A 57,671-nucleotide genomic window follows, 5' to 3' on the forward strand; every position below is an offset into this window, starting at 1 on the left:
CTCGCGCACCGCATCAACCAGCGCATCTTCCAGAACCTCAGCGTGCCGAAAATCATCGGCATGGTTCTCGAAGAACACGGCATCCAAAGCAACGCCTACGAATTCAAGACCGGTTCGATCTATCCCGAACGCATCTACTGCGTGCAGTACGACGAATCGGACCTGCATTTCATCCAGCGCCTGTGCGAAGAAGAAGGCATTCACTACCACTTCCAGCACAGCGCCACGGCGCACAAGCTGGTGTTTGGCGATGACCAGACGGTGTTCCCGAAACTGGCGCCTGTGCCCTACCAGCAAGACTCCGGTATGGTCGCCAGCAACCCGGTGATCAAGCGCTTCGACCTGCGCCTGGAAACCCGCACCAGTCGCACCACGCGCCGCGATTACGACTTCGAAAAACCGCGCCTGACCCTGGAAAGCGAAAACCGTGGCGACGCCCTGCCCGACCTCGAAGACTACGACTACCCGGGCCGTTTCATCGACCGCGAGCGCGGCAAACACCTGGCCAAACGCGCCCTCGAACGCCACCGCAGCGACTTCCAGCTCGCCGAAGGCAAGAGCGATCAGCCACTGCTGGTCAGCGGCCACTTCCTAGCCCTGACCGAACATCCCAAAGCCAAGTGGAACGATCTGTGGCTGCTCACCGAAGTCCTCCACGAAGGCAAGCAGCCGCAAGTGCTCGAAGAGTCGGTGACCAGCGACACCACCGCACTGAAAGACGATTTCCATCAGGGCTATCGCAACCGCTTTCAGGCGACGCCGTGGGACGTGCCCAATCGCCCACCGCTGCGCCACCCGAAACCGCGCATCCTCGGCAGCCAGAGCGCCGTGGTCACCGGCCCGAAAGGCGAAGAAATCCACTGCGACGAATACGGCCGCGTCAAAGTCCAGTTCCACTGGGACCGCGAAGGCCAGGCCGACGACAAGACCAGTTGCTGGCTGCGCGTCTCCAGCGCCTGGGCCGGCGCCCAGTACGGCGGCATCGCCATCCCGCGCATCGGCATGGAAGTGCTGGTCACCTTCCTTGAAGGCGATCCCGATCAACCGCTGATCAGCGGCTGCCTGTACCACAAGGAAAACACCGTTCCCTACGCCCTGCCGGCGAACAAGACCCGCAGCACCTTCAAGACCCTTAGCTCCATGGGCGGTGGCGGCTACAACGAACTGCGCATCGAAGACAAGAAAGGTCAGGAGCAGATCTACCTGCACGCCCAGCGCGACTGGGACGAGAACATCGAGCACGACCAGAAAATCCGCGTCGGCAACGAACGCCACGACACCGTCGAGCAGAACAGCTACACCGAATTCAAGGCCGAAGAACACCACACCGTCTACGCCGACCGCAAAGTCGAAACCCGCGCCAACGACCACCTCACCGTGGGCGTCAACCAGCACATCAAGATCGGCACCGGCCAGTTCATCGACGCCGGCCAGGAAATCCACCTCAGCAGCGGCATGAAAGTGGTGATGGAAGCCGGCGCCGAGCTGACTCTGGTCGGCGGCGGCAGCTTCATCAAGATCGACGCCGGCGGCGTGACCATGAGCGGGCCGGTGATCAACATGAACTCCGGGGGCAGCCCCGGCGTTGGCACGGGCGCCGCACCGTTGATGCCCGGCGTGTTGAAACAGGCGGATGCCGACAAGGCTGGCCAGGTCCTGACCCCGGCGCAAATCAACACCCTCAAACGCAACGCGCCGTTCTGCGAAGAATGCGAAAAATGCAAGGCAGGTGCCTGTGCCATCTGATCGAATCACCCCCAGGGACTGGCTGGCGCAAGAGCCGCTACAAAACGGCGAGCGCCTGTATTTGATCATCAGCGCCGCCAGCGATGCCGACGCGCTGAAAACCCTGTACCTCACCGAACCCACCGCCCAGCTCCTGCCGATCTGGGGCGGCACGCCCTACTCCACCTGGCAACCGGTGATGCCCTACCTCACCGAGCTCAAACCGAATTCGGCCTTCCTGCCCTGGATCGCCGAAACCGATGCGCTGGACTGGGGCTGGCTGGCGATATCGCGTTCAGCGCCGAACGAAGTGTTCGAACATCTGCGCAGCCTGACGCAGGTGAAGATGCCGGATGGCACCGAGGTGTTTTTCAGGTTTTGGGATGGGCGGCATATCTACCCGATTCTGCATGGCCTGGGGGAAAAGGCCGGGGAGGTGCTGCCGGTGTTTGAACGATATCTGATTAATGGTCAGGCGCTGGAGGTTGGGACGCGGGTTGTACCGAAGGTGCGGGATTGGCCGTGGTGGGAGGTGCCGAAGGCTTTGCTGGATGGCTTGGGCAAGGACAATCCCACGACGCTGATTGCCAATCTCATGCAATGGCTGGAAGAAGACCGTTTGGACCTCTACACCGCGTGGCCCGAGAACAATCTCAAGCTGAAAGTCAGCCGTTTTGTGCGCCGCCCGGATGCGCCGAAAAACCTTAAAGAAGCATTGTTAAATCACCTGATTCTGGAGCAAGGCTGATGGATCGCGTTGCCTTTGTTGACAACCAACTGAACACCTTCAAGGACAGTCTGAAGCTGTATCAGGAACAAACCAAAACCTGGTACGCGCGAGCGCTCGACAAGGGCAGTCGCGCCACTGACATGCCGTCATTGTTGGGCATGGAGCGTGTCATCAAGGTTGGCAACACCAGTAAAGCCGTGAGCATGACTGACGGCAGCTTCAGCTCGAACGTGGCTCAATGTCCACTCAAAGGTCCGTTGCTGATCGAGAGCAAATTCGAATCGGTTTACGACATTCCGGTGGGTGATATCGAAGTCGAAATCGTTGCTGTGGACGGTGGCGCAGTCAGCAAGGTCAAACTCGACGCTCAAGGCAAAGCCGCCTGGACCGGCGGTGTACCCGGCAAGTTCTACCAGATCCGCGTGCATAACGAAGTGACGCCGGCGCAAATCGACGCCCTCTTCAGCTCCTACAGCGGCGTGACCGCGGATCTGGAAGGCTTCCTGCGTAAGGAATGGGCGGGCTTCAAACCCCAGTGGTCGAACCTTTCCACCTCCGGCACAGTGATGGCAGTTGGCAACGGCATACTCGAAGGTGGCTGGGAGGCCATCAAGGGTGTGTGGGACGGCATTAGCCTTGTGCTCGATATCCTTCAGGATCCGAAGAAATTCGCCAAGGATCTCGGCGCTGGCGCAGACGAGCTGATCAAAGTTGCCAAAAGCTCGCCAGACGTCATGAAAAAAGCCATGTTGCTGGCGAGTGACGAAGCAGCGCTGTTCCTGCTGGTACGCAGTGCGGTGATCTGGCTGGCAGCCTTGCCGCCGATGAAGATGGCAGGCGACGTAGCGAAAATGACCACGGCGATCGTTGTCGGTATCGCGATCGATATCGTCATTGGTGTTGTGCTGACAATCGCGGCTGAAGGCACCGGGGTTATTTATCTGGCTGCCCGACTGAAAAAGTATGGCGAACTTGTACTCAATGCAGTCATCGGCTTCGTGAAGTCGGTATTCAAGATCATCAATGGTTTTATGGAGTATGTCGCCAAGTACACCGCTGTGGCGGCGCGCGGAGTGACGGCTAAGGTTAGGAACGGGATTTCCGAGTTGCGTTTTGATGGCAAGAAAAACGCCAGACTTGCTGACGGTAAAGTCGCTGATGACGTATCGAACCAGGCGAAGAATCCCGCCGAAAAGAGCGCAGAACCTGCTGCAAAGACTTGCACTAGCGGGTGCCCTGTTTCGATGGTCACTGGCGAAGAGTTATTGACGTTAACTGACGGCCAACTCGACGGCCTGCTGCCATTCGAATGGACCCGTCTCTATCGCACCAGCGCTGTGGAAATCGACTGCGGTCTCGGCTATGGCTGGAGCCACGCGCTCGCCCACCGCATCGAGATCAATGGCGATGAAGTCATCTGGACCGATCAGGAAAACCGCTCCACCGTTTTCCCACTTCCGAGCGAGCAGCGTCCCGCCATCACCAACAGCCTATCGCACGCGGCCATCTTTCTCGGTGACGATCCATCCGAGCTGATTCTCGCGCAGGCTGGCAAGCGACCATCGTTCTATCACTTCCGCTTCGACAGCAAAGGCGCGACCCTGATCGCTATCAGCGATAGCTATGGCAACCGCTTGCACGTTACTCGCGACATCCATGGGCGCATCAAACGTCTCGACAACGGTGCCGGCCGCGCCCTGCTCCTGCGCTACGATCGCAAGCACATCATCGCCGTCGACTATCAACAGTTCCTGCCAGCGGACAATCTTGAAGCCGCGTGGAACACGGTGCAGACGCTGGTCACTTACAGCTACGACACGCAGCATCGCCTGATCGAGGCGAAGAACGCCGCCGACGAAGCCGAACGCTATCGCTACAACGACCAGCACGTCATTCTCGAGCGGCAATTGGCAGGCGGCGCGGCGTTCTACTGGGAGTGGGAAAACGAAGGCAAACTGTCTCGGTGTACACGTCACTGGGCCAACTTTTCCCAGATGGAAGCGCAATACGCCTGGGACGACAAAGGCAGCGTTACCGTTACCAACGCCGATGGTAGCGAAGAGGTCTACACCCACGATGATCAGGCGCGACTGATCAGCAAAATTGATCCCGATGGTGCCGAGCATCAAAAAGCCTATAACGACAAGGGTCAATTGATCGCGGAAAAGGACCCATTGGGCGCCGTTACCGAATACCGCTACGACGACAACGGACTGATGACCGCTGTCATCCCCCCAGAAGACGAAGCTACAACTTACGAATATGTCAACGGCTTCGTCAGCGACGTTCGTCGCGGCAAAGCCAGTTGGAAGTATCAACGCAACCGACAGGGTGATGTCACTGCGCAGATTGACCCGGACGGCAATGCCACCCATTACAGCTATGACCCGCAGGGTCGTCTGTTGGAAATCCGTCACCCGGACGGCAGCCGTCATCAACTCGGTTGGAACGATCTCGGTCAACTGCTTGAAGAACGCCTTCCCGACGGCGGTCAGCGCAAGTACCGTTACGATGCACTAGGCAGGCAGATCACTCGCCAGGAAGAGTCCGGCGCGATCACTCATTACCAATGGGATCCTGCCAATCGCCTTGCCCAGGTTACGCTGCCCGGCGGCGCCACTCGCGCATTCAGCTACAACGCCTACGGCAATGTCACTGCTGAACGTGACGAACTTGGCCGTATCACCCGCTATGAATATGCCGACAATCTTCACCTCGTCAGCCGCCGAATCAATCCCGACGGCAGCCAACTGCGCTACCGCTACGACAACTCGCGTCTGTTGCTCACTGAAATTGAAAACGAGCGCGGCGAGCACTATCACCTTGATTACTACGCCAACGGCCTGATTCAACAGGAAACCGGCTTCGATGGTCGTCGGACTGCCTACGAGTACGACCTCAACGGCCAACTGCTGAAGAAAACCGAGTTCGGCGACGACGGCAGCGAACTGGTCACCGAATATCAGCGCGATGCCGCAGGCCGCTTGCTCGTAAAAACGCTGCCCGACGGCGAAGAGATTCACTACAGCTACGACGCGCTTGGCCGCCTCGTTAACGTTGACGACGGCCATTGGCCGCTCGCCTATAAATACGACCTACAAGACCGACTCATCGAGGAACACCAAGGCTGGGGCACTCTGCGCTACGAATACGATAGCGTCGGCCAGCTCAAGCACTGCCGCTTGCCCGATGGCAGCAAACTCGATTACCGCCACCAGCCTGGCGGGCAACTCAGCAGCATCGATCTCAACGGCTCGCGCCTGACCTCTCATCAGTTCAACGCCGGTCGAGAGCAACAACGCCAACAAGGTCTATTGCTCAGCCAATACCAATACGATGAACAGGGACGCCTCCAAGCGCACAGCGTTAGCCAACGGGACAAGCATCTGTTCCAGCGTCGCTACAACTACGACGCCAACGGCAACCTCGCCGGAATCGACGACAGCCGCAAAGGCAACCGCAGCTATCACTACGACCCGCTGGATCGCCTGATCAGCGTGCGCGGCGCCATGCCAGAGAGCTTCGCCCATGACCCGGCAGGCAACCTGCTAGGACAAAATGACCTGCCCGTTGCGAACCTCGCCAACGTCAAAGGCAATCGCTTGCTGATGCAAGGCGATCGCCACTACGACTACGACGCCTACGGCAACCTGATCCGTGAAAGTCGCGGCACCGGCCAAAAGCTCGTCACCGAATACCGCTACGACTGCCAACACCGCCTGATCGGCGTCAGCCTGCCGGGCGGCAGCACAGCGACCTACAAATACGACGCCTTTGGCCGCCGCATTGAAAAAACCGTCGACGGTCACACCACCGAGTTTCTGTGGCAAGGCGAACACCTCATCGCTGAAAGCGCCGAGAACCGCTACCGCAGCTACATCTACGAACCGGGCACTTTCCGCCCGCTGGCAATGCTCGACGGCGAAGGCCCGCTAAAAGCGGCCCCGTTCTATTACCAACTCGACCACCTCGGCACGCCACAGGAACTGACTGACTACAGCGGCGAAATCATGTGGTCGGCGAAGTACCGCGCCTATGGCAACCTCGCCGCGCTGGACGTCAGCGAAATCGATAACCCGCTGCGTTTTCAGGGTCAGTACTTCGACGTCGAGACAGGGTTACATTACAACCGCCACCGCTACTACAATCCGGGAACTGGACGGTTCTTGACGCCGGATCCGATCAAGCTTGCGGGTGGGTTGAATAGCTACCAGTACGTGCCTAACCCTACGGGGTGGGTGGATCCGTTGGGGCTTGCAAGTAAAGATTGTGAACAACCCGAACCATATGACAACTCTGCCCATAACGCTGCTAAATACGCTGCAATGAAACGGGACCTTAGAACGACTGAGGCCGCTAACCCCTTAGTCGAAAGCCTGCGATCTACCGGAGAGCTTCCTCCTAATTACGTTACTAAGGCTCAGGCTGCTCAGAGCGGATGGAAACCAGGTAAGGCAGTCAACAACAGCGTCCCCGGTGGGCAGATAGGTGGAGATATTTTCTATAATGATACAAATATCCTTCCATCCGCCTCTGGCCGAACTTGGTATGAAGCCGACGTCGGCCTCAGCAACGCAATGTCACGGAGCAACCAACCGGGAACCAGGTTACTCTATTCGAATGACGGCCTGCTATATATCACCAGCGATCACTATGATACCGTCAGCCCAATTGGAACATGGAAGCAATAACAAATGAAAATTGAACTTGATGGCTTATCAATCTTAAACGAACAAGACTTTCATAAGCGTATAGCTTCTGCCTTTTCCGTATCACAATACTACGGAAACAACCTAAACGCCTTATGGGACCTGCTAAGCACGAATGTGGAACGCCCGATTAATATAGTATGGCGAAATTCGAGAGACTCTAAACAAAATCTTGGCGAAACATATGAGAAAATAATAGCGATATTCGAACGAACTAAAAACCAAGACATTTCTCTAGACTTAGGTGAAAAGTTCAACTACGAATTAAAGTAACAAGCAATTTTTACTTAATCATGGCTTTCTCTTGACGACAAGCACACCCCGACAAGAGTAAAGCAAATTAGACAATGCATCCTTGCGCCTACAACTTGCCAAAATCTTCATATCAAAGCGAACTACGCCTGAATATTGCCCAATGAATTACTTGGAAAAAGAAATCGATACAACATTGGCACAGCAAAAAATAAAAAATAAAAAATAAAAAATTCAGCGTCCATGATTTATCAGCACTCACAAGCAAGATAACGTCGCTTTTTTTCTCATCAAAAGCGAAAAATATGGATCCATATTTTCTGAAAAACACCAAAAAAAAAAACACGACCCAGAATACTGGAAGACAGTTGACACACTGGAAAATTTTGAGAAGCCTATTCTCATAGTTCAAGACGACCATATTCACGCTTGGAGGCTTGAAACCACGGAAGACCTAAGAACGCTACTTTTCGAATCAACAGGCTTTCCATTCTGGATAACCCCTGAAAACTTAAGCACATTAATATACTTAGATGTACATGACTGCGTCCACTTCGCGCAGCGAGGCCCCTAAAACAACCTCAGAGCAAACCTGTAACCAGATAGCATTTAATTATCAAGCAATGTCGAAAACAAAACTTAATCCCAATACATATTCGGGCAAATCGCCCGTACGACTAATCCGGTGCGATCACTAATTAGCAATGGGATGCCCTCGACCGCCTGACGCAGGATACCCTACCCGGAGGAGCCACACGCGCGCCTACCTACAATCCAACGAAAAAGAACAAATAAATTATGAATACTGAAAAGATAAAAAATCTTGACGGAAAGATAACTTTTGACGAATTAACCAGCCTAGACGGATCGAAAATTGCGCTCCCCACAGATAAATTAAGGGAAGATCTATTACAGGCATCATTCCCGCACGAGCAAATAATAGACATTGGATGGTATCCCGAATTCAGTGAACACGGTGCCTTCAGAATCTCATTAATCGCAAACCAAAACTGGGAATCACCTATATACACCGAAACGGCCAAAACTTTGGGCGATCTTGAGAAAGCGTTAGATAACACGTTGGATAAATTAAAAAAAACTTAAGCATCGACGCGCTCGCGTCGACTAGTCAACGTCGACGGCAGTGATTAGCCGTTTGCCTATAGATACGACCTGCAAGACCGATTCATCGAGGAACACCAAGGCTGGGGCACTCTGCGCTACGAATACGATAGTGTCGGCCAGCTCAAGCACTGCCGCTTGCCCGATGGCAGCAAACTCGATTGCCGCCACCAGCCTGGCGGGCAACTCAGCAGCATCGACCTCAACGGCTCCCGCCTGACGCTCTCTCGCTACGACCCGAAAAAAATCCCAACAAGTTGGTCCCCTCGTAATTTCAATCGAACCTGGTCCAGAACGGAATTACAAACTTCGACCTCCGTTTTAAGCCCTACTCAACGACACGGGAAAAATCGCAACTCAACGCTGCGATTTCTCAAACCCATAATTTCAAACCGCCGCCAACCGCACCTGCCTCTCCAACTCCACCTTAAACCCCGGCTCCAGCTTCAACTGCCGCGCCAGTTCATCCAGATAGCTCTTCTCCATAAAATTCTCCTCATCCACCAGCATCACACTGGCGATGTACATCTCTGCCGCCATTTCCGGCGTGCTCGCGGCGCGGGCGACGTCGGTGGGGTCGAGGGGTTTGTTGAGTTCGGCGTGGAGCCAGTGTTGCAGTTCCTGGTCGTTGTCGAGTTTGCTGAATTCGCCTTCGATCAGTTCGCGCTCGCGCTCGTCAATGTGGCCGTCGGCTTTGGCGGCGGCGACCAGGGCTTTGAGAATGGCCTGGCTGTGTTGTTCGACTTGTGCCGGTGGCAGGCGGTCGAGGGTTTGCGGTTCGGTTTGGGGGGCGCTGCCTTTTTGCGCGTTGTAGTTGCCGTAGGCCTTGTAGGCCAGCACGCCGAGTGCGGCGAGGCCGCCGTAGATGGCGACTTTGCCGCCGACCTTGCGCACTTTTTTGTTGCCGAGCAGCAGGCCCATGGCGCCGGCCGCCAGTGCGCCTCCGCCTGCGCCGGAGAGCAGGCCGCCGAGGCCGCTGGCGCCTGACGAGCCGCCGAGCAATCCGCCCAGCCCGCCGGCAGCCGATTTGTTCGATGCGCCGCCAGCCTTGTTCTGCAGCAGATCCTGGCCGGATTTGAGCAGTTGATCGAGCAATCCACGGGTGTTCATGTTCCGCCTCCAAACAGGGGTTATCCGGATCTGTAAGGCCCTCAGCCTAGTGCGAAAGTGCCCGGGACGGCGGTGCGAGTGTGCTTCGAGATGTTGCTCGCGCTCGCGTCTGACCTTGAAAAATCCGATCTACACTTCAGCCCAGCGCGAAATTCCATCGCCGTTGTCGAGATGCGCCCGATCGACCACGCTCTTGTGACCGGGTTGTCGATCGACGAGATCGTCGTCAGGAGTGAGCCTGCTCGCGAAGAGGCCGTCACATCCCGCATCGATGTTGCCTGACACACCGCTTTCGCGAGCAAGCTCGCTCCCACAATGTTTCTCGGTTTCTTCAGAAAGATAACAATTGCTTCTAAGAGGACACAGCTATGCAAACCCGACTCTTGATCAACGGACAACTGGTCAACGGCGAAGGCCCTGCGCAATCGGTGCTCAACCCGGCGCTGGGCGAAGTGCTGGTGGAAATCAATGAAGCCAGCGAAGCCCAGGTCGATGCTGCCGTGCGCGCCGCCGACAACGCTTTTGCCGAGTGGTCGCAAACCGCGCCGAAAGACCGCTCGCGGCTGTTGCTCAAGCTCGCCGACGCCATCGAAGCCCATGGCGAGGAACTGGCGAAACTCGAATCCGACAATTGCGGCAAACCCTACAGCGCCGCGCTCAACGACGAGATCCCGGCGATTGCCGATGTGTTCCGTTTCTTCGCCGGCGCCAGCCGTTGCATGAGCGGTTCGGCCGCTGGCGAATATTTGCCCGGTCACACTTCAATGATCCGTCGCGATCCGGTCGGGGTGATCGCCTCCATCGCGCCGTGGAATTACCCGCTGATGATGGTCGCCTGGAAAATCGCCCCGGCGCTGGCCGCCGGTAATACCGTGGTGCTCAAGCCGTCGGAACAAACCCCGCTGACGGCGTTGCGTCTGGCCGAATTGGCGTTGGATATTTTCCCAGCCGGTGTACTCAATCTGGTGTTCGGCAGGGGCGCTACCGTCGGCAGTCCACTGGTCAGCCATCCGAAAGTACGCATGGTTTCGCTGACCGGTTCGATCGCCACCGGATCGAACATCATTTCCAGCACGGCCGACAGCGTTAAACGCATGCACATGGAACTGGGTGGCAAGGCACCGGTGATCATCTTCGACGACGCCGACCTCGACGCGGCGGTAGACGGCATTCGGACCTTCGGGTTCTACAATGCCGGGCAGGACTGCACCGCCGCCTGCGGGATCTACGCGCAGCAAGGGATTTACGACAAATTCGTCGAGAAACTCGGCGCGGCGGTCAGTACGATCAAATACGGCGTGCAGGATGATCCCTCCACCGAGCTGGGCCCGCTGATCACCGCACAACACCGCGACCGCGTCGCCGCTTTCGTCGAGCGCGCCGTAGCGCAGCCGCACATCCGCTTGATCACCGGCGGCAAGGCTGTCGAAGGTAATGGCTTCTTCTTCGAACCGACGGTACTCGCCGATGCGCAGCAGGACGACGAGATCGTCCGCCGTGAAGTGTTTGGCCCAGTGGTTTCGGTGACCAAATTTACCGATGAAGCACAAGCGCTGGAGTGGGCCAACGATTCCGACTACGGCCTCGCCTCCTCCATCTGGACCGCCGACGCAGGGCGTGCGCATCGCCTGTCAGCGCGGCTGCAGTACGGCTGCACCTGGGTCAACACGCACTTCATGCTCGTCAGCGAAATGCCCCACGGCGGTCAGAAAATGTCCGGGTACGGCAAGGACATGTCGATGTATGGGCTGGAGGACTACACCACGGTTCGGCATGTGATGTTCAAGCACTGAGGGCAACAACTCCCGAGCAGGCTGGCTTCCACAGAGGAAACGCATTCTAAATGCCGGAGCCAGCCTGCTGGCGATTGCGGCAGCCCCCATTAAATAATCAGGAGGGCGTAATCAACTGGACCGAGGGGAAGTAATTACGATACCGCTTGGAGTTCTGAACTAAACAACGGCAACTTCAGGGAGTAACGCCATCAAATCATCGGTTCGCCACTTGATGTCCGCCTTGCCACGAACCGCATCAAATCGATCCGGTGCCGTTGTCTGCTCTCCAGCGTGTCTGGCACTGTGCAAAACCACTTCGCCCTGTTCATTGACACTGAACTCAACGGCCGAGCCCGGCGTCAGTTGAAGGGCGTCACGTATTGGTTTCGGAATAGTGACCTGGCCCTTGCTCGTCATGGTTGTCGTCATGTGGTGCTCCAAGAGTATTACTCGTATGAACAACGTAATACCTGTTACCGGGATCTGCAACCGCCACATATTGTAGGAATTCTTCCCTCAACTCGAAGGAAACGCCTACTTCAAAACCTGCCTGCATGCCCTCCATTGAACTGTGGCTAACGCGCGATGTGTTCGCTTCGAAAAAGGGGGCGGGCTTTGCAGCCCGCTCCCTTTTCAGTTTTTCTCGTTAGAACCGCGAAACACTCCGCATTGCATCCACCAGATACCTCATCGCGATCCGGTCATTCTCGGAAAGCTCTCGATAGCGTTCAACCAGCTTCAACTCTTCCGAACTGAGCCGGCGTCTTCTGCGCCCGCCACCCAGGCAAGGAAAGATCCCTAACATTTCGGTGATGCCGTGTATTTTTGCCATGGACGATGTCCTTCTCTGATGAGTCAAGAAACTGCTGAACCTCACATCGCCCTGCCTCTTTTGAGCAGTGTCGTGTGCCCCGCCGACACGAAGGCTTGTATCCGGTCTTGCCCATAGAATAGGAATTAAATCGGCGCTGAAAAGGAGTTTTTAGAGTAATTAATCGAAAAAAGCAGTTATGCCCTTTAAATCAGAGGACCCTGTCAGAAAAATTACAGACATGTCTTGTTTCATTGCCAGCTGACGCCACGCAAACAAGGCTTTTTGCTCGACAATCGAACCGATTAAGCTAGCGGGCATCTGTTTATAGTCCGTTGCGTTTGGCCGAAGGCATGACCGAACCGTAATTTCCGATCCGCTACGTGCCAGGAACGGCACGGGATTGCACACGACAGGTTGTATATATGCATCGCAGGAATTTGCTCAAAGCGTCCATGGCCATCGCGGCTTACACCGGTCTTTCGGCCACTGGCCTGCTGGCCACGCGTGCCTGGGCGGCCAATGGCGGCGCCGCCGATGGCGAAGCGCAGGCGTTCGATTTCGAAGCGCTCAAGCGTCAGGCCAAGCAACTGGCCGGCAGCGCCTATCAGGATACGAAACAGGTATTGCCGCCAACGCTGGCGACGATGACGCCGCAGAATTTCAACGCTATCCGCTATGACGGCGAGCACTCCCTGTGGAAGGAAAACAAGGGCCAGCTGGATGTGCAGTTCTTCCACGTCGGCATGGGTTTCCGCCAGCCGGTGCGCATGTACGCCGTTGATCCGAAAACGCGCCTGGCGCGCGAAGTGCATTTCCGTCCGGCGCTGTTCAATTACGAGAACACTTCGGTCGACACCCAACAGTTGAAAGGCGATCTGGGTTTCGCCGGGTTCAAACTGTTCAAGGCGCCGGAACTCGATCGACATGACGTGGTGTCGTTCCTCGGTGCGAGTTATTTCCGTGCCGTCGATGCGAGTGGCCAATATGGCCTCTCGGCGCGCGGGCTGGCGATCGACACCTACGCCAAGAAGCGCGAGGAATTCCCTGACTTCACCAAATTCTGGTTCGAGACGCCGGACAAGAACGCCACGCGTTTTGTGGTCTACGCCCTGCTCGACTCGCCGAGCGCCACCGGTGCCTATCGCTTCGACATCGATTGCCAGGCCGAACGCGTGGTCATGGAAATCGACGCGCACATCAATGCGCGTACCGCCATCGAACAGTTGGGCATTTCGCCAATGACCAGCATGTTCAGCTGCGGCACCCACGAGCGGCGTATGTGCGACACCATTCACCCGCAAATCCACGACTCGGATCGCCTGGCCATGTGGCGCGGCAACGGCGAGTGGATCTGCCGCCCGCTGAACAACCCGGCCACCCTGCAATTCAACGCTTTTGCCGACAAGGATCCGAAGGGCTTCGGCCTGGTGCAGACCGACCACGAATTCGCCAACTATCAGGACACGGTCGACTGGTACAGCAAACGCCCGAGCCTGTGGGTCGAACCGACTACCCCATGGGGCGAAGGCTCGATAGATCTGCTGGAAATCCCTACGACCGGCGAGACCCTGGACAACATCGTGGCGTTCTGGACGCCGAAGAAACCGGTGGCTGCCGGCGATTCGCTGAATTACGGCTACAAGCTCTACTGGAGCGCCTTGCCGCCCGTTGGCACGCCGTTGGCGCGGGTGCACGCGACCCGTTCCGGCATGGGTGGATTCACCGAAGGCTGGGCACCCGGCGAGCATTATCCGAAGGTGTGGGCGCGACGCTTTGCCGTGGACTTCACCGGCGGCGGTCTGGAGCGCTTGCCGCAGGGCACCGGGATTGAACCGGTGGTGACCTGCTCGAACGGCAAGGTGCAGGACTTCAGCGTGCTGGTGCTGGATGACATCAAGGGTTACCGGATCCTGTTCGACTGGTACCCGACCAGTGACAGCGTCGAGCCGGTGGAGCTGCGCCTGTTTATCCGCACCAATGACCGCACGTTGAGCGAGACCTGGTTGTACCAGTACTTCCCGCCGGCGCCGGACAAGCGCAAGTACCCTTGAGGATTTGAGGCGCCTGCACGGGCCTCATCGCTGGCAAGCCAGCTCCCACAGTGAATGGTGTCGAGCACAAATTTTGCGTACGCCACCAAACCTGTGGGAGCTGGCTTGCCAGCGATGGCGCCAGCATGGCAACAAAGACAACCAGACGAAAAAAAGCCCCGGCCATCACTGACCGGGTTTTTTTGCTTAATCTCGACTGACTCAATCCCGCAAATCAGACTCATGAATCGGCTGATCCCGATGCGTCGCCCGCTGATACTGCGCCGGCCACACCGCTTTGCGCCCGCCCAGATCATCATCGGCATGCAGCGGCCAGTACGGGTCACGCAGCAGTTCCCGCGCGAGGAAAATGATATCGGCCTGACAGGTACGCAAAATATGCTCGGCCTGCGCCGGCTCGGTAATCATGCCCACGGTGCCGGTGGCGATGCCTGACTCTTTGCGCACCCGTTCAGCGAAGCGCGTCTGATAACCCGGCCCGACAGGAATCTCCGCATTGGCCGCCGTACCGCCCGAGGACACATCGATCAGATCAGCGCCCAGCGTGTGCAGGCGCCGCGCCAGTTCCACGGTTTCATCCGGGTTCCAACCGTCTTCCACCCAGTCGGTGGCGGACACCCGAACAAACACCGGCAGTTCTTCCGGCCACACCGCCCGCACCGCTTCGGTGACTTGCAGCACCAGTCGAATACGATTTTCGAACGAACCGCCGTACTGATCCTGGCGTTGATTACTCAGCGGCGAGAGAAACTGATGCAGCAGATAACCGTGCGCAGCATGCACCTCGACCACGCTGAAACCCGCCGTCAGCGCGCGTTTGGCGGCATCGACGAAGGCTTGAATGACGGCGGCTATCTGCCCTTCATCAAGCTGTTTCGGTTGTGTGTGCTGCGGATCGAAAGCGATCGGCGAAGGCCCGACCGGGGTCCAACCACCCTCCTCGGGTTTGACGCTGCCATGCTTGCCGATCCACGGCCGATGGGTGCTGGCCTTGCGTCCGGCGTGGGCCAGTTGAATACCGGCGACCGCGCCTTGGGAAGTGATGAAGCGGGTGATGCGCTGCAACGGCGCAATCTGTTCGTCGTTCCACAGGCCGAGGTCTTCGGCGGTGATCCGTCCGTCGGCCGTTACCGCCGTGGCTTCGGTAAACACCAGACCGGCGCCGCCCACCGCGCGACTGCCCAGATGCACCAGATGCCAGTCGTTGGCCAGGCCGTCGACGCTGGAGTATTGGCACATCGGCGAGACGGCGATGCGGTTGGGCAGGGTCAGTTGGCGCAGGGTAAAAGGTTCAAGCAGCAGACTCATGGGGCACCTCTCGAATCAGTGGGCAGGCTCCAGGGTTCTGTTTGAAAAGTCGACGAGTGACAGAAAAAGTGCAGCACCCGCCCCCGCGGGCAAAAATTCGACAAGACGTCACAAGGCCAATCAAGCAGTGCTTAGAGCCTAGTCGACAACCGGGGAGGCGGGAGGGTTCAGAGTGATTCAGTGTGTGAAAAACAGCTTTCGTGAGCAGGCTCGCTCCCACTTTGGAATCCGATTCCCTGTGGGAGCGAGCCTGCTCGCGAAGGGCTTAACGCGGTTCGATATGGGCAATCATCAACTGCACAGTCTCATTGCCACGAAACTCGTTCACATCGAGTTTGTAGGCCAGCTCGACCCACTGAATCGTCGGATTCGGCCAGATATCCCGATCAATACCAAACGCAATGCCATCCAGCTTCACCGAGCCACACTCGCTTTTCAACACCACTTTCAAATGCCGCTCGCCAACCACGCGCTGTTCGACCAACTGGAACACGCCATGGAACACCGGTTCTGGAAAGTGTTGCCCCCATGGCCCGGCATGACGCAACGCGCGGGCCAGTTCGAGGTGGAACTCCTCGACCGCCAGGGTGCCATCGGTGAGCATGCGTCCAGTCAGGTCGTCTTCGCGAAGTTGCCGACGCACTTCAGCGTCAAAAGCCTCGGCGAACAACGGAAAATTCTCCTGTGCCAAGGTCAGACCGGCCGCCATCGCGTGGCCACCATACTTGGCGATCAGGTTCGGATGCTGCGCGGCGACCACACTCAGCGCATCGCGAATATGGAAACCCTGCACCGAACGCCCCGAGCCCTTGAGCAGGCCATCGCCGGCATCGGCGAACGCAATGGTCGGACGGAAATAACGCTCTTTCATTCGCGAGGCGAGGATGCCGATCACGCCTTGGTGCCACTCCGGATCGAACAGGCACAGACCAAACGGCATCGACTCCACCGGCAAGTCCTTGAGCTGCGCCAGCGCTTCACGCTGCATGCCCTGCTCGATGGATTTACGGTCCTGGTTCATGCCGTCCAGTTGCGCGGCCATTTCCCGGGCCAGATTGGCATCGCTGGTGAGCAGGCATTCGATGCCCAGGCTCATGTCATCCAGACGCCCGGCCGCATTGAGACGCGGGCCGACAATAAAGCCTAGATCGGTGGAGGTGATACGCGCGGCGTCACGCTTGGCGACTTCCAGAATCGCTTTTATCCCCGGCCGGGCACGGCCGGCGCGAATCCGCTCAAGCCCCTGATGCACCAGAATGCGGTTGTTGGCGTCCAGCGGCACCACGTCGGCGACGCTGCCGAGCGCCACCAGATCGAGCAGTTCGCCGATGTTCGGTTGCGGCTTGCTCTCGTACCAGCCGAGGCTGCGCAGGCGCGCACGCAACGCCATCAGCACGTAAAAGATCACGCCGACACCGGCCAACGCCTTGCTCGGAAATTCGCAGCCCGGCTGATTCGGGTTGACCAGCGCATCGGCCTGCGGCAACTCATCGCCGGGCAAGTGGTGGTCAGTGATCAGCACTTTCAGGCCGGCGCGTTTCGCCGCTGCGACGCCTTCGACACTGGAGATGCCGTTATCCACGGTGATCAGCAATTGCGGCTCGCGGGTCAGCGCGACGTCGACGATTTCCGGGGTCAGGCCATAGCCATATTCGAAACGATTCGGAACCAGGTAATCGACATGGGCCGCACCCAACAGACGCAAACCCAGTACGCCAACGGTGCTGGCCGTGGCGCCGTCCGCATCGAAGTCGCCGACGATGAGGATGCGCTGGCGTTGCTCCAGCGCGGTCACCAGCAGGTCGACGGCGGCATTGATGCCCTTGAGTTGCTGGTACGGAATCAACCGCGTCAGACTCTTGTCCAGCTCGGCCTCGGACTGCACGCCCCGCGCCGCATACAGGCGGGTCAGCAGCGGTGGCAGATCACCCAGAAAGGGCAGCGTGGCGGGCAATTGACGAGGTTCGATACGCATGGGGTGACGGAGACTTCTCTTGGTTACGTGGGATTATTCCGGTGCTGGCGCAGGATCAGCCGCGCTCACCTTGCAGCCATTGCAACTGGACTTCGTGCTGACCGCGGTCATCGGTGACGAAGACCGTGCCTTCGCTGATCATCACGTCCCACTTGATCACGCGCGGCATGTCCTTGGCCAGGGTTTCCAGCACTTCCTGCGGGACGGCGGCGATGTTGACGTTTTTCAGGTTCTTGATCGCCGGAATCACCTTGGTCTCCCAAACGCGCAGGCTACCGTAGGCCAGCAGGCTGGTGCGCTCGGTGCGGCGCGAGCACCAGGTCAGGCGATCGGAATCCGGCTGGCCGACTTCGATCCAGTGCAGGACGCGGTCGTCCAGGCTTTTTTCCCACAAGGCCGGTTCATCGACGTCCGACAGACCACGGCCAAACGACAACTGCTCGTTGTACCAGAGGGCGTAGGCCAGCAGGCGCACGGTCATGCGCTCTTCGGTTTCCGAAGGGTGACGGGCGATAGTCTGCTTGACGCTCTCGTAGACGCTGCGGTCGAGGTCGGTGAGGTTCAGTTCGAATTTATAGGTAGTGGACGGCTGGGCCATGAACGGGCTTCTTGATACGAGGAAAGTCGGCAAGTCTAACCGATGCGGTAGGCAATCATCGAGTTGATGGCGATCAAGCTGCGGCGTCTGACGGCCGGCTATGTTAAAACGCTGTATCCGCTCAGCCTTGTCCTACAGGATCTCGCATGCCGTTCACCAGCAAACCGCTCTCGGGTCTGAAAGTCATTGAATTGGGAACATTGATTGCCGGGCCGTTTGCCTCGCGTATTTGCGGCGAGTTCGGCGCCGAAGTGATCAAGATCGAATCACCCGACGGTGGCGACCCGCTGCGCAAATGGCGCAAGCTCTATGAAGGCACCTCGCTGTGGTGGTTTGTCCAGGCGCGCAACAAGAAATCGCTGACGCTGAACCTGAAGCACCCGGACGGTCTGGCAATCCTCAAACAACTGCTCGGCGAAGCCGACATTCTTATCGAAAACTTCCGCCCCGGCGTGCTGGAAAAACTCGGCCTGAGCTGGGACACCCTGCACGCGCTGAACCCGAAACTGGTGATGGTGCGCCTGTCCGGTTTCGGCCAGACCGGGCCGATGAAAGACCAGCCCGGTTTCGGCGCGGTCGGCGAATCCATGGGCGGTTTGCGTTACATCACCGGTTTCGAAGACCGGCCGCCCGTGCGCACCGGGATTTCCATCGGCGACTCGATTGCCGCGCTGTGGGGCGTGATCGGCGCGCTGATGGCGCTGCGGCACCGCGAAGTCAACGGAGGACTCGGTCAGGTCGTCGATGTCGCGCTGTATGAAGCGATTTTCGCGATGATGGAAAGCATGGTGCCGGAGTTCGATGTGTTCGGTTTCATCCGCGAGCGCAGCGGCAACATCATGCCGGGCATCACGCCCTCCTCCATTCACACCAGCGCCGATGGCAAGCATGTGCAGATTGGTGCCAACGGCGACGCGATCTTCAAACGCTTCATGCTGATCATCGGTCGTGAAGACCTTGCCCACGACCCGGCGCTGGCCAGCAACGACGGACGCGACAGCCGCCGCGACGAGTTGTACGGCGTGATCGATCGCTGGGTCAATTCGCTGCCACTGCAAACCGTGCTCGACCTGCTCAATCAGGCCGAAGTGCCGGCCAGCCGGATTTTCAGCGCCGAGGACATGTTCAACGACCCGCAGTACCTCGCCCGGGAAATGTTCCTGCACGCGAAACTGCCCGACGGCAAGGATTTCAAGATGCCCGGCATCGTGCCGAAACTGTCCGAGACACCCGGCAGTTCCGAATGGGTCGGACCGCAACTGGGTGAGCACAATGCGCAGGTACTCCAAGACCTTGGCTACGACGAAAAGCAGATCGCCAGGTTACGCGAAGACGGAGCCATTTAAGCTGAAGCGCCGACTGCCCTCGCCTGCCAATCGCGCCCGGTCCGGGTGGACGTGGCGGCTGTTCGGCTTGCTGTGCCTGCTCACGCTGTCAGGCGCAGCGCAGGCAAAACCGACGCTGATCTGGTTGTTGCGCGACCTGCCGCCGATGACCATTTTCGAAGGCCCGAAAAAGGGTCAGGGCGTCATCGATCATTTGATGCCACTGCTGATCGCCGGCATGCCGCAATACGAGCACACACTGCTGCGGGTCAATCGCGCTCGCGGACTGCAGATGCTGCAAGAACATTCATTCGCTTGCGATCCGGCGCTGCTGTGGAGCAAGGAGCGTGCGCAATGGATCGTGTATTCGATTCCGGCGATCCGCGCCGTGAGCAATGGCCTGGTGGTGCGCCAACAAGATCGCGCGGTGCTGGCGCCTTATCTGGTGGAAGGAGAAGTTGACCTGGCGGCTTTGCTGGCAGCGCCTGAGCGCAAGGTCGGCATCGTCGCCGAACGCAGCTATGGCGAGGTCATCGACAGCCTCTTGCAGCAGGCGCCGCGCGGCGCCTTGACGCCACACTACGGCAACGACGCGCTGAGCAACCTGCTATCGATGCAGCGTCTGGGTCGTTTGCAGGTGGTGCTCGGTTATTGGCCGGAGATCCGCTATCAGGCCACGCAGGCGCAGATTGCCGAGGATGAACTGGCGTTCTACCCGATTCGCGGTACGCAGAAATATCTCTCCGGGCATGTGGCGTGCTCCAACTCCGCCGAAGGACGTCGGGCCATCGCCGAGATCAACGGTCTGCTACGCACCCTGCCCCACGAACCGCTCAATCAACTGTACGCCGATTGGCTCGACCCGGAGCGGCGGGCGGACTATCTGCAACAGGCCCGCGTATTTTTCGACCACCAGGCCGCGCAATGAAAAATCGCAGGCAAAAAGAAACCCCGAGAAGTGGGGAGACGACTCGGGGTTAAACGTGGCCTACATAAAGACCCGTAGCAGCAAGCGACAAGCACCGGAGCACAATGCTTGATCCTGCTGTTATGGGGTCTGACTGACAGGGTTGCAGGAAGGTTCCCACAAAAAATATTTCATCTTTACAGCGCTGCCCGCTTGTCCAGCGCGGCGTTGCGCAAGGCCGCGATCACGCAGGGTTCGAGCCGGCCTTCAGCGATCAGCACGTCACGGTGCAGACCATCGACGACATCGGTCAGCAGGCGCTTGTCGGTCAATTGCGCCTGATTGAATTCGCGCTCCACCACGATGGCGCCGTGACTGTTCTTCAGCGTCACCAGGCATTGGCCATGGCGGCCGCTGGGGGTCAACGAAACCTGATACGGGCTCAGAGCCTCACCGAGCAATAGACTGATACTTTCCATCTCGATCTCCACTCAATAGTCCGAAAACTGTGCGCCTGGGGCGTGTACACCATAAATGACCACCGGCCCGAGAAGAAAGTTCTGCGTATCGATCGCCTCCCTATCGCAGTGTCACCGGTCTGGCAGAGCATGCCCGGCGAAGATGACAGAAAAACTGCCATACGCTTTACACACCGAGTGGCGATGCAGCCGCGCTCAGATAACTGTCGAGCAAACCTCGCATCAGCACCGCCGATACCGGCGTCTGCAGACGCCCCAACAAACGCACACCCTGCTCGTCCAGCAGCGGCTTGATATCGTTGAGCAGACTGGGCGCAACCGCCCCCAGCAGAATCACCGCACGCGCTTGCTGGCGAGCCGCCAGGTGTTGCATCAGCGCCAGGCCATCACCGCCCTTCAATTGCGGATCGCAGATGGCAATGTCGACCACGCCGCGGTATTCCAGCGACCCCAAGGCCGCTGCCAGCGACGGTGCGGTGAGGACGTCATAGATGCCGACGGCATTGAGCATCTGGTGCAACGCCATCAGCTGGAACGGATTGGGTTCAAGTATCAGGACTTTAAGCGAGCGCATAGGCGACCTCTGGAGCGACAATCGCGGACTCTCACCGCAGTGGTTGTCACTCTAGGCCAGCCGTCCTAAGCCTCACATCGGAAAAGTAGCCGCGTCTTATAGGACATTTCCCATCTTCATTGTGGACACTGACACCCGCTCTCCGCCCGGCGCTGAGAGATGTCCGTCCAGCCGCCCAACAACCCGCGCAATTTGCCATCGGCGCTGTAGAACGGCACGGTCCATTGATAGACCTCGCGCGGGCCGTTATTGAACTGCAAGCGGCGTTTGCTGAAGCGCGACTTGCGCGTGCGCAACTGCAGCATGAATTCCTCATGGAGCATCAGCGCCGTGGCTTCGGGCAGCGTGTCGAGTTCGATCAACAAGCGCCCGATGACCTGGTCCAGACGCACCGATAGCGCCTCCTCATAGCTGCGGTTGCAGGTGATCAGTCGCCCGTGCAAATCGCGGACAAACACCGGATCAGGCAAGGCGTCGATCAATGCGTGCTGAAACGCCAGTTGATCGCCCAGATCCTTTTCTGCCGCCCGGCGCAGCTTGATCACCGCCGTCAGCCGCCGATTCCACACCAGTGACAACAAGCCGAACACACCCAACCCGCCCATGGCCCAGCACGCCCATTCGAGCAGTTGCTGGCCGACGCCGGGCACGGGCACCGGTGCTATTCCTTCCAGCCATTTCAAGCGGATCGCGCGTAGCTCGGCAGGCGGAAAGGCCTCCAGTGCCTTGTTGAGAATTCCCAAAAGCTCCGGCATACCTTTGCGCACCGCGAGGTTGTCCGCCTCCCACTTGCCCTCGACCAGCCCGCCGACCTTGAGCAGACCCAACGGGTAAAGCTGCGCGCCGATTTCATTTTCGATGGTGGCGTAGGCTTCGCCGCTTTCGACCAATGCTCGCGCCTCGGCGTAGGTCTTGACCGAATGAATTTCGATGGTCGGGAAGTCGCGCCTGATCGTGTCTTCCAGGGCATGCCGGGCCGGCAGCACCAGCCTGCGTCCGGCCAGTTGCTCGAAAGACTCCAGCCGCGGCGCGTCGGCACGCCCGACAAACACCCACCCCGCCCCACCAAAGGCGTGGCTGTAATCGAGGAACGCCTTGCGCTCCTCGCTGATGGCCAACGTCGTACTGATATCCGCCGCACCGCTCTTCAGGCGCTCGAGCATGTGATCGGTGGAGAACGATTCCTGATGCACGAATTGCAACCCGGTCATCGCCGTCACCCGTTTGAGCACATCATTGTTCAAACCGCTCCACTGGCCGTGCTCGTCCTGGAACAGGTACAGCGGGTATTGCAATGACGCCACGGTGACCGTGGGATTGTCGCGAATCCACTCGCGCTCGTGTGCAGCCAGTTCGACGGGCTGTACGTTGTGCGTCGCGGCATCGCCGTGCAGCGTCAGTTGCGCCGCCACGCTGCAACGCATCAACCCCAGCAATCCGCACAACAACATCCCAATCAGTGCCGGTTTCAAACCTCTATCAAACAGCATTGCCACTTCCTTCGTGATCGACTCACCCGTCCTGCGTGGGTGAAAACCCGAGCAGTGTGGCAGCGAAAACAAAAAAGCCCGTCAGGAGACGGGCTTCAAAATGTGACAGCTTTTATGCGCTTATAGTGGCTTGCCACGGTTGCCATGCTGGCTGACAAAGGCCTGAACGGCTTTCAGCTCGTTCGGCAAAACGGTGCAGCGCTCGTTTCGCTCAAACAAATCAGAAAGATGTGCAGGCAGTTCGAGCGCTTTTCCTACACCGGCTTTCTCTACTGCATCGGGGAATTTAACCGGATGCGCAGTGCCGAGGATCACCATCGGGATGTCCAGGCTGCGACGGCATTCGCGCGCGGCCTTGACGCCGATCGCGGTGTGCGGATCCAGCACCTCACCGGTCTGCGCATAGACTTCGGCGATGGTCTCGCAGGTTTGCGCATCGTCCACCGCCAGCGAGTCGAACAGTTTGCGCGCTTCGGTCCAGCGCTCCTGTTCAACACTGAAACCGCCGCCCTGCTTGAACGAGTCCATCAACCCGGCAATCGCCGCACCGTTGCGACCGTGCAGGTCGAACAGCAAGCGTTCGAAGTTCGACGAGACCATGATGTCCATCGACGGCGACAGCGTGGCGTGCAGGGTTTCCTTGATGTACTGATTGCCACTCATGAAGCGGTGCAGGATGTCGTTGCGGTTGGTGGCGACGATCAACTGGTTGATCGGCAGGCCCATGTTGCGCGCCAGGTAACCGGCGAAAATGTCGCCGAAGTTGCCGGTCGGCACCGAGAACGACACCGAACGCGCCGGCCCGCCCAACTGCAGCGAGGCGTGGAAGTAGTAGACGATCTGGGCCATGATCCGCGCCCAGTTGATCGAGTTCACCGCCACCAGACGTGTGCCTTTGAGGAAGCTCTGGTCAGCGAAGCTGTTCTTGACCATTTCCTGGCAGTCATCGAAGTTGCCTTCGATGGCGATGTTATGGATGTTCTCGCCCACGATCGTGGTCATCTGCCGGCGCTGCACTTCGGACACACGGTTGTGCGGATGCAGGATGAAGATGTCGACGTTTTCGCAGTGCTTGCAGCCTTCGATGGCCGCCGAACCGGTATCACCGGAAGTGGCACCGACGATTACCACGCGCTCGCCGCGCTTTTCCAGCACGTAGTCGAGCAGGCGACCCAGCAGTTGCAGGGCGAAGTCCTTGAACGCCAGGGTCGGGCCGTGGAACAGCTCCATCACCCATTCATTGCCGTTGAGCTGACGCAACGGCGCCACTGCGCTGTGGGCGAAGACCGCATAGGTTTCTTCAAGAATCTTTTTGAAATCGGCGTCGGGAATGCTGCCGGTCACGAACGGACGCATCACCCGGAAGGCCAGCTCGTGATACGGCAGGCCGGCCCAGGAAGCGATTTCTTCCTGGGTGAAGCGTGGCAGGTTTTCCGGGACGTACAAACCGCCGTCCGTGGCCAGACCGGCCAGCAGGACTTCTTCGAAATTCAGGGCCGGTGCCTGGCCGCGAGTACTGATATATCGCATATGGGGCAAACCTTCGGTTTGAGCTGCAAGCTACGAGCTACAAGCTTCAAGTAAAAGCCGGACTGCTTTTTCTTGCCGCTTGCAGCTCGAAGCTTGCCGCTGCTTTTTTAGTTCAAATGTTCGACGCGGATCCGTACGACCGGGCCGTCAACGCCTGCGAGCGCTTCAAGTGCGGCGATCGCATCGTTGATACGCTGCTCGACCACGCGGTGGGTCAGCAGGATCATCGGCACCAGGCCGTCATGCTCTTCGACTTCCTTCTGCATGATCGATTCGATATTGATGCCGCGCTCCGACAGGATGCTCGCCACCTGAGCGAGAACGCCCGGGTGGTCCTTGGCCTGAATGCGCAGGTAATAAGCGCTTTCGCAGGCTTCGATCGGCAGGATCGGATGCGCCGACAGCGAGTCCGGCTGGAAGGCCAGGTGCGGTACGCGGTTTTCCGGGTCGGAGGTCATGGCACGCACCACGTCGACCAGATCGGCGATCACCGACGAAGCGGTGGGCTCCATGCCGGCGCCAGCGCCGTAGAACAGCGTCGAACCGGCCGCGTCACCGTTGACCATCACCGCGTTCATCACGCCGTTGACGTTGGCGATCAGGCGATCGGCCGGGATCAGCGTCGGGTGCACGCGCAATTCGATACCGGCAGCGGTGCTGCGCGCCACACCCAAATGCTTGATGCGATAGCCCAGCGCTTCGGCGTAGTTGACGTCAGCGGTGGTCAGTTTGGTGATGCCTTCGGTGTAGGCCTTGTCGAACTGCAGCGGAATACCGAACGCGATCGAGGCCAGGATGGTCAGCTTGTGCGCCGCATCGATGCCTTCGACGTCGAAGGTCGGATCGGCTTCGGCATAACCCAGCGCCTGCGCTTCGGCCAGCACGTCTTCGAACGTACGGCCCTTCTCGCGCATTTCGGTGAGGATGAAGTTGCCGGTGCCGTTGATGATCCCCGCAACCCAGTTGATGCGGTTGGCCGACAGGCCTTCACGAATCGCCTTGATCACCGGAATGCCACCGGCCACCGCGGCTTCGAATGCCACGATCACGCCTTTCTCGCGTGCCTTGGCGAAAATCTCATTACCGTGAACGGCTATCAGCGCCTTGTTCGCGGTGACCACATGCTTGCCATTCTCGATGGCCTTGAGTACCAGCTCGCGGGCAACGGTGTAGCCGCCCATCAGCTCTATGACGATGTCGATCTCAGGGTTCGTGGCCACTTCGAAGACATCGTTGGTAATCGCAATACCGGTCGTCTGGAACTGAGGCTTTGGCGTGCGCATGGCAATTTGTGCCACTTCGATCCCACGCCCGGCACGACGAGCAATTTCCTCGGCGTTGCGCTGAAGTACGTTGAAGGTACCGCCACCGACGGTCCCTAACCCACAGATGCCTACTTTGACCGGATTCACTGTGAACTCCCCATAAAACGGCCGACGCTGGGTCGGCCGGAAAACAACCGCGTGCTCGCGGCTCTCTATTGATGGCCCGGCGATGTGGCTGCCGGACCATGATCGTCAGCGGCGGACCGTGACGATGCGAATTACTTCGCGCCCAGCGCCAGTTTGGCGACTTGTGGCGCAGGCTGGTAGCCCGGAATGACTTGTCCGTCGGCCAAAACGATGGCCGGTGTGCCGTTCACGCCGATCGACTGACCGAGGGCGAACTGCCTGGAAACCGGGTTATCGCACTTGGCGGCCTTGATTTCCTTGCCATCGACCATTTTGTCCATGGCAGCTTTCTTGTCTTTCGAGCACCACACCGCTTGCAGCTGTTCATCGCCCGGCGAATTCAGGCCCTGACGCGGGAACGCCACGTAACGCACTTCGATGCCGCGCTTGTTCAGCTCCGGCACTTCGGCGTGCAGTTTGTGGCAGTACGGGCAGGTGGTGTCGGTGAATACGGTGATGTGCGATTTGGTTTCGCCGACCGCCGGGTAGACCACGGTCTCGGCCACCGGGATGGCGTTGATCAATTTGGAGATGCCCAGGCGTTCGGTCTTCTCGGTCAGGTTGACCGGTTTGCCGTTCGCCAGCTGGTACAGGTTGCCCTGAACGATGTACTGGCCGTCGGCACTGGCGTAGAGCACGCGGCTGCCCTTGAGCTTGACTTCGTACATGCCCGGCAGCGGGCTGGCGCTGATGCTTTCGACCGGAACCTCGAGTTCGAGCTTTTCCAGGCTTTGACGAATGGCTTTGTCGGCCGCGTCATCGGCGACGGCAAAGGTGCTGACCAACGCAAGGGCTGCGGCGGCGAAAATCTGGGTCAGACGCATGAGAACTCCTGAAGGCGGACAAATGGAACGATCAGAACGCCCGTGCCGGAACACCGGGTCATAACCGCCCATCGTGCAAACCGGCAAAGCCTAACACATAAGGCCACGGTGGCCGAATGCGCCGGTCGCTACACTTTCAGGACGAACCGGTCCCCGTGAGAGCGAGCTTGCTCGCGAAGAGGCCGGCACCTTCAAAACATGTGTTGTCTGACACTCCGCTATCGCGAGCAGGCTCGCACAGGGGACTGTTGTTCAGCCGCGCGGGTGGTGTCTGGCGTGCAGGTCCTGCAAACGGGCGCGCGCGACGTGGGTGTAGATCTGCGTTGTGGACAGATCGCTATGGCCGAGCAACATCTGCACCACGCGCAGATCCGCGCCGTGGTTGAGCAAGTGCGTAGCAAATGCGTGACGCAGGGTGTGCGGTGACAGCGATTTGTTGATGCCGGCAACCCTGGCCTGATGCTTGATCCGGTGCCAGAAGGTCTGGCGGGTCATCTGTTCGCCGCGCTGACTGGGAAACAACACATCGCTGGGCCGCCCACCGAGCAATTCGCCACGCCCGTCGCGCATGTAGCGCTCAACCCAGGCGATCGCCTCCTCACCCATCGGCACCAGCCGCTCCTTGCTGCCCTTGCCCATCACCCGCAGCACACCCTGGCGCAGGTTGACCTGCTCCAGCGTCAGGCTGACCAATTCGGTCACGCGCAAGCCGCAGGCATACAGGACTTCGAGCATGGCGCGATCACGCTGGCCGATGGCTTCGCTCAGGTCCGGCGCCTTGAGCAGCGCCTCGACGTCGGCCTCCGACAGCGACTTGGGCAATGGCCGCCCCAGCTGCGGCATGTCGATGCGCAAGGTCGGGTCGACACTGATCAGTTTTTCCCGCAGCAGATAGCGATAAAAGCCACGCACGCCGGAGAGAAATCTGGCCGTGGAGCGCGGCTTGTAGTTCTGCTCCAGGCGCCAGGCCAGATGATCAAGGATCAGCTCGCGGCCGGCGTTGATCAGCTCGAGGTTTTTCTCCTGCAGCCAGCCATTGAACAGTGCCAGATCGCTGCGGTAAGCGCCGCGGGTGTTGTCGGACAGGCCTTTTTCCAGCCATAAAGCGTCGAGGAATTGGTCAATCAGCGGGTGGTCGATGGCAGGCATGGGCGCTCAGGGCGCGCAGCATCAAGGCCTGCGCGCAAATGTCGAGTGAACTGTAGGAATGGGCGCTAGTCTTTCATAGCCCGCTAAATCAAGGAACAGGGAGCATCAATGAACGAGCAGCAAATTCTATTGGCATTTAGCGGGATTGGCGCGGCAGCGCTCGGTTGCCAGTGGTTGGCCTGGCGCCTGAAATTGCCGGCGATTCTGTTTCTGCTGTTGACCGGCATCCTCGTCGGTCCGGTGCTTGGCTGGCTCGATCCGCAGGAAATGTTCGGCCCGCTGTTGATGCCACTGGTGTCGCTGGCGGTCGCGCTGATTCTGTTCGAGGGCAGCCTGACCCTGCACCTGTCGGAATGGAAAGAGATCGGCAGCGTCGTTCATCGACTGGTCACAGTCGGGGCGACTTCGACCTGGATCGTCATCGCCGTCGCCACGCATTTTCTGCTGGGGTTCGACTGGATGCTGGCGATCCTGTTCGGCAGCCTGACGCTGGTCACCGGCCCGACGGTGATCGTACCGATGCTGCGAGTGGTGCGGCCAAAAGCCTCGATCGCCAATATTCTGCGCTGGGAAGGCATCGTCATCGACCCGATCGGCGCCCTGCTCGCCGTGGTGGTGTACAGCTTTATCATCGCCAGCGCCGAAGGCCATGGCCTCAAGCAGAGCCTGTTTACTTTCGGCGGGGTGATTGCCTGCGGTGCAGCGTTCGGCATTGTCGGCGGCTGGGTGCTCGGCACGGTGATCCGCCGACAATGGCTTCCGGAATATCTACACAACCTCGCCTCGCTGGCAGCGGTGCTCGGGATCTTTATTGCCGCCAACGCGGTGATGCATGAGTCCGGTTTGCTGGCGGTCACGCTGATGGGCATGTGGCTGGCGAACATGAAAGGCGTGGATGTGCGGCACATCCTGCACTTCAAGGAAAACCTCAGCGTGTTGCTGATTTCCGGATTGTTCATTCTGTTGGCGGCGCGGCTTGATTTGAATGCGCTGATCGGGCTGGGGCCGCTGGTGTTGATTCTGCTGTTGGTGATCCAGTTGGTCGCCCGGCCATTGAACGTGCTGCTCAGTACGGCGGGCTCCAGCCTGAGCTGGCGTGAACGCGCGCTGCTGTGCTGGATTGCCCCACGCGGAATCGTCGCGGCTGCGGTGTCGGCGATTTTCGCCCTTCGCCTGGATGCAGCCGGGCATGAAGGCGCGCTGCTGCTGGTGCCGCTGACGTTCGCGGTCATTATCGGCACGGTGGTCCTGCAAAGTGCGACGGCGCGCCCACTGGCACGCTTGCTAAAAGTCGCGGAACCAGCGCCGAGTGGCTTCCTGATCGTCGGCGCCAACGGCCCGGCGCGAGAACTGGGCAAATCATTGCAACAGCTGGGCAGTCGCGTGCTGCTGACCGACTCGAGCTGGGAAAACATTCGTGCGGCGCGCATGGAAGGTCTGCCGACCTACTTCGGCAACCCGGCCTCGCAGCACGCCGATGCACATTTGGATCTGGTCGGGCTGGGGCATTTGCTCGCGCTGTCGCCGTCGGGTGAACTCAATACATTAGCGGCGATGCGCTTTCGTCATGACTTCGGCCATCAGCGTTTGTTTGGTCTGGCCAGCGGGCATGAGAGCCGGCGCAGCGACAAGCATCGGGCGAGTCTGGAACATCGCGGCAATCAACTGGGTAGTGAGGCGCTGACCTATTCGAAACTGGCCGGGCAAATGGGCCAGGGCGCCGAGCTGTACAGCACAACGCTGACGGACGGCTTTGGCTGGGAGGATTACCGCGGGCTGCATGGCAGTCGTGCGACGTTGCTGTTCATGCGCGATGACAGTGGCTGGGTGCATGTGGTGACGCCGGAAACGGCGCTGAAGCCGGGGGCGGGGTGGACGCTGCTGGCGTTGATTCAACCGGAAGCTTCCAGCGCCTGATAGATCGAATCGCGAGCAGGCTTGCTCCCACATTGGGCGTGCGCTCCCCTGTGTGAGCAAGCCTCCCACATTTGGAATGTGTACTCCTGTGGGAGCGAGCCTGCTCGCGAAGGCCGCGACTCGGTTTTGTTCAAAGCCTTCAGGGCACAAAACGCAGGCAACAAAAAAGCAGCCCGAAGGCTGCTTTTTTCTGCATCGGAAGCTGGACTTAAGCCAGTTTTTCCTTGATGCGAGCTGCTTTACCCGACAGGTCGCGCAGGTAGTACAGCTTGGCTTTACGTACGTCACCGCGACGCTTGACAGCCATGCTGTCGATTTGCGGCGAGTAGGTCTGGAAAGTACGTTCTACGCCAACACCGTTGGAGATTTTACGAACGGTGAACGCACTGTTCACGCCGCGGTTACGCTTGGCGATGACAACGCCTTCGAACGCTTGCAGACGGGAACGATCGCCTTCCTTCACTTTCACCTGAACGACAATGGTGTCGCCCGGGGCAAAGGTAGGGATTTCTTTGGTCATCTGCTCTGCTTCGAGTGCAAGGATGATTTTGTTGGTCATGCTGTGCTCCTAAGGTAAATCGTTCGATCTACCATCGATACGTTGTTAACTATCGTCCCGCTCGCGGATGTATTCCTCGAGCAGCTTCTTCTCTTCTCCAGAAAGCGAGCGGCTTTCCAGAAGATCGGCGCGTCGTTCATAGGTCCTAACAAGGGACTGCTGTAAACGCCAACGCCGGATATGCGCGTGATTGCCACTCAGCAACACGTCGGGAACACGCTGATCCGCATACACCTCCGGTCGGGTGTAGTGCGGGCAATCCAGCAGACCATCCGTAAAGGAATCTTCCTCAGCGGAATCCGCATGCCCTAAAGCTCCAGGCAGCAGTCGTGTAACCGCATCGATCAGGACCATGGCCGGCAGCTCGCCACCAGACAGTACATAGTCGCCAATCGACCACTCTTCATCGACATGAGCCTCAATAAAGCGCTCGTCAATGCCTTCATAGCGGCCGGCAATCAGGATCAATGCATCCGATTGTGCCAGCTCGCGTACCGCCGACTGAGTCAGTTGACGGCCTTGGGGGGACAGGTAAATCACCTTCGCCGCCTCCCCGGCTGCTGCCTTGGCCTGAACCAGAGCATCTTCCAGGGGCTTGATCTTCATCACCATGCCCGGACCACCGCCAAACGGGCGATCGTCCACAGTGTGATGCCGATCCGTCGTGTAATCTCGCGGATTCCAACAGGTCAGCTGCAAGAGCCCCTGTTTGACCGCACGACTGGTGATGCCGTAATCGCCAATGGCGGAAAACATCTCGGGAAACAAACTGATCACTTCAACGCGCAAGTTAGCCACGTCAGAAGTCCGCGTCCCAATCCACCTTCATCTCGCCCGCGGCCAGATCGACGGCCAACACACATTGCCCGGTATACGGCAACAGGCGTTCGCGATCATCCAGGCTGCCAGCGCAAGGCTTGACGACCATTACATCATTGGCGCCGGTTTCCAGAAGATGATCGATTTTCCCGAGCAATTGCCCAAGGGTGTCGATGACCTTCAGACCTTCCAGCTGGTACCAGTAGTACTCGCCTTCGGTCAATTCAGCGAACAGGTTGCGCGGCACGCAGATCTCGTAACCGGCCAGAAGACGAGCTTCTTCACGATCATCAAGACCCTTGAGCTTGGCGACCAGGAACTTGTCGCTCCCGCGTCCACTGACCAGCTCGACCTGTTTGACATTGCCTTCGCGCTTGAGCGTCCAGGTTTTGTACTGCAACAGGTTTTCAGTCGGATCAGTAAAGGAATACACCTTCACTTCGCCGCGAACGCCATGAACAGAATAAATTTTGCCAATAACGATCAAATCATCGGCAACAGCAGGCGTCGCGTTCATATTGCTCAGGCCGCAGCCTTGGCAGATTCCTTCAACAACTGAGCAACGCGCTCAGAAGGCTGTGCACCAACGCTCAGCCAGTAGGCTACGCGCTCTTGGTTCACGGACAGACGAACTTCCTGACCACGGGCAACAGGGTTGAAGAAGCCAACCTGTTCTTTGTGGGAGCCGTCACGCGGGTTACGCGAGTCGGTTACGGTCAGGTGGTAAAACGGGCGCTTTTTGGAGCCGCCAAGGGCAAGACGGATTGTTAGCATGTGAACATCGTTCCTGTAGTCGGTGCTGCAAATCTAAATGCACAGCGGGCATGGGTGCCCGAAAGGCCGCATATTCTAAGGAATATCCGGACTTTTGCAAATGACTTTTTCCGGCGCCTGTGGCATGCCGTGCAGATTTGCATGGAGAGCCGTCGATGAAAACGGCCAGTCAGCTCCCGCCGAGTGCGGGTTTGCTGTTGATCCTGCGTCCTTGCAGGGTCTGCGCCGGTGCGACGACCGGCGAAGTCTTGGTGTCCTGTCTTACATTTTCGGCATGCCGCCGCCGGGCAACATTCCGCCCATGCCGCGCATCATTTTCGCCATTCCGCCCTTGGCGGAGAATTTCTTCATCATCTTCTGCATCTGCTTGTGCTGCTTGATCAAGCGGCCGATGTCCTGCACCTGAGTACCGGAACCCATGGCGATACGGCGCTTGCGCGAACCGCTGATCAGCTCCGGGTCGCGGCGCTCGGCCGGGGTCATCGAGTTGATGATGGCTTCCATCTGTTTGAACTGCTTCTCAGCGGCGTTCTGGGCATTGCCCATTTGCGACAGGTTGACGCCACCGATGCTCGGCAGTTTGTCCATGAGCCCGCCAAGGCCGCCCATGTTCTTCATCTGTTGCAGCTGATCGCGGAAGTCTTCGAGGTCGAAGCCTTTGCCCTTCTTCAGCTTCTTGGCCAGTTTGTCGGCCTTGTCCTTGTCGAGGGTTGCTTCGGCCTGTTCGATCAGGCTGAGCACGTCGCCCATGCCAAGGATGCGCGAGGCGATACGCTCGGGATGGAACGGATCGAGCGCTTCGCTCTTCTCGCCCATACCGATGAACTTGATCGGCTTGCCAGTGATGGCACGCACCGACAGCGCGGCACCGCCACGGGCGTCACCGTCGACCTTGGTCAGGATCACGCCGGTCAGCGGCAGCGCATCACCGAAGGCCTTGGCCGTGTTGGCGGCGTCCTGGCCGGTCATGGCATCGACCACGAACAGCGTTTCGACCGGGTTGATCGCGGTATGCAATGCCTTGATCTCGCCCATCATCTCTTCGTCGATGTGCAGACGACCGGCGGTATCGACGATGACCACGTCGATGAATTTCAGTTTGGCTTCTTTAATAGCGGCGCTGGCGATGTCGACCGGCTTCTGGCTCAGGTCAGACGGAAAGAACGTCACGCCGATGTCGTTGGCCAGGGTTTCCAGCTGCTTGATCGCCGCCGGACGGTAAACGTCCGCCGACACGACCATGACCGACTTCTTCTTGCGCTCTTTAAGGAAGCGCGCGAGTTTGCCGGCGGTGGTGGTTTTACCGGCACCCTGCAGACCGGCCATCAGAATGACCGCTGGCGGCACGGCGCTCAGGTTCAAGTCTTCGTTGGCCGCGCCCATCAGGCTTTCGAGTTCGGCCTGGACGATCTTCACGAACGCCTGGCCCGGCGTCAGGCTGCGCGACACCTCGGTGCCGACGGCGCGTTCCTTGACCGAATTGACGAAGTCCTTGACCACCGGCAGCGCGACGTCAGCTTCGAGCAACGCCATGCGCACTTCACGCAGGGTGTCTTTGATGTTGTCCTCGGTCAGCTTCGCCTTGCCGGTGACATGGCGCAGCGTCTGCGAGAGACGGTCGGTTAAGTTTTCAAACATTGCGCGATCCTTTCAGGCCCTGTACAGACCGGGATAATGGCGGCCCAGACCGGAATCAACATGTGCTCGGCGAGCCTGCGGCGAGGGCAGGTCGCGGATTATAGCGAAGACTGCGTCCGGCGCACACCTCGCTGTCAGCTTGCCGAGTCTTTCGTGTCGCGGCGGTTCTATGCCAAACTCAGCGTCTTTCGGGCCCGCCCATCAGGATTTATGCTCCCCTTGTCACCCAGCTTACTGACCACCCTCGCCGCCGCCCTCCTGTATGCCGCTGCGACCCTGTATCAAAGCACCCGTCTGGCCACTGGCGCCAAGGCGAACAAGCGCCTGCTGGTCAGCCTCGGCGTGCTCGCCGTCGTCGCCCACGGTGCCAGCCTGCTGACTCATCTGTTGACGCCGATCGGCCTGGGCCTGGACTTCTTCAGCGCCTCCAGCCTGATTGCCGCGGCGGTGATCGCGCTGACATTGCTCGCCTGTTCCCGTATCCCGGTGGAAAATCTGCTGGTGCTGCTGTTCCCGCTCGGCGCGATCACCGTGCTGCTGGCGCAATTCGCGCCAACCGGCACGGTGCAGATCATCGACGAAGAGCCGGGCATCCTCGCGCACATTCTGTTGTCGATCCTTGCCTACGGCATGTTCACCATCGCAGTATTTCAGGCCTTGCTGCTGCTGGTGCAAGACCACCAGCTCAAACACAAGCACCCGTCCGGGCTGATCAAGAATTTCCCGCCACTGCAAACCATGGAAAGTCTGTTGTTCGGCTTCCTCTGGGCCGGCTGGACGCTGCTGTCGCTGTCGCTGATCTCCGGCTGGCTGTTCGTCGAGAACCTGTTCGCCCAGCATCTGGTGCACAAGACCCTGCTGGCCTGTCTGGCGTGGATCGTGTTCAGTGTGCTGCTGTGGGGGCGCAATCGTCTCGGCTGGCGCGGGCACAAGGCGATTCGCTGGACGCTCGCCGGTTTCTGCCTGCTGATGTTGGCGTATTTCGGCAGCAAACTGGTTCGCGAATACATTCTGCACATCTGACAGGCGTATAAATGGACGGTTTGCCCCTAGGGCCGATGCTCGCGGTATTCGCTCTGCTGATTGTGTGGTCAGGGCTGTTTACCGCCGTCGAAATCGCGCAACAGCAGTTGCTCGCGCAGCGCACCGCCTCGCGCGCCAGCGATAAGCCGCTGGCCAAGCTCAGCTTCCCGCTCGACAGCTTGATCCTGTGCAACACCCTGTGCCGCGCGCTGGCCGTGGTGATTGCTACTTTGCTGGCGATTTTCCTTTGTGCGGAAAATGGCCCCTGGGCAGCATGCCTCGGCGTCGGCGCCATCCTGCTGGTGTTCGCCGATTACTTTCCGCGCAGCGTGGCCCAGCGTTATCCCGATGCAGTGCTGGGGCTCGGCAATACTTTGCTCGCAGTACCGCTGAAGATTGTCTACCCGTTCGCATGGGTGTTCAGCCGTCTCAGCGGCTTGCTGATGAGTCCATTCGTGCGCAAGACCCAAGTCGTTCAGCACAGCGAGGACGAAGCGCCCGCCGACCGCCATGACGATGCCGAACATCCGGTTCGTGCGCACCCGGCCTCCGGGATCCACGCGCTGGACAACATCACCGTCAACGACATTCTGGTGCCGCGCAGTGACGTTGAAGGCATCAACCTCGACGATCCGATCGAAGCGATCATCGAGCAGCTGCGCAATAACGAACGCACACGTCTGCCGGTGTTTCACAGCGACATCAACCAGGTCGAAGCGGTCCTCAACACCCGTCAGGTCGGCCACTTGCTGAGCAACGGCGAACTCACGCGCGAAGCCTTGCTGGCAGCCAGCTACGAACCGTACTTCGTTCCGGAAAGCACCCCGCTGCAACTGCAACTGTTGAACTTCCACAAGCAACAGCGGCGCCTGGGCATGGTGGTCGACGAATACGGCGAAGTGCTCGGTATTGTCACGCTGGAAGACATTCTCGAAGAGATCGTCGGTGAATTTGAAAGCGAGCACAGCCTCGATAACCCGCACATCCATCCGCAAGCCGACGGGCGCATGCTGATTGATGGTGCGGCGTCGATCCGCGAATTGAACAAATGCCTGGGCTGGCACCTGCCCAGCGACGGGCCGAAAACCCTTAACGGGCTGGTGACCGAAGCACTGGAAACCATTCCGGAAAGCGCGGTTTGCCTGAAGATCGGCCGTTATCGCCTGGAAATCCTCGAGACCGAAGACAACCGCGTGAGCAAAGTGCTGATCTGGCTGACCGCCTCTGCGCCAGCCCTGGTACTGGCACGCTAGATCGCCTCTTGTTCAATCGTTAGCCCGCTTCCTATAATCGCCGAGCTTACCCAAGCGCCGTCGATCCCTGTGCTTACCCGGCACGCCACGGATCGCGACTGTTTCTGCTGCAAACCGACGACTGTTCCTACTCGAAACAGCGCTCGCGCCCTACCCCACATCCCTGGGTGTTCGACCATAATAATTCGCTCCAACGGAGCTCATGACTGTCAGGGATCATCGCATGACCACCACGACCGCTTTGCGCGACAGCGCGCCTGCCCAGCCGACCAATTCCGCCACCCGCGTGGCGACGGCCAGTTTTATCGGCACCGCCATCGAGTTCTACGACTTCTACGTTTACGCCACCGCCGCCGCGCTGGTGATCGGGCCGGTGTTTTTTCCGCAGACGTCCGGCACCGCGCAGATGCTCTCGGCGTTTCTGACGTTCGGCATCGCCTTCCTCGCCCGCCCGCTGGGCTCGGCGCTGTTCGGCCACTTCGGTGACCGCATCGGGCGCAAATCGACCCTGGTCGCCTCACTGCTGTTGATGGGCGTCTGTACGACATTGATCGGCGTGTTGCCGGGGTATGACAGCATCGGCGCATGGGCGCCGATTCTGCTGTGTGTGCTGCGCTTCGGCCAAGGCCTGGGGCTGGGCGGCGAATGGGGCGGAGCCGCGTTGCTGGCCACGGAAAATGCGCCGAAAGGCAAACGCGCGTGGTTCGGCATGTTCCCCCAACTCGGGCCTTCGATCGGTTTTCTTGCCGCCAATGGTCTGTTTCTGACCCTGGCCATGACCCTCGACGACGAGCAGTTCCGCAGCTGGGGCTGGCGCATTCCGTTTCTGCTCAGCGCCGCGCTGGTGATGGTCGGCCTGTATGTACGCCTCAAGCTGCACGAAACGCCGGTGTTCGCCAACGCGATTGCTCGTCAGGAGCGGGTGAAAGTGCCGCTGGTTGAACTGTTCAGCCAGTACTGGGCGCCGACGTTGCTGGGCGCGGCGGCGATGGTGGTGTGCTACGCGCTGTTCTATATCTCGACGGTATTTTCCCTGAGTTACGGGGTGTCCACGCTGGGTTACAGCCGCGAAACCTTCCTCGGCCTGCTGTGCTTTGCCGTGCTGTTCATGGCCGCTGCCACACCGTTGTCAGCCTGGGCGAGTGACCGTTACGGGCGCAAACCGGTGCTGATCATTGGCGGCGTGCTTGCGGTGCTTTCCGGGTTTCTGATGGAGCCGTTGCTGACGCAGGGCTCGACCTGGGGCGTGGCGCTGTTCCTGTGCATCGAGCTGTTCTTGATGGGCGTGACGTTCGCGCCGATGGGTGCGCTGTTGCCGGAGCTGTTTCCGACCCATGTGCGTTATACCGGCGCTTCAGCGGCGTATAACCTGGGCGGGATCGTCGGCGCCTCGGCGGCACCGTTCTTTGCGCAGAAACTGGTGGCGATGGGCGGTTTGAGTTATGTCGGCGGGTATGTGTCGGCGGCAGCGGTGCTGAGTTTGATCGCGGTGCTGTGCCTGAAGGAAACGCGTGGCAATGATCTGAATCGTGTCGCCTGATAGATAGCTATCGCGAGCAGGCTCACTCCTACAGGGAACGCATTCCAGAGTGTAGGAGTGAGCCTGCTCGCGATCGGCGCGACTCGGTTACAGCTCGACTACGACAGCCTGAGAAGCACGGGTCGCCTTGGCCCGCGCGGCCTCGATCGATTCATCCCGCGCCAGCGCCACGCCCATGCGGCGCTGGCCGTTCACTTCCGGTTTGCCGAACAGACGCAACGCCGTGTCAGGCTCGCTCAGTGCGGCGCCGAGATTGGCAAATGCAGTCTGGGTCGATTGTCCTTCCACCAGAATCACCGCCGAAGCCGATGGCCCGAACTGACGGATCAGCGGTACTGGCAGGCCCAGAATCGCCCGAGCGTGCAGGGCGAATTGCGACAGATCCTGGGAAATCAGCGTCACCAGACCGGTGTCATGCGGGCGCGGCGACACTTCGCTGAACCACACCTGATCGCCCTTGATGAACAGCTCGACACCGAAGATGCCACGACCACCCAGCGCTTCAGTCACTGCTTTGGCAACGCGCTCGGATTCAGCCAGGGCAACCGCGCTCATGGCCTGTGGCTGCCAGGATTCCTGATAATCGCCCTTTTCCTGACGGTGACCGACCGGCGCGCAGAATGTGGTGCCGCCGACATGACGCACAGTCAGCAGAGTGATTTCGTAATCGAAGTCGATGAACCCCTCGATGATCACCCGCCCTTTGCCGGCGCGACCGCCCTCTTGCGCGTAATCCCAGGCCTTCTGCACGTCATCGACGCTGCGCAGCAGGCTCTGGCCTTTGCCCGACGAGCTCATGACCGGCTTGACGACACACGGGAAACCGAGGTCTTCAACGGCTTTGCTGTAATCCTCGAAAGTATCGGCGAAGTGATACGGCGAGGTCGGCAGGTCGAGTTCTTCAGCGGCCAGACGACGGATGCCTTCGCGGTTCATGGTCAACTGCGCCGCACGGGCGGTCGGGATCACGGTGAAGCCTTCGGCTTCCAGCTCGACCAGGGTGGCGGTGGCGATGGCTTCGATTTCCGGCACGATGAAGTGCGGCTTCTCGGCTTCGATCACGGCGCGCAGGGCGGCGCCGTCGAGCATGTTGATCACGTGGCTGCGGTGCGCAACCTGCATGGCCGGCGCGTTGGCGTAACGGTCGACGGCAATCACTTCAACGCCCAGGCGCTGCAGCTCGATCACCACTTCCTTGCCCAACTCACCACAGCCACACAGCAATACGCGGGTCGCGGTTGGCGACAGTGGAGTTCCGATACGGGTCATCTCAGGTCCTCAAAGCAGCGGATCATCGAGGAAAGCAGCGCCAGCCGCGCTTTCCATGGGGAGAAAGCGCGGCATTTTACATGAACCCGAGGGTTTGGCTTCAGCTGGCGACAGCCTGTTTGCGCTCGCGCCAGGCCATGATCAGCCACACGGCGGTAACGCCAGCGAATTTCGAGGCCAGGGCGGTGATAATCACCGGCGGCGTCAGCAGGTCGATCATGCCGAAGAAGATGAAGGTATCGAGGGGAATGCTCAGCGCCGAACTTATCCACAGGCGGTCGCGCAACGGCCGTTTGGTGATGCTGAACACCAGCCAGTCGATGCACTCGGAGACCGCGAACGCCGTGGCGCTGGCCAGCGCGATGGACGGATCGGAAGTGACATAGGACAGTACCAGCGCCGCCAGCATCGCCACGATCGCACCGTGGCCGAAGCGCGTTTGCACCATGTCACGCAGCACGAACACCAGCCCGCCCCAGGCCGACCAGATGATGTCCAGGTGCGGTGCGGTGGAGAAGGCGAAGTTGATCAGCACGACGCTGCTGATGTAGGCGATGAGGAAAATCATGGAGGGTGACCTGGTGGTTTGGCGCACAGGTTACTGGACCGCAAGGTCAAGAGCCACCCCTCACCCCAGTCCTCTCCCCAAGGGGGCGAGGGGGAAAGGGAGCAAATCGGGTGCTCTTCAGAATCTGAGTTCGACTCGGTGTTTCAGGTCGGCGTATAGCAAAAAACACCTCGGTCAGTTCCCTCTCCCCCTGGGCGGTCCGACGTTTCGGGAGGGCCAGGGTGAGGGTTTTGCCCAATCGATCACGGTTTCGCCGGCAACATCCACACCAGCCCACTGGCCTTCGCCCGTTCATGACACAACCCCAGCACCACCCGGCGCTCGTCATTGTTCATGCGGCTCCAGCGGGTAATTTCTTCGACGGTACGCTGGCACCCGGTGCAGACATCAGCCTCATCCAGCGCGCAGATATTCACGCAGGGCGAGGCAACAGGTCGTTCAGCGGTGGTCATTGTTCTTGCTCTACCAGATCGCGGGCATAACGCTGGGAGTTATGCACATAGTGCGCGGCGCTGGCTTCGAGCATGTTTTTCTGCGCCTCGGTGAGTTCGCGCACAACCTTGCCCGGTGAGCCCATCACCAGCGAGCCATCGGGAATCTCCTTGCCCTCGCCGATCAGCGAATTGGCGCCGATGATGCAGTTCTTGCCGATCTTTGCGCCGTTGAGGATCACCGCGTTGATGCCGATCAGGCTGTAATCGCCGACCGTGCAGCCGTGGAGCATGGCGTTGTGGCCGATGGTTACGCCGGTACCGATGGTCAGCGGGTAGCCCATGTCGGTGTGCATCACCGTGCCGTCCTGCACATTGCTGTTCTTGCCGATCAGGATCAGTTCGTTGTCACCGCGCAGCACGGCGTTGAACCAGACGTTGGCGCCCTCTTCCAGTCTGACTTTGCCCACCAGCACGGCATTGGGGGCGACCCAGCTCTGTGGATGGGTTTCGACACGGGCGTCGCCCAAGCGGTATTTCATGGTGTGGTCCTCAGGGCTTGCGGTGATGGGCCATTCGAACGATGGCTAGGTATTGATGAAGCTTTTCGGCGGCTCGTGCAGGTTGATTCTGGCGTCATAGAGCAGATTGACCAGTTCGACGATCATCATCGCTGTCAGCCCCCAGATCTTGTACTCGCCAAAGCGGTAGCTCGGCACGTACCAACTGCGGCCTTGATAGTCGATGCGATGGGTGTGCTCGCGCGGGTCTTTGCGGAAGAACTCCAGCGGCACGCTGAACACCGCAGCGATTTCGGCGTCGTTGGGCTGGTATTCGACGAAATCGGGAATCACCCCGACGTACGGCGTGACCTTGATGCCATGCAGGGAGATCAGCGGACTGAGCGGGCCGATGACTTCGACCAGCCCCGGTGGCAGACCGATTTCCTCTTCGGCTTCACGCAGCGCGGTGAAGATCAGGTCCGGGTCTTCCGGGTCGCGCCGACCGCCCGGGAAGGCGACTTCGCCGCCGTGGGTCGAGAGCCCGCTGGCCCGCAGGGTCAGGACCAGTTCCGGCTCGTCGCTGCGGGTGATTGGCACCAGTACGGCGGCCTCGGGAAAGCGTGCGTCGGTCTCCAGCGTGCGCGGTGTGTGGTTGCTTACCCTATGCAGTAGCTCATCAAGCATGAGTGTTCTCGATCGGTACCTTACCCGGCATCATGCACCAATCGATGCGAGCGCCCAAGCCCCCGAAACCCGCCGTGTCGCGAAACGACAACTTGCCGACCGGCACCGCTGCACGCCAAGATAGGCGCAGCATTCAGGAACCTCAGCATGAAATTTTGCAGCCACTGCGGTAACCCGGTCACCCAGCGCATTCCCGAAGGCGATTCGCGGCTGCGCTATGTCTGCGAAAGCTGTCAGACCATTCATTATCAGAATCCCAATATTGTCGCCGGCTGCGTGCCGACCTGGGGCCGTCAGGTGCTGCTCTGTCGCCGCGCCATCGAGCCGCGCCTGGGCTACTGGACCCTGCCCGCCGGTTTCATGGAAAACGGCGAGACCATCGAGCAGGCCGCGGTGCGCGAAACCGCCGAAGAAGCCTGCGCCCGCGTGCGCAACCTGAGCATCTATACGCTGATCGACGTGCCGCACATCAGTCAGGTTCACGTATTCTTCCGCGCCGAGCTGGTCGATCTGGATTTTGCCGCCGGCCCCGAAAGCCTCGAAGTGCAACTGTTCGACGAAGCCGATATCCCTTGGGACGATCTGGCGTTCCGCACAGTGGGGCGCACGCTGGAATGCTTCTTCGCGGATCGGCGCGCAGAAAGTTACCCGGTGCGTTCGGAGTCGATTCCGCCGCTGGCGCAACCAGCCATCACTTGATTTCGTCGCGCACCGGCCGATAACACCACACACCGCTGTCCAACCTGTATCTGCGTCACTTTTGGGGAATCGTTTCAATGCGCTGGTTGCTTGCCCTGTTTTGCCTGTCATTCGTCACAGTCTCGCAAGCGTCATTCGTGACCACCGTGACACCGTCGAATACGCCATTGATCGAAAAAGTCCTGGTGCTCAAATCGGCGCATCAACTGCAATTGATCACCGACGGTAAACCCCTGAAGACCTACCGCATTTCGTTGGGCAAGGGCGCAAAGAAAGGTCCGAAACTGATCGAAGGCGACAAACGCACGCCGGAAGGCTTCTATTGGATCGACTGGCGCAAGACCAGCGACAAATTCAACCTGTCGATGCACATTTCCTACCCGAACATCAGCGACTCGGCCCGCGCTCGCCGCGAAGGCGTCGAGCCCGGCGGCATGATCATGATCCACGGCACGCCGGATTCCGAGGACAACCCGGAGCAGTTGTTCCACACCCTCGACTGGACCGACGGCTGCATCGCCATGCGTAACGTCGACATGCGCGAAGTGTGGAATCTGGTGCCGGACGGCACGATGATCGAGATTCGTCCGTAATTTCAGCGCGACCGCCGGTCGGCCGGAAAAATAAATCAAAAAAATCGCAGCCTGCTTCAGCGTCTGTCCGGTGATACCACTCTCACCGGCAGGGCTGATCCAGGCTGCGATTTTTTTTGTGCTCCCCTCTCACCACTAATACCACTTGAAACCCACCCTCCAGACAAGCCCCCAGTAACCGTTAAAACCGGCTTTTCCCTGCGTTGACATGGTATGCAAGTGGTATTAGTTTTCGCCCGACTACCGAGCGACAACAATCCTATACCAGCGCCGGATATGCCCTACATGAACGATCTCCACGCCCTACGCCCCGATGACGCCCAGCCGACGCCGCTGTACCTGCAACTGGCGCGCAATCTGGAAGCGGCGATCCATGCCGGGCAATGGAAAGCCGAACAGGCAATGCCCTCGGAGCGCAATCTCAGTGAATGGCTAGGGATTTCCCGAGTGACCGCACGCAAGGCGCTGGAAGTCCTGCTCGAGCAAGGCCTGATCCGCCGTCTGCAAGGTTCCGGCACGTTCATCACACCGCGCCTGGAACAACCGCTGTCGCGGCTTTCCGGTTTCAGCGAAATGCTCCGCCTCAAGGGCTTCGTCCCCAGCTCGCACTGGCTGGAGCGCGAAATCACCCTGCCGACCCACGAAGAACTGATCCGCCTCGGCCTGTCGCCGAACGACAAGGTGGCGCGCATGAAGCGCCTGCGCAAAGCCGACGACACGGTGATGGCCATCGAGATGAGCACCCTGCCCGCCTCGATCATGCCCAAGCCGCAGGCGGTGGGCGATTCGCTCTACGAATACCTCGACGGTATCGGTAAACCGATCGTCCGCGCCTTGCAGCACATCCAGGCGATCAATGCCTCGGACGAGTTCGCTGCCCTGGTCGGCATCGCCCCCGGCACCGCCATGCTGCTGATGACCCGGGTCGGTTATCTGGAAGACAACACGCCGATCGAAGTCACCGACACCTATTGCCGCAACGACTACTACGACTTTGTCGCAGAGCTGCGCCGCTGAGAGCGGCGCCGGAACCGAGAAAACATCATGTCCGAAGACAACATCCTCACCGCTGACGGCTGGATTCGCGGCCGGCTGATCCACGCCCACGGCAAAATCGTTGCGATCGAAGGCGAGCCCTGCGACCCGGCCGATAACGACCTGCCGTATCTGCTGCCGGGTTTCATCGACCTGCACGTCCACGGCGGCGGCGGCAAAGACATCATGGAAGGCGCCAGCGCCTTCGAGACCATCAGCAAAACCCACGTGCGTTTCGGCACTACATCGCTACTGGCTACGACCATGACCGCGCCGAGTGCCGAGATTTCCAGCGTTCTGAAAGAGGTAGGAGAATTCTGCGAACAGCGTCCGCAAGGCGCCGCGCGGGTCCTCGGCGTCCACCTCGAAGGCCCGTACATCAATCCCGGCAAACTCGGCGCGCAACCGAACTTCGCCCACACCGCGTTGATGGCCGAAGTTGAGGAATACCTGGCCCTGGCGCCGATCCGGGTGATCACCATCGCGCCGGAAATCGCCGGTCATGACGGCTTGATCCGCGAACTGAGCAGCCGCGGTATCCGCATGCAGATCGGCCACACCCTCGGCAGCTACGAAGAAGGGGTTGCCGCGTTGAACGCCGGCGCCACCAGCTTCACCCATTTGTACAACGCCATGAGCCCGCTGCATCACCGCGAACCGGGGATCGTCGGCGCGGCGCTGGCCCACGCGCAGTACGCCGAGCTGATCCCGGATTTGCTGCACGTGCACCCCGGTGCGATCCGTGTGGCGTTGCGTTCGATCCCGTGCCTGTACTGCGTGACCGATTCGACTGCCGCCGCCGGCATGCCCGACGGTGAATACAAGCTCGGCAGCCACACCGTGACCAAATGCCTGGGCGGCGTGCGCCTGCCCGACGGCACCCTGGCCGGCAGCACGCTGACCATGGATCAGGCCCTGCGCAATCTGGTGAAGATCGGTCTGCCGATCAGCGAAGCCTCGCAGCGCCTGTCGCAATTCCCTGCCGATTACCTCGGCCTCAACGAACGCGGGCGCCTCGCCCCCGGCGCCTGGGCCGACTGCGTGCGACTCGATCGCTCACTCACACTGACCGCTGTCATGGTCGAAGGAGAAGACATTGACTTCAAAAATGCTTGAGGAGGCGCTGTCCTCGTTCGAGGCCGTGCACGCCCAGTTGCAACAACTCGACCCGCAATTGATCGAGATCGCCGGGCGTCTGCGCCGTCAGCCACCGCAAGTGGCAATGACGGTGGCCCGGGGCAGCTCCGACCACGCGGCGAGCTATTTCGCCTACCTGACCATGCAGCAATTGGGCGTACCGGTGGCGTCGTTGCCGATGTCGGTGGTGACCATGCAGCAGGCGCCATTGAAGGTCAGTGGTCAGGTCGCGTTCGCCTTTTCCCAGTCGGGACAAAGCCCGGACCTGGTCAACAGCCTGCGCCTGTTGCGCAAACGTGGCGCGTTGAGCGTGTCGATGGTCAACGCAGCCGACTCGCCGTTGGAAGCGGCGTGTGAATTCAGCGTGCCGCTGCTCGCCGGCACCGAAAGCAGTGTCGCCGCGACCAAAAGCTTCATCGCCACCCTCAGCGCCAGCGCCCGTCTGGTCGCGCACTGGAAAGAAGACGACGAACTGTTGCAGGCACATAACGCGCTACCCGAAGGACTGCGCGAAGCCGCGACCCAGGACTGGAGCGCCGCCATCGATGCGCTACGCGATTGCCAGCGCCTGATGGTGATCGGGCGTGGCGCCGGTTTCGCCATCGCCCAGGAAGCGGCGCTGAAATTCAAGGAAACCTCGGCGATTCAGGCCGAAGCCTTCAGCAGCGCCGAAGTCCGTCACGGCCCGATGGCGCTGATCGACGAACATTATCCGCTGCTGGTATTCGCCCCGCGTGGCGCGGAACAGGCCGGGCTGTTGAGCCTCGCGGCAGAAATGCGCCAGCGCGGCGCCCGCGTGTTGCTGGCCGCCCCGGATGACGTGGCCGAGCGTGACCTGACCCTGAGCCGCGCCGAACACCCGGCCCTTGATCCGATTCTGGCGATCCAGAGCTTCTACGTCATGGCCGCTGGCCTCGCCGTGGCCCGAGGCATGGACCCCGATCAGCCGCGCCACCTGAGCAAAGTGACCCGCACGCACTGAGTGCCCCGACTGCACACCTGATGAGACCGAGCCATGCACAACAACAATAAAGAGCTGACCCTCAGCGCCCCGCTCAGCGGCCCGGTGCTGACGCTCGCCAAAGTCCCGGACGCGGTGTTCGCCAGCGGCGCGATGGGCGACGGCATTGCCATCGACCCGCTCAACGACACGCTGTACTCGCCGTGCGCCGGGATGGTCATCCATGTCGCGCGCACCGCTCACGCCGTTACCGTACGCGCTGACAACGGTGCGGAGATTCTTCTGCACCTGGGCCTCGATACCGTTGAGTTGAACGGCGCCGGCTTCTCGATGCTGGTCAGCGAAAATCAGCGGGTCAGTCTCGGCCAGCCGTTGTTGCGCTACGACCAGGACCAGGTCGGCCAGCACTGCAAAAGTCTGGTCAGCCTGTTGATCCTGACCAACAGCCACGACTTTCAGGTGCGCCCGATCACGCTCAAAGCGGTGAAAGTCGGCGAGCCGTTGCTGCACATCGTCGCACGCAACGACTCAGTGGCAGGTGTTGAAGTCAGCGCTGGCCCCGAGGTTCGCGGGCAGGTACGCGTGGCCCATCGCGGTGGCTTGCATGCGCGTCCGGCGGCGCTGATCCGGCAGACTGCGCAGGGTTTCAACAGTCAGTCGCAGCTGCACTTCGGCGGTAAATCGGCACCGTGCAACAGCCTGATCGGCCTGATGGGCCTGGCGATTGGCGAGCAGGATGAGGTGCAGGTCAGTTGCCAGGGCGCGGATGCCGAGGCGGCGCTGCAAGCCTTGCTCAGCGCTTTGGCCACCGCACTGCCGGACGATCATCACGCACAAGCGCCAGTCAGCACGGCGGCGCTGAAACGCCCGGCCGAGGCGGGTGTGTTGCACGGCGTCCGTGCGGCGCCGGGGCTGGTCGCCGGGCCGTTGTTTCGCTTGGACGCGATCAGCTTGCCGGTGGATGCGGGCAACCACGATCCAGTGCAGCAACAACAGATTCTCGATGCGGCACTGAACGCGGTGCGCAGCGACATCGCGGTCACCCTCGCCCAAGCAAAAAAGCACAGCAATGCCGACGAAGAAGCCATCTTCGCCGCGCACATGGCTCTGCTCGAAGACCCGGCTCTGCTCGATGCCGCACAGCAATTGATCACGCAAGGCAGCGCGGCGACTCACGCCTGGAGTCAGTCGATCGACGCGCAGTGCGACATGCTTCAGAGCATCGGCAGCGCGCTGCTGGCCGAGCGCGCCAATGATTTACGCGACCTCAAGCAGCGGGTGCTGCGCGCCCTGCTTGGCGAGGCCTGGCACTACGATGTACCGGCCGGCGCGATTGTCGCGGCGCATGAACTGACACCGTCGGATCTGCTGCAACTCAGCGCGCAAGGTGTCGCTGGCTTGTGCATGGCCGAGGGCGGCGCGACCTCGCATGTAGCGATCCTCGCTCGCGGCAAAGGCTTGCCGTGCCTGGTTGCGCTGGGTTCGGCATTGCTCGAGCAGACGCAAGACCAGGCGGTAGTGCTGGATGCCGACGGCGGTCGCCTCGAACTGACGCCAACCATTGAGCGCCTGGCCGATGTGCAACAAGCGCAAATCGAGCGCCAGCAGCGGCGCGATGCTCAACAAGCCAAAGCCCATTTGCCAGCCGAAACGCGCAATGGCGTGGCCATCGAAGTGGTCGCCAACGTCGCTTCCGGCAGTGAAGCGGCAGAGGCTTTCGCCAACGGCGCCGATGGCGTCGGTCTGCTGCGCACCGAGTTTCTGTTCGTCGATCGCCAGACTGCGCCCGACGTCGAGGAGCAGCGCGCCGCTTATCAAGCGGTGCTCGATGCGATGGGCGACAAATCGGTGATCATCCGCACCATCGACGTCGGCGGCGACAAGCAACTCGACTATTTGCCGCTGCCCGCCGAAGCCAACCCGGTGCTCGGTCTGCGCGGCATTCGTCTGGCGCAGGCGCGCCCGGAAATCCTTGATCAGCAATTGCGCGCGCTGTTGCAGGTCAAGCCGTTGCGCCGTTGCCGAATCCTGTTGCCGATGGTCACCGAAGTCGACGAGTTGTTGCAGATTCGCCAGCAGGTCGACGCTTTGTGCGTCGAACTGAACATCAGCGAGCGCCCGGAAATCGGCGTGATGATCGAAGTGCCCGCGGCCGCGCTGCAAGCCGAACAACTGGCCGAGCACGCCGACTTCCTCTCGATCGGCACCAACGACCTGTCGCAATACACGCTGGCAATGGACCGCGACCATGCGGGGTTGGCGGCGCGCGTCGATGCTCTCCACCCGGCATTGCTGCGGCTGATCGCCATGACCTGCGCCGGTGCGGCAGTGCACAAACGCTGGGTCGGCGTCTGCGGCGCCCTCGCCTCTGACCCGCTGGCAACGCCGGTGCTGATCGGTCTGGGCGTGACCGAACTGTCGGTCAGCCCGGTGCAGATCGGTGAAATCAAGGACCGCGTGCGTCTGCTGCACGAAGCCGAATGCCAGCGCCTCAGCCACGACCTGCTCAAGCTCGGCAGCGCCGCCGCCGCGCGTCACGCCTGCCAGCAGCATTGGCCGCTGCCCTAACAACAAGCTCTGTCCACAGAGCAGGAGAACCCGCATGTACCAACTCTTCATCGAAGGCCTGCAACGCCTCGGCCGTGCATTGATGCTGCCGATCGCGATCCTGCCGATCGCCGGCCTGTTGCTGCGCCTGGGCGATACCGACCTGTTGAACATCGCCATCATTCATGACGCCGGACAGGTGATCTTCGCCAATCTGGCGATGATCTTCGCCATCGGCATCGCGGTCGGTTTCGCCCGGGACAACAACGGCACGGCGGGCCTGGCCGGGGTGATCGGTTATCTGGTGATGATCTCGACCCTGAAGGTGCTCGACTCGACCATCAACATGGGCATGCTCGCCGGCATCGTCAGCGGCCTGATGGCCGGTGCGCTGTACAACCGTTTCAAGGACATCAAGTTGCCGGAGTATCTGGCGTTCTTCGGCGGGCGGCGTTTCGTGCCGATCGTCACCGGGTTCGCCGCGGTCGGGCTGGGCGTGCTGTTCGGCTATATCTGGCCGCCGATCCAGCACGGCATCAACGCGTTCGGCGCGCTGATGATGGAAAGCGGCAGTATCGGCGCGTTCGTGTTCGGCGTGTTCAACCGCCTGCTGATCGTCACCGGTCTGCACCATATCCTCAACAACATGGCGTGGTTCGTGTTCGGCAACTTCACCGATCCGAGCACGGGCGCACTGGTGACAGGCGATCTGTCGCGCTACTTCGCTGGCGATCCGAAGGGCGGCCAGTTCATGACCGGCATGTTCCCGATGATGATCTTCGGCCTGCCGGCGGCGTGTCTGGCGATGTATCGCAACGCCTTGCCAGAGCGGCGCAAAGTGATGGGCGGGATTTTCCTGTCGATGGCCCTGACCTCGTTCCTGACCGGCGTGACCGAGCCGATCGAGTTCGCCTTCATGTTCCTCGCGCCGCTGCTGTATCTGCTGCATGCGTTGCTCACCGGTTTGTCGATGGCGATCACCAATGGCCTGAATATCCATCTGGGCTTCACCTTTTCCGGCGGTTTCATCGACATGATTCTCGGCTGGGGGCGCTCGACCAATGGCTGGCTGGTGATTCCGGTCGGGCTGGCTTATGCGGTCATTTATTACTGTGTTTTCGATTTCTGCATCCGTCGTTTCAATCTGAAAACACCGGGGCGCGAGGATGTGGCGGTCGCAGAGAAAGCCGTACTCACGGACAACGAGCGCGCCAGTGCCTATATCAAGGCCTTGGGCGGCGCCGAGAACCTGCTGACGGTGGGTGCTTGCACCACACGGTTGCGCCTGGAAATGGTCGATCGCAACAAGGCGCTGGATAGCGAGCTGAAAGCACTCGGCGCGATGGCGGTGGTTCGCCCGGGCAAGGGCGGCAGTTTGCAGGTGGTGGTCGGGCCGCTGGCTGACAGCATTGCCGATGAGATTCGCCAGGCCCTGCCGACGTTGGGTCGCGCTTCGATCACCTCGCCGACGGCGGTTGTCGATGAGCCGAAAACGTTGGAAATCGCCAGTGCTGAGGCGCAGCAATGGCTGAAGGCGTTGGGTGGTGGCGAGAATATTCAGCAGCTCGACTGCATTGCCTTGACGCGGATTCGCCTGCAACTGGCCGATGGCGAAGCGTTGTCCGAGGCGCAACTGAAAACGCTGGGGTGCCTGGGCGTCAGCCAGTTGGAGGGCGGAGTCTGGCATTTGCTGGTGGGGGATAAGGCCACGAGTCTGAGTGCGGCGATGAAGGGTTTGGTCAGTCGCGCGCCCGTCACGACGCAGGCCTGACCCTGCAACGTTGTTGTCAGGCGTGCTCGCGAGCAGGCCTGACAACAACGGCATACATGGATACCACCTCGCAAAACCCTCCCCTCGCCATGCTGGGCTCTCATCCCAGCCTGGAGAAAGTGCCCATGAGCACGCCCACAGCACCTACCCCCGAAGAGGTCAGACGCGACCTCAACCAGATCGGCGATTACCTGTTTCAGGTACCCGGTCCGTTGCTACTCGAAGAAAAACCGAGCACCGAACAGACCTACCTGAAAAAGCTCAACGAGCAGCTGAAAACCTACCGCACCGGCTACTTGCAACGCAGCCGCGCGCTCTACCAGACGCTGGCAACCAGCGACCTGCAAAGCACCGCCGGCAAACAGCTCATCGCGACCCTGAAAATCAGGCTCAACACCCAACTGATCAACATGGACGTGCGCGACCGGATCGATGGCAGACCTGCGAAAACCTTCATCAACTACGATGCCGGATTCACTGCCATCGGCCACGAAGCACGACAAGCCGTCAGCGATCGCCTGCTCCACCCGCAGGCCGGCGAGCTGCTGAACAAACTCGACCTGGGACCGATACTGCGCCCCGCCATTTACGCCCTGCAATTCAGTTACCAGAACAGTACAGTCGAGCTGGCAGGCGCCTTTGTCGTTACGGAAAAGGACAGCCCGCGAGTCAGCGATTTGCTGACCGACCAGAGCGTCGGCTACGCCGTGCTGTTCACTCCCGCACGAGGTATTGAATTCTTCAATTCCTTGACCGATCTCGACGCCCACCTGCGTGCGTCGCTGAACCAGCGCAGCAGCCGCGACGAGTTCATGCAAATGCTGCCGACGCGCTACCACGACATTGGCGCCGCAGGGATCTGGCCGCTATCGCTCGCGCCTGTCGACAGCAAACCTCTGTTCGAACACACCTACGACACGCTGATCGAAAAACGCACGCAGGATATCGAGCGTGCCCTGAGCTTCACCGACAATCCGCAGGAAGACCTCAAGCTGTTGCTCGCCGCGCTCGATAAAGCGATCGCCGCCGCCCTGCCGGATCTGACGCCACGTCTGGAGTTGCGCGCACAAACCCTGTTCGAACGCCATTTGCGCTATAGCGCACCGGACTGGTACCGCAGCGCCAGCAGTGCAAAACAGCTCGAACTGGCGCAGCACTTGAGCAACTACCAGCAGGCGCGCCAGCACTTGCTGGAGCTGATGGAGCCCGTGGGTACCCTGATGGCCCTGGCTCGTCAGCAATGGCTGGAACGTCTGAGCGATGATCTTGAAATCGACGATCTCGAACCGGAAAAACTGCAGATCAGCACTCAACGCCGGGTGCCGGGCTACGGCGTTTATGTGCAAAAAGGCAATCTGCTCGACCTGTCCCTGCGCGGCCCACACACGGGTGATGAATTGTCGGGTTCGGAGTTTCTGAGCTACACCACCCTCACCTATGACGGCGAACCGTTGTCGCCAGACCATGCTGACCTGACGCCGGCATGGCTGGTCAAGCAAGCGATAAGTCTGCAACCGCGCATCGAGTTCAATGGCCTGCAAAAAGACATGCACGCCGCAGCCGCGACCAAACCTGCGCTTGAGCGCATGCTTGATCAACGTATCGTCGCCCTCGCTCATACGGCAGTGCTGCAAAGGCATCTGCTCGAGAGTGATTTGCTGTTGATCGAGCGTTTGCGCAACGGCAGCGATCCGCACCTGCGCGCCGCCACCCTGTCGCTGCACGGCGCACAGTTGCAGGATCTGTGGATTCTGCGCCAGAGCGACGCCAGTGGCGCCATCAAGCGCATCTTGCTGTGCACGCCACAGGCCCCTCGTGAGCAACAGTTTCAGGCCTTCGGCAGTGAACGTGAATGCCAGAGCCATCTGCTCGGATGGGCGAAGCACAGCGATAGCGCCGAGAGCATGGCGGGCTACCTGATCAGCCGCGCACCGATGCGCTTTCGCCCGACGCTGCGCAAGGTACTGGCGGGCCTGAATTTCAAGCCTGAAGCGCTGGAGCACCAGAAGGTCACTTTCGATAACTGTGGCGACCACCTTGCTTGCCTCAAAGCGATGGCCGAACACGTGCTCGCTACGCGCGTTGATGACTACGACTTCAGCACGCCACTGTGGTATCGCTCGACCACCGCAGCCAATCGCAGAAAGCTGGCGACCCTGAGCGAAGAGGCCGAAGGCGCTTTGCTCGCATTCAACCAGCACGCCTTGTCCGGAAGCCAGTTCACGACTTTTGATGACTACGTCCACCAGCAAGCGAAGGCCAGTCTGAACCGCCTGCTCAAGCGCTCGGCCAACGATGTCGACCCGGATACTGTCTGGGCTTATTCGCCGATGTCCATCGTGCCCGCATTGACCCCGAAACCACTGTCTTACACACAGCTGTATCGCGACGGTTATGCCGATGGCGTGGGTTTTCTCGATGCAAAATTCTCCCGTTCGGCGCGCTTCAAAGGCCCGCCAGGCGTCGATGTCAGCAGCCTGACCGCGCAGAATGTGGCGCGCTCGGTCACCGGCGTATGGATCGGAGAGCGCTACACCAACAAGGTCAAGAAAGAACTGCAAGGTTCGACCAGCGAAGGCTACGAGTTCAGACGCAACGCAACACTGGCGATCACTCAGCGTCAGCTGAAAAGCGCCGCGCTGGAATGCCAACTGCAAGGCCATATCGCCAGCCACGATCTGCTGTGGCTGGAGCAAAGCATCAGCAGCATGGACGAAATCTCCGGTGCCATTCGCACGAAGTTTCCCATTCATCGCCTGATGATCGACGGCGAATGGGTGATCGATGCATGGCTGTTCAGCCATGCCGATAATCCTGTTCTGCTCTATACCCCGGATGCGCCCGACGGCGTCAGGTTTCGCGAAGCACGACTGTTCAACTACCTCCTTCAGCAGCAGGCCGGGATGATCGAATACCTCACATCCCGGGTGGGCGTGAGTGCTCAGACGCGAGTGCGGACGTTCCTCGAAAATGCGAAAAAACAACTGCCCAAGGACCTCAACAAAACCACACCCAGCCCGGCTCTCTACGATTCAACACCCGCCACTGCTGCCATCAGTGATTTGCGCGCAGCGCTGTACAACATGAAGCTGCAACGCCGGATCGACAACGTCCATGCCACCACTACCAGTCGCGCGCAGATGATCGCCGGGCTGATCTGGACCAGTGTTGAATGGCTCGCCGCAATTGCTACCGCGCCGTTCCCGCTCTTGAGTTTGAGCACCGGCCTGCTACTGGCCTTCAAGGACGCGATGCTCGCCATGCATGCTTATCGCCAGGGCGAACACGGCGAGGCCTTTCGGCATTTTCTCGGTTATTTGTTCAACAGTGCTGGCGCGGTGCTGACCGATTTGCGCCCAGCCTTGCGTTCACTCAAACCGGTGAACCGGCCGTTGCGCCAAGCGCTCGCCAGTGCCGCCAACGAACAGCAGAATCTCGTGACACTGATCGATCAGGTTGCGCCCCAACCCCAGTGGGACGACATGCGTGTGGTGGTGTTCAGAGGTCAATTGTTCCATACGGGGAACAATCCCGACGCCCTCGGGCGTTATCTGCTTTATCGACACCAGCCGAACTCACCGGACCTCGTCTCGACCGGCATTCTGGTGGTGCCCAATGCAGACGGCGTGATGGTGCGCAGCGGCATGGCCGGCGGCGCCCCCAAGTACGATGCCGTGCCAGAGACCCCCGGCCCGCACAAGGATTATGGCGTGGCGGACAAATACCGCCAGCGCGTCGAACTAGTGATGAATCCGCAGACCCGGGAGGACATCATCCTGCGCCAGCAGGACTACATGGGCACCGGCCCCCAGGCAATCATGATCGGTAGAGTCGATGAGCTCGCCTCGACACGCTCCGCCTACCTGAAACAGGTCGAGAAACTCACCACCGATGCCACCCGTCATTTCGCCGAACTCGCCCCGCTGCCCGTTCGCGCCGACGTCCCGGCAGTTGCCGCCGATCTGTCACCTGCACAATTGATCGCCAGCGACGCATTCAAAGGCAAAAACCTGGTGATCGGCGCCCAGCCCGGCTCTATCGCCAGCAAACAATTGCTGATCGATCAGATGGACGAGCTCGCAGCGAGCGGTTTCAAGCGCCTTTATGTCGAGTATCTGGCGGGGGATGTCTTTTATTTCAAGCTTGAGAAGATGAACAAGGGCGGAACCTGGAGGCACATCAAAACCCATCTCAAAGCGGTGGATCGCGCGCTGGGGCACGAGAAGGACGCCTCATACTCGTATCTGGCGCTGGTGCGTACCGCTCGGGAGAAGGGCTTGACGATCCATGCACTGGACGCCTCGACCAGTTATCAGCTGGAACACGCCATGGTGCTCGCCGACATCTCGCCATTGACCCCTCGAAGCAACAGCATCAGAAACTTTTATTCGCACAAGACACTGTCTGCCGATAGCGCCGATGCCACCGGGGAACGCTGGATCGCCCTCACCGAACAGACACGCATGAGCACCTTCGACAACACGCCCGGCCTGGCCGACCTGCAAGACGCCATTGCCGTACGGGTTGAAGACATCGACCTGTACCAGCCGCAACGTGTCGGACTGGATTCGCCAGGCTCAATCGCCGGGGATGCAGCGGCAAAGGGCGACTACCTTGTACAGACACCGACCGCGTACAAGGCACCCCAACCGGTCTCGAAGCCAGCGCCAACGGCCACGACGTCCAGTCAATTGGGCGACTACGATATGGCGCCGTCGTTTCACGAGGATGTTGTCCGGCTCATGCGCGACCGTAACGGCTTGAACAGTTTCTACGATCCGGCAAAAGGTGACCGACTGCTATTCAGCGCATTTGTTGGCGCGCGCCAGCGCTTGGGCAAAGCGGCCAGAGACAGATTCACTGCCTTCAAACCTGCACCAGCAGCGGCGCTCCCGCCCCTTACCGCCGGCGAAACTTTCGAGACATTTTTGCAGAAAATGGCCGACGGCCGATTGAATCTGCTGTTGGGTGAAAATCCAACCGAGGTGTCAGCCAAGGCGCTGCTGAAGAAACACATGAAGGCATTCAAGGATTCGGGTTATGACACGTTGTACCTGGCGCGTATCTATACCGATCTGCATCAGGCCGAGCTGGACATTTTTCACCTGACCCAACGCATGCCCGAGCGAGTCAAGGCTCATCTGCAAACGCTGAGCGCGGACCGACCGAGCACTTATGTGGGTACCGACAATTACAACGAAGTCTGCGAGGCAGCGGCCAAATACAACATCCGTATCAGGGCCATTGATTGCGTCGCCAGCGATAACGTCAAGGGGTTGCCTGATCCGGAACTGTCGCGGCAAGAGATGTTCAGCTATTTCGCCACCGAGGCAATCAAAGCCGACCAACTGCTCCACGGGCCGCATAAATGGATGGCCCTGATTGACAGAACCCATACCAATTACAGCATGGGCGTACCGGGGCTCGGCGAGACGCTGAGCGCGGTCAGCCTTCATGTACGCGACAGCACGCCTGAACTGGCCAGCGCAGTCCAACCGGGCGCGTGGGCGACGATAATCCCGGAAAACGCCATCAGCGCACGGGCGTTGCGAAGTGACTTCACGGTTAACATCGCGGTGGTCGGCTGGAAGGAAATTGGCTCCGCACCGCCAGTCAATCGCAGCAAGCTGACTCAACCGGGCATGTTTCTGATCGAAAATGAAGGCACCAGCGGGACTCGTCTGGTGCATAAATCCAAAACCGGCGACATCGTTGTCACGCCGATCCAGGTGAATGACAAAGGTTTGTTGTTCGTCGATCGTTGGGAGAAGAAAGATCAGGGCTTCAAATACCTGCGCACGCTGATCGAAATGCTTGTTAAAGACGTCAAATTGACACAGGTGAAATAACGCGGGTTCGCTTGCAGGTTGTGGAAACCACTGGGTTTGCAAGCCCAGTGGTTTTTTTATGCCCAAAAAGCTGTGATTGTCCGCAGCGCCTGGGCGGCAGGCGGGAAGGTTCTGCCGATCCAGAAATTGCTTTAACAGACTTCAGATCGCCACCCTCACCCTAGCCCTCTCCCAGAGGGAGAGGGGACCGACCGCGGTGGATGTAAGTGATACGTAGACATGAAATACCCAGTCGTACGCAACTTCCGAACAGCCCAAAAATCGGCTTCCTCTCCTTGGGGAGAGGGCTGGGGTGAGGGGCGAATCCAAAACAAATCCCAAGCCAAGCGCCGCTTCTAACCACTCAACAATGAGCGTTAGCTCGAGTGCTCTTGATCTTGATCCACCGGCGACGTCGGAAGGCTGAGCGCAGGGATTGATCCGGGCGTGGGAGCGCAGCGACCGTCTGGCGCAGCCAGACACAGCGGAAGTAGGTGCAGCGCAGCAAACCGTAGCCGCTGCGCCCGGATCGGTCCCGGAGCGAAGGGACCCGAGCCTGCGAGGGCCGCACGTAGGAGCAAGCGTTTTGGGTTACCTTTTTGGCGTTTGAAAAAGGTGACCCGCCGTCAGGGCGGAACCGTAAGCCGCCGTTACCGCAGCAACGGATATGTCCCCAAAAATCAGCGCCTGAAAGCAAGCCATCGCCAGCAGGCTGGCTCCCACAGTGGACTAAATCTGGCTCATAAAACCGGGGCCAACAAAAAACCCGCAGACAATCACTCATCTGCGGGTTTCACGTTTCAGCCGGCAAGAGGATCAGAAATCCTCCAGCCGCCATACCTCATAAGCCGGCGTCTCATACGGATGACTCAACTTCAACGCTGCCACAACAGCAACAATCAACTCATCCGCAACGACAAGCTCAACCTTCCACTCCTCGACCCGCTCAACCTGCCCCGCCTCGCCAATGAACGGCTGACTGCCGTCCAACGGCCGAAACTGACCAGCGCCGAGCACCTGCCACGCACAGTGGTCATAGTCACCGATCCGCCCGCCACCGGCAGCGAACACAGCGCCCTTGACCACCTCGACATGACTGTCGGGAACGAAAAACGCGAGCTTGTACACAGGTCTCAGTTACCCGCTTTTAGTTTACCCAGACCCGAGCATTACGGAACATACGCATCCAGGGTGCATCTTCGTTCCAGTCTTCCGAGCGCCACGAGTTCTGCACCGCGCGGAACACCCGCTCCGGATGCGGCATCATGATCGTCACGCGGCCGTCACGGCTGGTGAGGCCGGTAATCCCGCGCGGCGAGCCGTTCGGGTTCGCCGGATAGGCTTCGGTGACCTTGCCATGGTTGTCGACGAAACGCATCGCCACGCAACCGGACAGATCGGCTTCCAGCAGTGCTTCTTCGCTGGCGAACTCGGCATGCCCCTCACCGTGTGCGATAGCGATCGGCATGCGCGAACCGGCCATGCCCTGCAGGAAGATCGAGTTCGACTCCTGGATCTGCACCATCGCCACGCGCGCTTCGAACTGCTCGGAGCGGTTGCGCACGAAGTGCGGCCAGAACTCGCTGCCCGGAATCAGCTCGTGCAGGTTGGACATCATCTGGCAGCCGTTGCACACGCCGAGGGTGAAGCTGTCGTTGCGCTCGAAGAAGCCCTGGAACGCATCGCGGGCACGGCTGTTGAACAGCGCCGACTTGGCCCAGCCTTCACCGGCGCCGAGGACGTCGCCGTAGGAGAAGCCACCGCAGGCCACCAGGCCTTTGAACTCGTTGAGGTCGACACGGCCGGCGAGAATGTCGCTCATGTGCACGTCGATCGCGTTGAAACCGGCGCGGTCGAACGCGGCGGCCATTTCCACCTGACCGTTGACGCCCTGCTCACGCAGTACCGCCACCTGTGGACGAATGCCCTTCTTGATGTACGGCGCGGCGATGTCCTGGTTGACGTCGTAGCTGAGCTTGACGCTGAGGCCCGGATTGTCTTCCTCCAGCAGCACGTCGAATTCCTGCTCGGCGCACTCGGCGTTGTCGCGCAGACGCTGGATCTGGTAGCTGGTCTCGGCCCACTGACGTTGCAGCAGACGACGCTGGCCCTCGAACACGGTGTCACCGTTGAAGGTGATGTTGATCTGGCCGTTGTTGATCGGCTGACCGATCACCGACACGCAGTCACCCAGGCCGGCAGCGCTGAACTGCGCGAGGATGTC

General features: G+C 59.9%; 47 protein-coding genes and 1 pseudogene (2 of these 48 cut by a window edge). 23 read left to right on the forward strand and 25 right to left on the reverse strand.

The genetic code is table 11. The annotated features are described in order from the left end of the window. From tssI to J3P93_RS22255, 6 genes and pseudogenes are all read left to right on the forward strand, one after another. Nucleotides 1-1,746, forward strand: the 3' portion of a protein-coding gene (gene tssI / locus J3P93_RS22230) for a type VI secretion system tip protein TssI/VgrG (protein WP_434591939.1). The gene continues 297 nt to the left of window position 1, outside the view; 1,746 of the gene's 2,043 nt are visible here — the last part of the coding sequence; the start codon falls outside the window, past its left edge; its stop codon occupies nucleotides 1,744-1,746. Then, complete coding sequence (locus tag J3P93_RS22235; protein ID WP_434591942.1) at nucleotides 1,736-2,473, forward strand: DUF4123 domain-containing protein; 738 nt, start codon at nucleotides 1,736-1,738, stop codon at nucleotides 2,471-2,473. The genes tssI and J3P93_RS22235 overlap by 11 nt, the downstream gene beginning before the upstream one ends. Continuing rightward, nucleotides 2,473-7,146, forward strand: coding sequence for an RHS repeat-associated core domain-containing protein (locus J3P93_RS22240; RefSeq protein WP_434591945.1), 4,674 nt, complete (start codon nucleotides 2,473-2,475; stop codon nucleotides 7,144-7,146). Before J3P93_RS22235 ends, J3P93_RS22240 begins: the two co-directional genes overlap by 1 nt. A gap of 3 nt (nucleotides 7,147-7,149) precedes the next feature. Then, nucleotides 7,150-7,437 carry a barstar family protein gene (locus J3P93_RS22245; protein WP_258450393.1) on the forward strand — a complete coding sequence of 96 codons (288 nt, stop codon included), beginning with the start codon at nucleotides 7,150-7,152 and terminating at the stop codon, nucleotides 7,435-7,437. Between the two features lie 777 nt (nucleotides 7,438-8,214). Continuing rightward, entirely contained in the window at nucleotides 8,215-8,520 is a 306-nt protein-coding gene (locus J3P93_RS22250) for a hypothetical protein (RefSeq protein WP_434591948.1), read from the forward strand. 18 nt (nucleotides 8,521-8,538) lie between these two features. After that, nucleotides 8,539-8,772: pseudogene (locus J3P93_RS22255) on the forward strand (hypothetical protein); the annotation flags it as partial. Between the two features lie 153 nt (nucleotides 8,773-8,925). Here the strand turns inward: J3P93_RS22255 and J3P93_RS22260 are convergent. Continuing rightward, the gene (locus J3P93_RS22260) at nucleotides 8,926-9,648 is read right to left on the reverse strand and encodes a tellurite resistance TerB family protein (protein WP_434591951.1); all 723 of its coding nucleotides are present in this window, start codon (nucleotides 9,646-9,648) and stop codon (nucleotides 8,926-8,928) included. A 90-nt stretch (nucleotides 9,649-9,738) separates the two neighbouring features. Between J3P93_RS22260 and J3P93_RS22265 the strand changes: the two genes are divergently transcribed. Together J3P93_RS22265 and J3P93_RS22270 are read left to right on the forward strand one after the other, a co-directional pair. After that, complete coding sequence (locus tag J3P93_RS22265; RefSeq protein ID WP_434591953.1) at nucleotides 9,739-9,930, forward strand: hypothetical protein; 192 nt, start codon at nucleotides 9,739-9,741, stop codon at nucleotides 9,928-9,930. An 86-nt stretch (nucleotides 9,931-10,016) separates the two neighbouring features. Beyond that, entirely contained in the window at nucleotides 10,017-11,441 is a 1,425-nt protein-coding gene (locus J3P93_RS22270) for a gamma-aminobutyraldehyde dehydrogenase (protein WP_434591956.1), read from the forward strand. A gap of 159 nt (nucleotides 11,442-11,600) precedes the next feature. Here J3P93_RS22270 and J3P93_RS22275 read toward each other — a convergent pair whose 3' ends face one another. Next, the gene (locus J3P93_RS22275; RefSeq protein WP_203420882.1) at nucleotides 11,601-11,852 is read right to left on the reverse strand and encodes an AbrB/MazE/SpoVT family DNA-binding domain-containing protein; all 252 of its coding nucleotides are present in this window, start codon (nucleotides 11,850-11,852) and stop codon (nucleotides 11,601-11,603) included. A 217-nt stretch (nucleotides 11,853-12,069) separates the two neighbouring features. Continuing rightward, on the reverse strand, nucleotides 12,070-12,255 hold the full coding sequence (locus J3P93_RS22280; RefSeq protein ID WP_093104396.1) for a hypothetical protein: 186 nt from the start codon (nucleotides 12,253-12,255) through the stop codon (nucleotides 12,070-12,072). Nucleotides 12,256-12,659: 404 nt separating this feature from the next. Here J3P93_RS22280 and J3P93_RS22285 point away from each other — a divergent pair, with 404 nt between their 5' ends. Then, nucleotides 12,660-14,288: a glucan biosynthesis protein D gene (locus J3P93_RS22285; protein WP_434591959.1), complete on the forward strand. Its 1,629-nt coding sequence runs from the start codon at nucleotides 12,660-12,662 to the stop codon at nucleotides 14,286-14,288. 201 nt (nucleotides 14,289-14,489) lie between these two features. Here J3P93_RS22285 and J3P93_RS22290 read toward each other — a convergent pair whose 3' ends face one another. The 3 genes from J3P93_RS22290 to J3P93_RS22300 all read right to left on the reverse strand — a co-directional run bounded on the left by J3P93_RS22290 (nucleotide 14,490) and on the right by J3P93_RS22300 (nucleotide 18,169). Continuing rightward, nucleotides 14,490-15,596: an NADH:flavin oxidoreductase/NADH oxidase gene (locus J3P93_RS22290; RefSeq protein ID WP_434591962.1), complete on the reverse strand. Its 1,107-nt coding sequence runs from the start codon at nucleotides 15,594-15,596 to the stop codon at nucleotides 14,490-14,492. 265 nt (nucleotides 15,597-15,861) lie between these two features. After that, entirely contained in the window at nucleotides 15,862-17,571 is a 1,710-nt protein-coding gene (gene recJ, locus J3P93_RS22295; protein WP_434591965.1) for a single-stranded-DNA-specific exonuclease RecJ, read from the reverse strand. Nucleotides 17,572-17,626: 55 nt separating this feature from the next. Next, nucleotides 17,627-18,169: a YaeQ family protein gene (locus J3P93_RS22300; protein WP_434591968.1), complete on the reverse strand. Its 543-nt coding sequence runs from the start codon at nucleotides 18,167-18,169 to the stop codon at nucleotides 17,627-17,629. A gap of 146 nt (nucleotides 18,170-18,315) precedes the next feature. On the opposite strand from J3P93_RS22300, the gene J3P93_RS22305 reads away from it, so the two are divergent. Both J3P93_RS22305 and J3P93_RS22310 read left to right on the forward strand, forming a co-directional pair. Next, nucleotides 18,316-19,515 (forward strand): CaiB/BaiF CoA transferase family protein, encoded by a 1,200-nt coding sequence (locus J3P93_RS22305; protein ID WP_434591971.1) that lies wholly within the window; start codon nucleotides 18,316-18,318, stop codon nucleotides 19,513-19,515. Continuing rightward, a complete protein-coding gene (locus J3P93_RS22310) occupies nucleotides 19,442-20,422 on the forward strand; it encodes a TIGR02285 family protein (RefSeq protein ID WP_434591974.1) in 981 nt (326 codons plus the stop codon). The genes J3P93_RS22305 and J3P93_RS22310 overlap by 74 nt, the downstream gene beginning before the upstream one ends. A gap of 176 nt (nucleotides 20,423-20,598) precedes the next feature. On the opposite strand, the gene J3P93_RS22315 is transcribed toward J3P93_RS22310, so the two are convergent. The 7 genes from J3P93_RS22315 to xerD form a co-directional block, all read right to left on the reverse strand. Then, complete coding sequence (locus tag J3P93_RS22315; RefSeq protein WP_203420876.1) at nucleotides 20,599-20,880, reverse strand: DUF3509 domain-containing protein; 282 nt, start codon at nucleotides 20,878-20,880, stop codon at nucleotides 20,599-20,601. A gap of 166 nt (nucleotides 20,881-21,046) precedes the next feature. Beyond that, on the reverse strand, nucleotides 21,047-21,454 hold the full coding sequence (locus J3P93_RS22320) for a response regulator (protein ID WP_434591977.1): 408 nt from the start codon (nucleotides 21,452-21,454) through the stop codon (nucleotides 21,047-21,049). Nucleotides 21,455-21,570: 116 nt separating this feature from the next. Beyond that, on the reverse strand, nucleotides 21,571-22,944 hold the full coding sequence (locus J3P93_RS22325; protein WP_434591980.1) for a transporter substrate-binding domain-containing protein: 1,374 nt from the start codon (nucleotides 22,942-22,944) through the stop codon (nucleotides 21,571-21,573). A 120-nt stretch (nucleotides 22,945-23,064) separates the two neighbouring features. Then, nucleotides 23,065-24,474 (reverse strand): threonine synthase, encoded by a 1,410-nt coding sequence (gene thrC, locus J3P93_RS22330; protein ID WP_434591982.1) that lies wholly within the window; start codon nucleotides 24,472-24,474, stop codon nucleotides 23,065-23,067. A gap of 107 nt (nucleotides 24,475-24,581) precedes the next feature. Further along, nucleotides 24,582-25,886, reverse strand: coding sequence for a homoserine dehydrogenase (locus tag J3P93_RS22335; RefSeq protein ID WP_090281924.1), 1,305 nt, complete (start codon nucleotides 25,884-25,886; stop codon nucleotides 24,582-24,584). 131 nt (nucleotides 25,887-26,017) lie between these two features. Next, on the reverse strand, nucleotides 26,018-26,749 hold the full coding sequence (gene dsbC / locus J3P93_RS22340) for a bifunctional protein-disulfide isomerase/oxidoreductase DsbC (protein ID WP_434591986.1): 732 nt from the start codon (nucleotides 26,747-26,749) through the stop codon (nucleotides 26,018-26,020). Between the two features lie 252 nt (nucleotides 26,750-27,001). Further along, nucleotides 27,002-27,898 carry a site-specific tyrosine recombinase XerD gene (gene xerD / locus J3P93_RS22345; protein WP_434591989.1) on the reverse strand — a complete coding sequence of 299 codons (897 nt, stop codon included), beginning with the start codon at nucleotides 27,896-27,898 and terminating at the stop codon, nucleotides 27,002-27,004. A 108-nt stretch (nucleotides 27,899-28,006) separates the two neighbouring features. Here xerD and J3P93_RS22350 point away from each other — a divergent pair, with 108 nt between their 5' ends. Further along, on the forward strand, nucleotides 28,007-29,815 hold the full coding sequence (locus J3P93_RS22350; RefSeq protein WP_434591992.1) for a cation:proton antiporter: 1,809 nt from the start codon (nucleotides 28,007-28,009) through the stop codon (nucleotides 29,813-29,815). 208 nt (nucleotides 29,816-30,023) lie between these two features. Here the strand turns inward: J3P93_RS22350 and rplS are convergent, their stop codons facing one another. The 5 genes from rplS to ffh form a co-directional block, all read right to left on the reverse strand. Further along, complete coding sequence (gene rplS / locus J3P93_RS22355; protein ID WP_003175895.1) at nucleotides 30,024-30,374, reverse strand: 50S ribosomal protein L19; 351 nt, start codon at nucleotides 30,372-30,374, stop codon at nucleotides 30,024-30,026. A gap of 45 nt (nucleotides 30,375-30,419) precedes the next feature. Continuing rightward, nucleotides 30,420-31,130, reverse strand: coding sequence for a tRNA (guanosine(37)-N1)-methyltransferase TrmD (gene trmD / locus J3P93_RS22360; protein WP_434598467.1), 711 nt, complete (start codon nucleotides 31,128-31,130; stop codon nucleotides 30,420-30,422). Between the two features lie 43 nt (nucleotides 31,131-31,173). Beyond that, nucleotides 31,174-31,710, reverse strand: coding sequence for a ribosome maturation factor RimM (rimM, locus tag J3P93_RS22365; protein ID WP_090281919.1), 537 nt, complete (start codon nucleotides 31,708-31,710; stop codon nucleotides 31,174-31,176). 5 nt (nucleotides 31,711-31,715) lie between these two features. Beyond that, the gene (gene rpsP / locus J3P93_RS22370) at nucleotides 31,716-31,967 is read right to left on the reverse strand and encodes a 30S ribosomal protein S16 (RefSeq protein WP_003198088.1); all 252 of its coding nucleotides are present in this window, start codon (nucleotides 31,965-31,967) and stop codon (nucleotides 31,716-31,718) included. 261 nt (nucleotides 31,968-32,228) lie between these two features. Then, nucleotides 32,229-33,605, reverse strand: coding sequence for a signal recognition particle protein (ffh, locus tag J3P93_RS22375; RefSeq protein WP_434591995.1), 1,377 nt, complete (start codon nucleotides 33,603-33,605; stop codon nucleotides 32,229-32,231). A 210-nt stretch (nucleotides 33,606-33,815) separates the two neighbouring features. On the opposite strand from ffh, the gene J3P93_RS22380 reads away from it, so the two are divergent. The 3 genes from J3P93_RS22380 (at nucleotide 33,816) to J3P93_RS22390 (ending at nucleotide 37,421) form a co-directional block, all read left to right on the forward strand. Continuing rightward, a complete protein-coding gene (locus J3P93_RS22380) occupies nucleotides 33,816-34,628 on the forward strand; it encodes a cytochrome C assembly family protein (protein WP_090281917.1) in 813 nt (270 codons plus the stop codon). 11 nt (nucleotides 34,629-34,639) lie between these two features. Further along, the gene (locus tag J3P93_RS22385) at nucleotides 34,640-35,881 is read left to right on the forward strand and encodes a transporter associated domain-containing protein (protein WP_434591998.1); all 1,242 of its coding nucleotides are present in this window, start codon (nucleotides 34,640-34,642) and stop codon (nucleotides 35,879-35,881) included. Between the two features lie 223 nt (nucleotides 35,882-36,104). Continuing rightward, nucleotides 36,105-37,421, forward strand: a complete 1,317-nt coding sequence (locus tag J3P93_RS22390; RefSeq protein ID WP_434592000.1) for an MFS transporter — start codon at nucleotides 36,105-36,107, stop codon at nucleotides 37,419-37,421. An 87-nt stretch (nucleotides 37,422-37,508) separates the two neighbouring features. Here J3P93_RS22390 and purT read toward each other — a convergent pair whose 3' ends face one another. The 5 genes from purT to J3P93_RS22415 all read right to left on the reverse strand — a co-directional run bounded on the left by purT (nucleotide 37,509) and on the right by J3P93_RS22415 (nucleotide 40,876). Further along, nucleotides 37,509-38,690: a formate-dependent phosphoribosylglycinamide formyltransferase gene (gene purT, locus J3P93_RS22395; protein ID WP_434592003.1), complete on the reverse strand. Its 1,182-nt coding sequence runs from the start codon at nucleotides 38,688-38,690 to the stop codon at nucleotides 37,509-37,511. Between the two features lie 100 nt (nucleotides 38,691-38,790). Continuing rightward, nucleotides 38,791-39,258 carry a VUT family protein gene (locus J3P93_RS22400; protein WP_090281913.1) on the reverse strand — a complete coding sequence of 156 codons (468 nt, stop codon included), beginning with the start codon at nucleotides 39,256-39,258 and terminating at the stop codon, nucleotides 38,791-38,793. Nucleotides 39,259-39,500: 242 nt separating this feature from the next. Next, nucleotides 39,501-39,710 (reverse strand): DUF1289 domain-containing protein, encoded by a 210-nt coding sequence (locus J3P93_RS22405; protein WP_434592007.1) that lies wholly within the window; start codon nucleotides 39,708-39,710, stop codon nucleotides 39,501-39,503. Further along, a complete protein-coding gene (locus tag J3P93_RS22410; protein WP_125927638.1) occupies nucleotides 39,707-40,231 on the reverse strand; it encodes a gamma carbonic anhydrase family protein in 525 nt (174 codons plus the stop codon). The genes J3P93_RS22405 and J3P93_RS22410 overlap by 4 nt, the downstream gene beginning before the upstream one ends. Nucleotides 40,232-40,276: 45 nt before the next feature. After that, on the reverse strand, nucleotides 40,277-40,876 hold the full coding sequence (locus tag J3P93_RS22415) for a CoA pyrophosphatase (RefSeq protein ID WP_203420863.1): 600 nt from the start codon (nucleotides 40,874-40,876) through the stop codon (nucleotides 40,277-40,279). 147 nt (nucleotides 40,877-41,023) lie between these two features. Here J3P93_RS22415 and J3P93_RS22420 point away from each other — a divergent pair, with 147 nt between their 5' ends. The 8 genes from J3P93_RS22420 to J3P93_RS22455 all read left to right on the forward strand — a co-directional run bounded on the left by J3P93_RS22420 (nucleotide 41,024) and on the right by J3P93_RS22455 (nucleotide 55,468). Then, entirely contained in the window at nucleotides 41,024-41,575 is a 552-nt protein-coding gene (locus J3P93_RS22420) for an NUDIX hydrolase (RefSeq protein WP_394508528.1), read from the forward strand. Between the two features lie 77 nt (nucleotides 41,576-41,652). Next, nucleotides 41,653-42,168, forward strand: coding sequence for a L,D-transpeptidase family protein (locus tag J3P93_RS22425; protein ID WP_090281908.1), 516 nt, complete (start codon nucleotides 41,653-41,655; stop codon nucleotides 42,166-42,168). Between the two features lie 285 nt (nucleotides 42,169-42,453). Beyond that, complete coding sequence (locus J3P93_RS22430) at nucleotides 42,454-43,185, forward strand: GntR family transcriptional regulator (protein WP_425516411.1); 732 nt, start codon at nucleotides 42,454-42,456, stop codon at nucleotides 43,183-43,185. Nucleotides 43,186-43,212: 27 nt separating this feature from the next. Next, nucleotides 43,213-44,319 (forward strand): N-acetylglucosamine-6-phosphate deacetylase, encoded by a 1,107-nt coding sequence (gene nagA / locus J3P93_RS22435; RefSeq protein WP_434592014.1) that lies wholly within the window; start codon nucleotides 43,213-43,215, stop codon nucleotides 44,317-44,319. Next, nucleotides 44,300-45,322, forward strand: coding sequence for an SIS domain-containing protein (locus J3P93_RS22440; RefSeq protein WP_090281905.1), 1,023 nt, complete (start codon nucleotides 44,300-44,302; stop codon nucleotides 45,320-45,322). The genes nagA and J3P93_RS22440 overlap by 20 nt, the downstream gene beginning before the upstream one ends. A 33-nt stretch (nucleotides 45,323-45,355) precedes the next feature. Continuing rightward, entirely contained in the window at nucleotides 45,356-47,869 is a 2,514-nt protein-coding gene (gene ptsP / locus J3P93_RS22445; protein ID WP_434592016.1) for a phosphoenolpyruvate--protein phosphotransferase, read from the forward strand. Between the two features lie 34 nt (nucleotides 47,870-47,903). Next, complete coding sequence (gene nagE, locus J3P93_RS22450) at nucleotides 47,904-49,619, forward strand: N-acetylglucosamine-specific PTS transporter subunit IIBC (RefSeq protein WP_434592019.1); 1,716 nt, start codon at nucleotides 47,904-47,906, stop codon at nucleotides 49,617-49,619. 125 nt (nucleotides 49,620-49,744) lie between these two features. Further along, a complete protein-coding gene (locus tag J3P93_RS22455) occupies nucleotides 49,745-55,468 on the forward strand; it encodes a membrane-targeted effector domain-containing toxin (RefSeq protein WP_434592022.1) in 5,724 nt (1,907 codons plus the stop codon). Nucleotides 55,469-56,263: 795 nt separating this feature from the next. Here J3P93_RS22455 and J3P93_RS22460 read toward each other — a convergent pair. Both J3P93_RS22460 and purL read right to left on the reverse strand, forming a co-directional pair. Next, on the reverse strand, nucleotides 56,264-56,575 hold the full coding sequence (locus J3P93_RS22460; protein ID WP_123418151.1) for a Nif3-like dinuclear metal center hexameric protein: 312 nt from the start codon (nucleotides 56,573-56,575) through the stop codon (nucleotides 56,264-56,266). 19 nt (nucleotides 56,576-56,594) lie between these two features. Then, nucleotides 56,595-57,671, reverse strand: the end of a protein-coding gene (gene purL, locus J3P93_RS22465) for a phosphoribosylformylglycinamidine synthase (protein WP_434592025.1). Its footprint extends 2,820 nt past the window's final position; the window shows 1,077 of its 3,897 coding nt (coding positions 2,821-3,897); its start codon lies beyond the right edge, outside the window; it ends in the stop codon at nucleotides 56,595-56,597.

It is taken from the genome of Pseudomonas sp. R3-57 (assembly GCF_051132065.1).
Taxonomy (GTDB): domain Bacteria; phylum Pseudomonadota; class Gammaproteobacteria; order Pseudomonadales; family Pseudomonadaceae; genus Aquipseudomonas.

Bases quoted from the DNA above. Each gene is read 5' to 3' on its own strand.
- J3P93_RS22455 (WP_434592022.1), top strand. From the start codon at position 49,745: ATGAGCACGCCCACAGCACCTACCCCCGAAGAGGTCAGACGCGACCTC.
- trmD (WP_434598467.1), bottom strand. From the start codon at position 31,130: ATGTTTTCCGCCATTGGCGATTACGGCATCACCAGTCGTGCGGTCAAA.
- J3P93_RS22240 (WP_434591945.1), top strand. From the start codon at position 2,473: ATGGATCGCGTTGCCTTTGTTGACAACCAACTGAACACCTTCAAGGAC.
- J3P93_RS22325 (WP_434591980.1), bottom strand. From the start codon at position 22,944: ATGCTGTTTGATAGAGGTTTGAAACCGGCACTGATTGGGATGTTGTTG.
- rplS (WP_003175895.1), bottom strand. From the start codon at position 30,374: ATGACCAACAAAATCATCCTTGCACTCGAAGCAGAGCAGATGACCAAA.
- J3P93_RS22250 (WP_434591948.1), top strand. From the start codon at position 8,215: ATGAATACTGAAAAGATAAAAAATCTTGACGGAAAGATAACTTTTGAC.
- J3P93_RS22390 (WP_434592000.1), top strand. From the start codon at position 36,105: ATGACCACCACGACCGCTTTGCGCGACAGCGCGCCTGCCCAGCCGACC.
- J3P93_RS22275 (WP_203420882.1), bottom strand. From the start codon at position 11,852: ATGACGACAACCATGACGAGCAAGGGCCAGGTCACTATTCCGAAACCA.
- J3P93_RS22415 (WP_203420863.1), bottom strand. From the start codon at position 40,876: ATGCTTGATGAGCTACTGCATAGGGTAAGCAACCACACACCGCGCACG.
- J3P93_RS22385 (WP_434591998.1), top strand. From the start codon at position 34,640: ATGGACGGTTTGCCCCTAGGGCCGATGCTCGCGGTATTCGCTCTGCTG.
- J3P93_RS22265 (WP_434591953.1), top strand. From the start codon at position 9,739: ATGTTGCTCGCGCTCGCGTCTGACCTTGAAAAATCCGATCTACACTTC.
- J3P93_RS22315 (WP_203420876.1), bottom strand. From the start codon at position 20,880: ATGGAAAGTATCAGTCTATTGCTCGGTGAGGCTCTGAGCCCGTATCAG.
- J3P93_RS22350 (WP_434591992.1), top strand. From the start codon at position 28,007: ATGAACGAGCAGCAAATTCTATTGGCATTTAGCGGGATTGGCGCGGCA.
- purT (WP_434592003.1), bottom strand. From the start codon at position 38,690: ATGACCCGTATCGGAACTCCACTGTCGCCAACCGCGACCCGCGTATTG.
- J3P93_RS22420 (WP_394508528.1), top strand. From the start codon at position 41,024: ATGAAATTTTGCAGCCACTGCGGTAACCCGGTCACCCAGCGCATTCCC.
- rimM (WP_090281919.1), bottom strand. From the start codon at position 31,710: ATGAACGCGACGCCTGCTGTTGCCGATGATTTGATCGTTATTGGCAAA.
- J3P93_RS22400 (WP_090281913.1), bottom strand. From the start codon at position 39,258: ATGATTTTCCTCATCGCCTACATCAGCAGCGTCGTGCTGATCAACTTC.
- J3P93_RS22410 (WP_125927638.1), bottom strand. From the start codon at position 40,231: ATGAAATACCGCTTGGGCGACGCCCGTGTCGAAACCCATCCACAGAGC.
- J3P93_RS22320 (WP_434591977.1), bottom strand. From the start codon at position 21,454: ATGCGCTCGCTTAAAGTCCTGATACTTGAACCCAATCCGTTCCAGCTG.
- J3P93_RS22430 (WP_425516411.1), top strand. From the start codon at position 42,454: ATGAACGATCTCCACGCCCTACGCCCCGATGACGCCCAGCCGACGCCG.
- ffh (WP_434591995.1), bottom strand. From the start codon at position 33,605: ATGTTTGAAAACTTAACCGACCGTCTCTCGCAGACGCTGCGCCATGTC.
- nagA (WP_434592014.1), top strand. From the start codon at position 43,213: ATGTCCGAAGACAACATCCTCACCGCTGACGGCTGGATTCGCGGCCGG.
- J3P93_RS22380 (WP_090281917.1), top strand. From the start codon at position 33,816: ATGCTCCCCTTGTCACCCAGCTTACTGACCACCCTCGCCGCCGCCCTC.
- J3P93_RS22425 (WP_090281908.1), top strand. From the start codon at position 41,653: ATGCGCTGGTTGCTTGCCCTGTTTTGCCTGTCATTCGTCACAGTCTCG.
- recJ (WP_434591965.1), bottom strand. From the start codon at position 17,571: ATGCGTATCGAACCTCGTCAATTGCCCGCCACGCTGCCCTTTCTGGGT.
- xerD (WP_434591989.1), bottom strand. From the start codon at position 27,898: ATGCCTGCCATCGACCACCCGCTGATTGACCAATTCCTCGACGCTTTA.
- J3P93_RS22260 (WP_434591951.1), bottom strand. From the start codon at position 9,648: ATGAACACCCGTGGATTGCTCGATCAACTGCTCAAATCCGGCCAGGAT.
- J3P93_RS22270 (WP_434591956.1), top strand. From the start codon at position 10,017: ATGCAAACCCGACTCTTGATCAACGGACAACTGGTCAACGGCGAAGGC.
- J3P93_RS22310 (WP_434591974.1), top strand. From the start codon at position 19,442: ATGCGCAGGTACTCCAAGACCTTGGCTACGACGAAAAGCAGATCGCCA.
- rpsP (WP_003198088.1), bottom strand. From the start codon at position 31,967: ATGCTAACAATCCGTCTTGCCCTTGGCGGCTCCAAAAAGCGCCCGTTT.
- J3P93_RS22290 (WP_434591962.1), bottom strand. From the start codon at position 15,596: ATGAGTCTGCTGCTTGAACCTTTTACCCTGCGCCAACTGACCCTGCCC.
- nagE (WP_434592019.1), top strand. From the start codon at position 47,904: ATGTACCAACTCTTCATCGAAGGCCTGCAACGCCTCGGCCGTGCATTG.
- J3P93_RS22280 (WP_093104396.1), bottom strand. From the start codon at position 12,255: ATGGCAAAAATACACGGCATCACCGAAATGTTAGGGATCTTTCCTTGC.
- J3P93_RS22405 (WP_434592007.1), bottom strand. From the start codon at position 39,710: ATGACCACCGCTGAACGACCTGTTGCCTCGCCCTGCGTGAATATCTGC.
- J3P93_RS22245 (WP_258450393.1), top strand. From the start codon at position 7,150: ATGAAAATTGAACTTGATGGCTTATCAATCTTAAACGAACAAGACTTT.
- ptsP (WP_434592016.1), top strand. From the start codon at position 45,356: ATGCACAACAACAATAAAGAGCTGACCCTCAGCGCCCCGCTCAGCGGC.
- dsbC (WP_434591986.1), bottom strand. From the start codon at position 26,749: ATGCGTCTGACCCAGATTTTCGCCGCCGCAGCCCTTGCGTTGGTCAGC.
- thrC (WP_434591982.1), bottom strand. From the start codon at position 24,474: ATGCGATATATCAGTACTCGCGGCCAGGCACCGGCCCTGAATTTCGAA.
- J3P93_RS22285 (WP_434591959.1), top strand. From the start codon at position 12,660: ATGCATCGCAGGAATTTGCTCAAAGCGTCCATGGCCATCGCGGCTTAC.
- J3P93_RS22305 (WP_434591971.1), top strand. From the start codon at position 18,316: ATGCCGTTCACCAGCAAACCGCTCTCGGGTCTGAAAGTCATTGAATTG.
- J3P93_RS22300 (WP_434591968.1), bottom strand. From the start codon at position 18,169: ATGGCCCAGCCGTCCACTACCTATAAATTCGAACTGAACCTCACCGAC.